This window comes from Sphingobacterium sp. HJSM2_6, from assembly GCF_049316305.1.
In the GTDB taxonomy this organism is placed as follows: Bacteria; Bacteroidota; Bacteroidia; order Sphingobacteriales; family Sphingobacteriaceae; genus Sphingobacterium.
Map to the genome: position 1 here is coordinate 1 of NZ_JBMOXB010000011.1, position 57,671 is coordinate 57,671.

At 37.2% G+C, this 57,671-nt stretch carries 42 protein-coding genes; 15 read left to right on the top strand and 27 right to left on the bottom strand.

The genetic code is table 11. The features are described from left to right. Positions 1-1,486, top strand: a 1,486-nt coding sequence (locus tag ACFRAE_RS10810; RefSeq protein WP_422797172.1) for an SUMF1/EgtB/PvdO family nonheme iron enzyme, incomplete at its 5' end; no start/stop codon positions are given. Between the two features lie 100 nt (positions 1,487-1,586). Here ACFRAE_RS10810 and ACFRAE_RS10815 read toward each other — a convergent pair. Continuing rightward, a complete protein-coding gene (locus tag ACFRAE_RS10815; RefSeq protein WP_422797173.1) occupies positions 1,587-2,408 on the bottom strand; it encodes a glycogen/starch synthase in 822 nt (273 codons plus the stop codon). A gap of 145 nt (positions 2,409-2,553) precedes the next feature. Between ACFRAE_RS10815 and panC the strand changes: the two genes are divergently transcribed. From panC to ACFRAE_RS10845, 6 genes are all read left to right on the top strand, one after another. Further along, a complete protein-coding gene (gene panC, locus ACFRAE_RS10820; RefSeq protein WP_422797174.1) occupies positions 2,554-3,399 on the top strand; it encodes a pantoate--beta-alanine ligase in 846 nt (281 codons plus the stop codon). Positions 3,400-3,446: 47 nt separating this feature from the next. Further along, on the top strand, positions 3,447-3,797 hold the full coding sequence (gene panD / locus ACFRAE_RS10825; RefSeq protein ID WP_422797175.1) for an aspartate 1-decarboxylase: 351 nt from the start codon (positions 3,447-3,449) through the stop codon (positions 3,795-3,797). Between the two features lie 55 nt (positions 3,798-3,852). Beyond that, positions 3,853-4,215, top strand: a complete 363-nt coding sequence (locus tag ACFRAE_RS10830; RefSeq protein ID WP_422797176.1) for a hypothetical protein — start codon at positions 3,853-3,855, stop codon at positions 4,213-4,215. A gap of 163 nt (positions 4,216-4,378) precedes the next feature. After that, on the top strand, positions 4,379-6,724 hold the full coding sequence (locus tag ACFRAE_RS10835; protein ID WP_422797177.1) for a TonB-dependent receptor: 2,346 nt from the start codon (positions 4,379-4,381) through the stop codon (positions 6,722-6,724). Next, positions 6,724-7,194 (top strand): thioredoxin family protein, encoded by a 471-nt coding sequence (locus tag ACFRAE_RS10840; RefSeq protein WP_422797178.1) that lies wholly within the window; start codon positions 6,724-6,726, stop codon positions 7,192-7,194. The genes ACFRAE_RS10835 and ACFRAE_RS10840 overlap by 1 nt, the downstream gene beginning before the upstream one ends. Before the next feature lie 74 nt (positions 7,195-7,268). Beyond that, a complete protein-coding gene (locus ACFRAE_RS10845) occupies positions 7,269-7,880 on the top strand; it encodes an FKBP-type peptidyl-prolyl cis-trans isomerase (RefSeq protein ID WP_422797179.1) in 612 nt (203 codons plus the stop codon). 73 nt (positions 7,881-7,953) lie between these two features. Here ACFRAE_RS10845 and ACFRAE_RS10850 read toward each other — a convergent pair whose 3' ends face one another. Then, entirely contained in the window at positions 7,954-8,994 is a 1,041-nt protein-coding gene (locus tag ACFRAE_RS10850) for a gliding motility lipoprotein GldB (protein WP_422797180.1), read from the bottom strand. A 59-nt stretch (positions 8,995-9,053) separates the two neighbouring features. Between ACFRAE_RS10850 and ACFRAE_RS10855 the strand changes: the two genes are divergently transcribed. Together ACFRAE_RS10855 and ACFRAE_RS10860 are read left to right on the top strand one after the other, a co-directional pair. Then, a complete protein-coding gene (locus ACFRAE_RS10855) occupies positions 9,054-10,694 on the top strand; it encodes an NAD+ synthase (RefSeq protein ID WP_422797181.1) in 1,641 nt (546 codons plus the stop codon). A gap of 49 nt (positions 10,695-10,743) precedes the next feature. Beyond that, complete coding sequence (locus ACFRAE_RS10860; protein ID WP_422797182.1) at positions 10,744-11,298, top strand: DUF4136 domain-containing protein; 555 nt, start codon at positions 10,744-10,746, stop codon at positions 11,296-11,298. 168 nt (positions 11,299-11,466) lie between these two features. Here the strand turns inward: ACFRAE_RS10860 and ACFRAE_RS10865 are convergent, their stop codons facing one another. Genes ACFRAE_RS10865 through ACFRAE_RS10885 form a run of 5 tightly spaced genes read right to left on the bottom strand, consistent with a single transcriptional unit; the run spans position 11,467 to position 19,807 of the window. Then, positions 11,467-12,549: a GntR family transcriptional regulator gene (locus ACFRAE_RS10865; protein WP_422797183.1), complete on the bottom strand. Its 1,083-nt coding sequence runs from the start codon at positions 12,547-12,549 to the stop codon at positions 11,467-11,469. Between the two features lies 1 nt (position 12,550). After that, positions 12,551-12,865, bottom strand: coding sequence for an L-rhamnose mutarotase (gene rhaM / locus ACFRAE_RS10870; protein WP_422797184.1), 315 nt, complete (start codon positions 12,863-12,865; stop codon positions 12,551-12,553). A gap of 11 nt (positions 12,866-12,876) precedes the next feature. Then, complete coding sequence (locus ACFRAE_RS10875) at positions 12,877-15,726, bottom strand: family 78 glycoside hydrolase catalytic domain (protein WP_422797185.1); 2,850 nt, start codon at positions 15,724-15,726, stop codon at positions 12,877-12,879. A gap of 14 nt (positions 15,727-15,740) precedes the next feature. Then, complete coding sequence (locus ACFRAE_RS10880) at positions 15,741-18,062, bottom strand: alpha-L-rhamnosidase C-terminal domain-containing protein (RefSeq protein ID WP_422797186.1); 2,322 nt, start codon at positions 18,060-18,062, stop codon at positions 15,741-15,743. An 8-nt stretch (positions 18,063-18,070) separates the two neighbouring features. Beyond that, positions 18,071-19,807 (bottom strand): alpha-L-rhamnosidase C-terminal domain-containing protein, encoded by a 1,737-nt coding sequence (locus tag ACFRAE_RS10885; RefSeq protein WP_422797187.1) that lies wholly within the window; start codon positions 19,805-19,807, stop codon positions 18,071-18,073. A gap of 131 nt (positions 19,808-19,938) precedes the next feature. Here ACFRAE_RS10885 and ACFRAE_RS10890 point away from each other — a divergent pair, with 131 nt between their 5' ends. After that, positions 19,939-20,286: a helix-turn-helix domain-containing protein gene (locus ACFRAE_RS10890; RefSeq protein ID WP_422797188.1), complete on the top strand. Its 348-nt coding sequence runs from the start codon at positions 19,939-19,941 to the stop codon at positions 20,284-20,286. A 27-nt stretch (positions 20,287-20,313) separates the two neighbouring features. Here the strand turns inward: ACFRAE_RS10890 and ACFRAE_RS10895 are convergent, their stop codons facing one another. From ACFRAE_RS10895 to ACFRAE_RS10970, 16 genes are all read right to left on the bottom strand, one after another. After that, positions 20,314-20,757 carry a DUF4304 domain-containing protein gene (locus ACFRAE_RS10895; protein WP_422797189.1) on the bottom strand — a complete coding sequence of 148 codons (444 nt, stop codon included), beginning with the start codon at positions 20,755-20,757 and terminating at the stop codon, positions 20,314-20,316. 78 nt (positions 20,758-20,835) lie between these two features. Next, positions 20,836-21,210 carry an RHS repeat-associated core domain-containing protein gene (locus tag ACFRAE_RS10900; RefSeq protein ID WP_422797190.1) on the bottom strand — a complete coding sequence of 125 codons (375 nt, stop codon included), beginning with the start codon at positions 21,208-21,210 and terminating at the stop codon, positions 20,836-20,838. 862 nt (positions 21,211-22,072) lie between these two features. Next, entirely contained in the window at positions 22,073-24,877 is a 2,805-nt protein-coding gene (locus ACFRAE_RS10905) for a family 78 glycoside hydrolase catalytic domain (protein ID WP_422797191.1), read from the bottom strand. Between the two features lie 26 nt (positions 24,878-24,903). After that, positions 24,904-26,760: a beta-L-arabinofuranosidase domain-containing protein gene (locus ACFRAE_RS10910; RefSeq protein ID WP_422797192.1), complete on the bottom strand. Its 1,857-nt coding sequence runs from the start codon at positions 26,758-26,760 to the stop codon at positions 24,904-24,906. A gap of 407 nt (positions 26,761-27,167) precedes the next feature. Continuing rightward, the gene (locus tag ACFRAE_RS10915) at positions 27,168-28,523 is read right to left on the bottom strand and encodes an alkaline phosphatase family protein (protein ID WP_422797193.1); all 1,356 of its coding nucleotides are present in this window, start codon (positions 28,521-28,523) and stop codon (positions 27,168-27,170) included. 5 nt (positions 28,524-28,528) lie between these two features. Then, entirely contained in the window at positions 28,529-29,740 is a 1,212-nt protein-coding gene (gene eboE, locus ACFRAE_RS10920) for a metabolite traffic protein EboE (RefSeq protein WP_422797194.1), read from the bottom strand. Then, positions 29,727-30,908, bottom strand: a complete 1,182-nt coding sequence (locus tag ACFRAE_RS10925) for a 3-dehydroquinate synthase (RefSeq protein ID WP_422797195.1) — start codon at positions 30,906-30,908, stop codon at positions 29,727-29,729. Before ACFRAE_RS10925 ends, eboE begins: the two co-directional genes overlap by 14 nt. Before the next feature lie 15 nt (positions 30,909-30,923). Next, positions 30,924-31,793, bottom strand: a complete 870-nt coding sequence (gene eboC, locus ACFRAE_RS10930; protein ID WP_422797196.1) for a UbiA-like protein EboC — start codon at positions 31,791-31,793, stop codon at positions 30,924-30,926. A gap of 15 nt (positions 31,794-31,808) precedes the next feature. After that, positions 31,809-32,789 carry a TatD family hydrolase gene (locus tag ACFRAE_RS10935; RefSeq protein WP_422797197.1) on the bottom strand — a complete coding sequence of 327 codons (981 nt, stop codon included), beginning with the start codon at positions 32,787-32,789 and terminating at the stop codon, positions 31,809-31,811. Next, positions 32,774-33,643 (bottom strand): EboA domain-containing protein, encoded by an 870-nt coding sequence (locus ACFRAE_RS10940; protein ID WP_422797198.1) that lies wholly within the window; start codon positions 33,641-33,643, stop codon positions 32,774-32,776. Before ACFRAE_RS10940 ends, ACFRAE_RS10935 begins: the two co-directional genes overlap by 16 nt. A 47-nt stretch (positions 33,644-33,690) precedes the next feature. Next, entirely contained in the window at positions 33,691-34,488 is a 798-nt protein-coding gene (locus ACFRAE_RS10945; protein ID WP_422797199.1) for a 3-keto-disaccharide hydrolase, read from the bottom strand. 15 nt (positions 34,489-34,503) lie between these two features. Continuing rightward, on the bottom strand, positions 34,504-35,664 hold the full coding sequence (locus ACFRAE_RS10950) for a Gfo/Idh/MocA family protein (protein WP_422797200.1): 1,161 nt from the start codon (positions 35,662-35,664) through the stop codon (positions 34,504-34,506). Positions 35,665-35,683: 19 nt separating this feature from the next. Continuing rightward, positions 35,684-36,721, bottom strand: coding sequence for a sugar phosphate isomerase/epimerase family protein (locus ACFRAE_RS10955; RefSeq protein WP_422797201.1), 1,038 nt, complete (start codon positions 36,719-36,721; stop codon positions 35,684-35,686). Between the two features lie 26 nt (positions 36,722-36,747). Beyond that, a complete protein-coding gene (locus ACFRAE_RS10960; protein ID WP_422797202.1) occupies positions 36,748-37,959 on the bottom strand; it encodes a hypothetical protein in 1,212 nt (403 codons plus the stop codon). Between the two features lie 21 nt (positions 37,960-37,980). Beyond that, complete coding sequence (locus ACFRAE_RS10965) at positions 37,981-39,045, bottom strand: aldose 1-epimerase family protein (RefSeq protein ID WP_422797203.1); 1,065 nt, start codon at positions 39,043-39,045, stop codon at positions 37,981-37,983. 5 nt (positions 39,046-39,050) lie between these two features. Next, positions 39,051-41,747, bottom strand: coding sequence for a c-type cytochrome (locus tag ACFRAE_RS10970; RefSeq protein ID WP_422797204.1), 2,697 nt, complete (start codon positions 41,745-41,747; stop codon positions 39,051-39,053). Between the two features lie 937 nt (positions 41,748-42,684). Between ACFRAE_RS10970 and ACFRAE_RS10975 the strand changes: the two genes are divergently transcribed. After that, on the top strand, positions 42,685-43,842 hold the full coding sequence (locus ACFRAE_RS10975; RefSeq protein ID WP_422797205.1) for a sialidase family protein: 1,158 nt from the start codon (positions 42,685-42,687) through the stop codon (positions 43,840-43,842). A gap of 189 nt (positions 43,843-44,031) precedes the next feature. Continuing rightward, positions 44,032-46,578 carry an alpha-mannosidase gene (locus ACFRAE_RS10980; protein WP_422797206.1) on the top strand — a complete coding sequence of 849 codons (2,547 nt, stop codon included), beginning with the start codon at positions 44,032-44,034 and terminating at the stop codon, positions 46,576-46,578. A gap of 54 nt (positions 46,579-46,632) precedes the next feature. Here ACFRAE_RS10980 and ACFRAE_RS10985 read toward each other — a convergent pair whose 3' ends face one another. From ACFRAE_RS10985 to ACFRAE_RS11000, 4 genes are all read right to left on the bottom strand, one after another. Continuing rightward, positions 46,633-49,386 carry a family 78 glycoside hydrolase catalytic domain gene (locus ACFRAE_RS10985; protein WP_422797207.1) on the bottom strand — a complete coding sequence of 918 codons (2,754 nt, stop codon included), beginning with the start codon at positions 49,384-49,386 and terminating at the stop codon, positions 46,633-46,635. Positions 49,387-49,442: 56 nt separating this feature from the next. After that, entirely contained in the window at positions 49,443-50,609 is a 1,167-nt protein-coding gene (locus tag ACFRAE_RS10990) for an SGNH/GDSL hydrolase family protein (protein WP_422797208.1), read from the bottom strand. An 18-nt stretch (positions 50,610-50,627) separates the two neighbouring features. Then, the gene (locus ACFRAE_RS10995) at positions 50,628-51,980 is read right to left on the bottom strand and encodes a hypothetical protein (protein WP_422797209.1); all 1,353 of its coding nucleotides are present in this window, start codon (positions 51,978-51,980) and stop codon (positions 50,628-50,630) included. A gap of 485 nt (positions 51,981-52,465) precedes the next feature. Further along, the gene (locus ACFRAE_RS11000) at positions 52,466-53,920 is read right to left on the bottom strand and encodes a hypothetical protein (protein WP_422797210.1); all 1,455 of its coding nucleotides are present in this window, start codon (positions 53,918-53,920) and stop codon (positions 52,466-52,468) included. A gap of 183 nt (positions 53,921-54,103) precedes the next feature. Here ACFRAE_RS11000 and rbsK point away from each other — a divergent pair, with 183 nt between their 5' ends. From rbsK to ACFRAE_RS11015, 3 genes are read left to right on the top strand one after another with little or no spacing between them, the layout of a single operon-like run. Then, positions 54,104-55,036 (top strand): ribokinase, encoded by a 933-nt coding sequence (gene rbsK / locus ACFRAE_RS11005; RefSeq protein ID WP_422797211.1) that lies wholly within the window; start codon positions 54,104-54,106, stop codon positions 55,034-55,036. Between the two features lie 18 nt (positions 55,037-55,054). Continuing rightward, complete coding sequence (locus ACFRAE_RS11010) at positions 55,055-56,059, top strand: GRP family sugar transporter (RefSeq protein WP_422797212.1); 1,005 nt, start codon at positions 55,055-55,057, stop codon at positions 56,057-56,059. A gap of 43 nt (positions 56,060-56,102) precedes the next feature. Next, positions 56,103-57,653: an ADP-ribosylglycohydrolase family protein gene (locus ACFRAE_RS11015; RefSeq protein ID WP_422797213.1), complete on the top strand. Its 1,551-nt coding sequence runs from the start codon at positions 56,103-56,105 to the stop codon at positions 57,651-57,653. The last annotated feature ends 18 nt before the right edge of the window (positions 57,654-57,671 follow it).

The window sequence follows — 57,671 nt, forward strand, 5'->3', positions numbered from 1 at the left end:
CTTTAGTGCATGTAGCAGTACTAGCAATCAACAACGCAGTAATTATTCCTCAAAAACAGGCGTAAAATATAATGACCCCTACAATGGCGGTTTGCAAATTAACCGTCAAATGTCTGAATCTCCAGGTCCTGGCTTGATTGGGATTGAAGGTGGTACATTTGTCATGGGCGGAAGTTTAAATGAGGATTTAGGATTTGACTACGACACCGATAAACGTAGAGTGACTGTCGCCTCTTTTTATATTGATGAAACGGAAGTTTCCAATGCGGATTGGTTAGAGTACCTGCAATGGATTTCGCACAATTATCCGGAGGATGGGAAACTATATTACGATGCCTTGCCTGACTCTTTAGTATGGAGACACCCGCTCTCCTACAATGAACCTTATGTAAATTTATATTTTCGACATCCATCTTTTCAAGATTACCCTGTAGTTGGTGTTTCATGGGAACAAGCTAATGCCTATTGCCTATGGCGCACCGATCGTGTAAATGAGCATATATTAAGGGAATCCGGCGTATTAACTGATTATAAAACCCTAAAGGCTCAGCAAAGCAAATCTGAAATCGCCTTTAATACCGATTTATATTTAAATGGACAAATACGTGGGGAAGGAATCGATGGGAAAAATATGCCTATAGACAATAACCAATCTGCAGATGAGAAAGCGCGTCGACCTATACGAATGGAAGATGGCGTGTTGAAACAACCCTATAGACTTCCTACGGAAGCTGAATGGGAATACGCAGCATTAGGTCTTGTTGGAAACTCGACGGAAGGGAATATCCAAAGTTCCAAAACTTATCCTTGGAATGGTTTAGGAGTACGTTCAGCCAATAAAAAAACGCAAGGTCGGATGATGGCCAATTTTAAAATTACTTCTGGAAACAACATGGGGGTAGCAGGAGATTTAAATGATGGTGGAGATATTACCGTTCCGGTAAGAAGTTATCAAGCTAATGACTTTGGTTTGTACAACATGGCTGGAAATGTAAATGAATGGGTGAGCGATGTCTATAGAAAGCTGTCCTTTGAAGATTTTGAAGATTTTAACCCTTATCGTGGGCATGTATTTATGGACAATCAATACGATGATCCTCAAACACGTACCTTAGCTAAAGATAAATATGGTCGTCCAATCAAAGTCCCTGCAACTGCAGCTCGCAAACAGACCTGGGAAGAACTACAACAAACGAAAACGGATGACTCCACTGGAATCTCCAGCAATAGCAATTATGATTACGATGTTCGTGGACACTTAGATGAAGAACAAAAGGAATTATACGGCAAGGTTTCCCTGGTAAATGATAAATCAAGAATTTATAAAGGTGGCTCTTGGAATGACCGTGCCTATTGGTTAAATCCTGCAACACGTCGCTTTGCACAACAAGACCAATCTAGCTCCATGATAGGATTTAGATGTGCGATGACCATGGTAGGCAATATATTTAGTGCAACCCCAAGTAATCCAGTCAATAGTAAATAACATTTAACAAAGCATATACAATAAAAAATGCTTTCAATTAATCATTGAAAGCATTTTTTATTGTTTAAGAAAAATCTGTACTTGCGTTAAATATTGCTATTTAAGCGGAGACTTCTTCATTAACAAACTCATCATAAAGTTCTCCAAAAGCTTCATAGTCATCGTCTGAAGCAGGTTCAAACACTCGGATACTGTTCTTCTGAATGTACTCATCTAATTCTGGATGTTGTGCACCAGGAGATTTCACTACCACATCGGTAAATGATAAAGCTCCTTTGTAGGTGTCTATATAACTACCAGAACCATAATCTTTGAGCTTCTCAGGATCAATATCAACTTGTCCTGCCATTTCAGCATACTTGGTACCTAAGGATGCTTGATCAAAGTCTTCATTGTACAATGAATAGAATACTTTTGCATCTTTGAAAGCTGGATCGTTTTGATAAACTGTTTTTAAATAAGCAGGTACCATTGCAGTAAACCAACCGTGGCAGTGTACTACATCTGGAGACCAACCCAGTTTCTTAACTGTTTCCAATGCTCCTTTACAGAAAAACAATGACCGCTCATTGTTGTCCTCAAAGAATTTCCCATGCTCATCACGAAAAACCTTCTTCCGCTGAAAGTACTCTTCATTATCTAAGAAGTACACTTGCATCCTTGCAGCAGGCAATGATGCTACTTTAATAATTAGCGGATTATCATTATTGTCCACCACAATGTTCATTCCCGACAACCTTATCACTTCATGAAGACGATTTCTGCGCTCATTAATATTACCAAAGCGTGGCATAAGAATTCGAATTTCAAATCCTTTTTCTTGCATAGCGTGAGGTAACTGGCGTGTTATTTCAGAAATTTTACTTAGTTCAAGGAAAGGCGACATTTCATGGGTTATAAACAAGATTTTCGTTTTTGCCATCTCCAACTGTTTTTTTTTATTATTGAATAGTAAAATCGGTCTACAAAGATACGCATAATTTATCAATTTTACAATTGATTAAAAATCATCGTTTTATAATTTAAAGATTATTGTTCACTTTTGTACCTTATTTGAAAATTATAAATTGGAAATTTATTATACTAAAAAGGAATTACAACTAGCGTTGGAAGCCTTGAAATTAAACAATAAAGTAATTACCCTAGTCCCTACCATGGGAGCATTACATGAAGGCCATCTTTCGCTAATTAATTTCGCAAAACCAAAAACAGACATTACAGTTTGTAGCATATTTGTCAATCCCACCCAATTTAATGATCCCAAAGATTTAGAAAAGTATCCAAGACCTATCGAAAAAGACATTCAATTGTTGGAATCTGTAGGTTGCGACATATTATTTTTACCATCGGTAGAAGAAATGTATCCTCCAAATGACGAGACATGGCATATTGATTTAGGTGAGTTAGATCGCATTTGGGAAGGTGAACATAGGCCTGGACATTTTCAAGGTGTTACTCAAATAGTTCACAAGCTTTTTGAATTAGTCAAACCAGACTATGCATGTTTTGGTCAAAAGGATTTTCAACAAGTGATGGTGATTCAAAAGATGATTCAAATGAAAAACCTTCCAATTCAATTATTAATTTGTCCAATCATCAGAAATGCCAATGGTTTAGCACTCTCTTCAAGAAACGCTAGATTATCCGATGAGGGTAGAGAAATTGCCTTAGCAATATTCAAAAGCTTAAATGCTATAAAAAGTAATTTCAAGAGCAAGTCAATTCCTAATCTATTGGAAGAAGCTCGAACTATATTGGCCCAACAACCTGAAATCACTATAGAATATTTGAGCATATGCGAATCCAGTACATTAAGCCCTGTAACTAAATTGGAAGAAGGCAAATCCTACGTCGCTATAATTACCGTTTGGTTGGAAGGAGTACGATTAATAGACAATATTATCCTTTCTTAAATAAATATATTGTTAAGCAATTCATATTAAAAACATAACTTTGCCTTATGATGATTGAAGTAATGAAGTCGAAGATTCATAGAGTTCGTGTAACGCAAGCTGAATTGAATTATGTAGGTAGTATCACCATCGACGAAGATTTAATGGAGGCTGCTGATATTATAGCGAATGAAAAAGTACAAATCGTAAATAATAATAATGGCGCCCGATTAGAGACATATGTAATTCCTGGCAAACGTGGCTCAGGTATAATTTGTTTAAATGGAGCTGCAGCAAGATTAGTACAGGTGGGCGATATCGTGATCATAATCTCTTACGCTACGCTTGATCGTGAAGAGGCTAGGAATTTCAAACCTTCGGTGGTATTTCCAGATGATCACAACAAATTGTTACCATAAATTCAGATTTTAAGACAAAATACATATTTTTGATCAGTTGATCTGATCACCTAGCATGCATACGATAAATACATACCGCCAAAACATTGCCAGCTTCCTCGTTATCTGGATGTTCGCTATCATCATTAGTGGTGTGGTATTTATGCACAAGGAAGTCACATCAACTGGCGAATTTGTAACCCACATACACCCTTATAATTTAGGGGAAAAGAAACAACATCAACATCAATCGGATGCTGAAATCCGATTTTTAGACATTGTTTTTCAAGGCAGCTACCTACAGTGGAATTCGATAACGTACATAGCTCCGATTTTACAAGTTGTTTTGGAAATAGATTTTGCAGCGCAAATCTTCTCTGAAATCAAACAGTCTTTACAGTTTTACACTGGAAACTCCCCTCCTATTACATTAGCATAATCCGTTTTTATTACATTTTTGAATAGCATGCATAGCCGTTTAGTTTGCTTTGTATCCTGCTATTTACCATTGGTTTAATACCCTCAAAAGGCATTAACACCTATTTTATTTACTTGCATAATGAATATTTAAATCGTTATGCTGAATATATGCTAATTAACTTATGACATTTTTACAATTCAGAATACTCTTCATTCTATTGATTATTACAATAGGACAATCTAACTTATTTGCTCAAATTCGTGGCCAAATCACCAATCATAAAAAAGAACCAATTCCAAATGCTACTGTAAAAATAGATGGTACTGGACAAGGAACTTCTACAGATAGTTTAGGTAATTTTTTTATCGAGAATGCGAACAAGAACATCGCACACTTACACATCAGCGCTATAGGATATCAACATTTAAAAAAACCAATAGACGCATCGAACCTAAGTACCTCCATTCAAATTCAATTACAAGAGGACAATCTAAATTTAAATGAAGTGGTTGTCAGCGCATCACGATATGGTATGGAGCGTAAAAAAGCCCCTGTTATCGTAAATGTACTGAGCCCCAAATTGTTTAATGCCACACAATCTGTGGCTATGTCTGAAACACTGAATTACCAACCTGGAGTACGAGTGGAAAACAACTGTCAAAATTGTGGATTTTCTCAAGTTCGATTAAACGGTATGGAAGGCGCATATTCTCAAATACTAATTAATAGTCGATCTGTTTTCAGCGCCTTGAATTCGGTATATGGATTAGATCAAATCCCGACTAGTATGATTGACCGTATAGAAGTTGTTCGAAGCGGAGGATCCGCATTATTCGGCGCAAATGCTATTGCTGGAACGATCAATATTATCACGAAAGATCCGGTAGAGAATGATTGGCAAATTAAATCTACCAATTCATTAATCGATGGAAAATCTTGGGACAACAGTATTGATTTCAATACTTCTTATGTGGATAACGACTTAAAAGCTGGAGCAACATTTTATGGAATGCATCGTAATAGAGAAGCTTTTGATGCGAACCAAGATGGATTTTCCGACATGACTAAATTAAAGAACTTAACATTTGGGACGAAAGCTTTCTTTAGTCCTTCTGACTATAATAAAATCACCCTCGATTTAAGTGTTTTAAATGAATTCCGAAGAGGAGGAGATAGGCTCGATCTATCTCCCCACTTTACGGATGTCACCGAACAACTGCAAACTAATTCATTCATCGGGGGAATTAACTTTGATCAATACTCCAAGGATTATAAACACAAGGTATCGATCTACGCTTCTGGTCAAAAGACTGCCCGCGATAGTTACTACGGCGGATTAGGCGGTGGTAGAACTCATCAAGATTCGGTCTTGGCCTCTAATGCGTATGGCGTTACGGACGATTTTGCGATGGTGGCTGGTACCCAGTACACCTACAACTTTGAACGTGATGTATTCACCGTAGGTGTAGAATTAAATAACAACAGAACTAAAGATAATATCCCAGGATATCAGCGAATAATAGACCAAAAGACCTTGGGTGTGGGTAGCTACGCCCAGTACGAGTGGAATATTTTAGACAATGTCAAATCTTTAATTGGAGCACGTTATGACTACACCAAGGTAGATGGAGAATACCATTTATCGAATATCAAGCGTCAATCCAATCAAAATTTCGGAACATTTAGTCCTCGCTTTACCTTATTATACGACATCACCGATTACCTTCAATTTAGAGGGGGCTATGCTCGCGGATTCCGTGTTCCTCAAGCCTTTAATGAAGATATGCATGTGACCTCCATTGGTGGTCAACAAGTATTTGTATTGATTGGTGAAAATTTGAAAAATGAATACTCAAATGCCTATACTGGATCATTTAACTTGACCCAAAACATCGGCACTGTACAAACGAGCTTATTAATTGAAGGTTTTTATACCGATTTAAAAAATCCATTTACAAATATCATGACCTCAGAAGAAGAAAATATTCGAATTGAGGAAATGCGTAACGGATCTGGAGCTAGAGTATACGGTAGTAATATTGAATTAAACATTGCGCCATCCTCGGTATTCAGTATTCAAGCTGGTGGAACTATACAACGTGCCCAGTTTTTAGAATCCCAATTATTATTTGAGGGAACTACAGAAGCAGAAAATGTGAGCACCAAACGCTATGTAAGAACACCAAATGTATATGGCTACTTCAATGCGAATTGGAAAGCAACTCCAGCTTTTGCCGTTGATTTAACATCAGTGTATACCGGTAGTATGATTGTACCTCACATTCAAGAGAGTGGTCAAATGCTCCTCAAAAACAGCACAGATTTTATGGAATTAAACTTACGTCTAGGTTATACTTTTTCTTTGAAAAAAGATCTTAATCTGGAAATCTTTGGAGGAGTTCAAAACATGTTTAATTCCTTTCAAAAAGATCTTGATCGGGGTGCCTTACGTGATTCCAACTATATTTATGGACCATCAAGACCAAGAACAGCAACATTTGGCGTAAAAATTGGACATTTTCATTAATGAATAAAATAAGGTTTATCATATTGACCTTGTGCATGATTTCTACTTCTCTTAAAGCGCAGTCTTTAAGAGAAGCAGAAATTAATTGGCTATCTTTTGAAAGTCTAAACGATTCTTTAGCCTCAAACCCAAAACCAGTATTCATATTTATTCACACCGATTGGTGTGTGTATTGTAAGAAAATGCTTAATGAAGCATTTCAAGATCCAGAAATTATTAAAAAAGTAAATCAAGCATACTATGCTATTCAATTTGACGCCGAACAAATTGATACCATTCGTTTTGATGCTGGCCTATTCACCAACACCGAAAAAAGAAAAAAAAGAGGGAAATACCATAGTCTGGCGAAAATACTAATTGGAGATAATAAACCAGTTTTTCCAGTATCCATAGTATTAGATAACGATTTCTTTATCAAGGATCGTAAATTTATATATCTTAGTAAACAGCAATTATTAAAATTTTTATAAATTTACCATATGTTAGTGTAGCATTTTATTTAACATGCTCGTATTAACTCAATATATATAATACATTAATATTTATGAAAAACCTAAAATTTATCATTCTTACCTTACTTTCGGTAGCAACACTAAGTTCTTGTTTGAAGAATGACATTGAAAATGAGTATGATTATGCTGCGGAAGCTAGACGTGTGGACTCCGTTATGAAAGCACAAAAACCTATTTTAGCTGCCTATGCTGCTGAAAAATTAGGCTCTGGGGCAATCTATAATGATTCTACTCAAATGTGGTATAAAATATTGACACCTGCTACTGATAACAGTTATAACTATACCATCAATAACGGTTATTTTGTAACTCCTCGTGCAACTGTAAAGTATAAAGGCGAATTCTTAGATGGAACGGTATTCGATGAACCTTCCTTACAACAAGTTTTTACAATAAATAGCAATAACATTATTTCTGCTTGGTTATATGCATTCTTCCCTAAAACCGTAGTATACAATGGAAACACTTATCATACTGGACTTGTAGAAGGTGGTTTAAAAAAGGGACATAAAATTATGTTCGTAGCACCATCACCATTATGCTACGATAAAGCGGGTAAAAAAGGTGGAACAAAAGATATTCCAGCTGATACACCTTTAGTTTTCACTATCGAGGTAATAAATATCGAAAACGCTCCAATGTAAGTTGGTTAAAAAACATAAAAAAAGCTCTTCATTAAATGAAGAGCTTTTTTTATGCCATATTTTCTATTTAGTTTTAACTAGAAGACCTTCCCTTATACTTAGAATCCTCCAAAATCTTCTGTGCGTTTTCTTCCTTTAGCAAATCATTTAAGGTCATTTCCGGATGTTTATCCATATATTTTTTAACAATTTGCCATCCTATAAAGGAACCTAATTTAGGCGCTGAAGAATTATTTTCTCCTAATTCAGGAGTAAAAGGGGCCTCGGTAAAATATTTCTGTATTCGTTGATAATCGGTACTGTATAATAAGTTTTCCTCCAAGAACCAGGACCAAACTTCCATTTCATAGTGATTTGCCCATTCCATTTGTTCTTTACTGTATCCTATTTTTAAACTATCCGCAACATCCAAAACACAATCCATAGCATATAAAATTTTGCCATGATAGATCATTTGCTCTAAAGTATTTGAATTCAACTCTTTTTCAGGAATCAGTTCCTCTCGCAATACCGATTCTATCACTCTTGGGGTAATATTTTCAGGAGTAAATCTTCTCGATACATACAAGGGTATCGATTGAATTAATGCTGGATAGAACGTTGAGTGAGCCCCGAGAAACATATCTAAACCTATCCCTATATAATCATTCCCTACAGGCACCTGAACGCTAAATCCTGAAAAAAATGAGATTATATTAGGCGTTTTATATTCTGGAAAATAATACTTTATATATTTAAAAGCTAAGGTTAATTCCTCCTCTTGTTTTGTTAAATCTGGAAAGGCAAGGTTTACAGCCTTAGCTAAAGCTTTAAAATCCTGCTCTTTAATAATTTTCGGTAAGATGTCCTTCATGTACAAGGTATCTGCAGGGTTTCCAACATGCAACATGTGCAGCATGAAATCTGAATAAAAATCTCCATATTTTTTTTGCCAAAGTCTATTTTGAGATAAGACCAAATTGCTATCCAAACGGGCAAACTCTTGATCAAATCGCTGTATTTTTAGGGCAAGTTCTATCTCAGAAACATCAGGCTTTTTAGCACCCTGACTACATGCAATAATGAAAACGAACGGAATGGCAACTAATAATAGGATGTTTAATGATCTTTCCATGTAGATAGTTTATAGCTATACACAAAATTAATTATTAATTTTACAATAAATTCAGGCATATGAAAATAGCTTTAGCACAACTAAACTACCACATCGGAAATTTCGAGCAAAACAACCATAAAATCATTCAAGCTATTGAACAAGCTAAATTAAATCAAGCAGACCTCATTGTCTTTGCAGAATTGGCCATTGGAGGGTATCCGGCCAAAGATTTATTGCGCAACCCTGCCTTTTTGAAAAAATGTCAAGAAAGTATTCAGGAAATTGCCAACCATTGTCAAGACATCGCTTGTATTATTGGTGCGCCAATGATTAATTCAGATGGAGAAGGAAAATCCTTATACAATACCGCTGTTTTATTAGAAAATGGAGCCATTAAAAACAGCTGTAAGAAGAGTTTATTGCCAGATTACGATGTATTTGATGAATACCGTTATTTCCAACCTAGCCCCTCGGTAAACTGCATCAGCTTTCAATCCAAAACCATAGCTTTAACCATTTGTGAAGATCTATGGGATGATGATGGACCAAATTCATATGTAGGAGACATCATGCAAGAATTGAATAAGCAACATCCAGATCTGATTATCAATATTGCAGCATCGCCATTTAATTACACACATTTTGAAAATAGAAAAAACGTACTATCTAGAAATGTAATCAAAAGCAATGCACCACTAATCTATGTCAACCAAGTTGGAGCTCATACCGATATTATTTTTGATGGTCGTTCTATTGCTTTGAATAAAAAAGCAGAAATCATCTCCGAATTGAAAGCTTTTGAAGAGGACTTACAGTACCTTACTTTAAATTCGCAGGATTTAGTCGCAGAAACAACCGTACAGCCTAAAAAGTATTCAGAAATCTCCTTAATCCATCAAGCGCTAATCGCTGGTTTGAAAGATTATTTTTACAAATCCGGTTTTAAGAAAGCAGTTTTAGGTCTATCAGGAGGGATTGATTCGGCTATCGTAGCAGCCTTGGCTTGTGAAGCTTTAGGAGCTGAGAATGTATTATCTGTACTCATGCCGTCTATTTATTCCAGTGATCATTCTATAAAAGATGCCTTAGATTTAGTGAAAAATACGGGATGCAAGCATACTATTTTACCTATACAAGATATCGCAGCTGCCTTTGAAGCTACCTTAGACCCATTTTTTGGAGATCTACCTAAAAATTTAACCGAGGAAAATATTCAAGCAAGAACCCGCGGAACCTTATTAATGGCTGTCTCCAACAAGTTAGGATATATACTATTAAACACCTCCAACAAAAGTGAAGCAGCAGTGGGATATGGAACATTGTATGGCGATATGGCAGGCTCATTAAGTGTTATCGGTGATGTATACAAAACACAAGCCTTTCAATTGGCTAATTATATCAATCGAGAACGTGAAATAATCCCGATAAACACAATTGTCAAACCTCCTTCCGCCGAATTAAGACCAGATCAGAAAGATTCAGACTCCTTACCTGAATACGATATACTAGATGCCATATTATTTCAACTTATCGAAAAAGAAAAAACCGTTGAAGAACTCATTCATTTAGGATTTGAGGATTCATTAGTCATAAGGATCAATAATTTATTAAATAACGCTGAATTTAAACGTTTCCAAGCTCCACCAATTTTGCGGGTAAGCCCGAAAGCATTTGGACCAGGTAGAGCGATGCCCTTGGTCGCTAAATTTTTATTTTAAATTTAAACCCTCGGCAAATAAATACGTCTAAATAATAAATTGAATAAACATGAATATGCGTTGGTCTCTATTATTAGTAGGAATTATTCTCTTTCTAGGATCATGTTCCACCTACAAATACAACATGACGAGGGTGCAGGAATTAAATTTCTCCCAGTATAAAACATACGGTTGGCTACCTCCTGTTGATTCCTTATCAAAGTCTTATTTTAACAATGATATTGCTCGTGAGAACATATTATCTTCAGCAAATAGAGAATTAGGGGCTCGTGGCTTAAGCTACAGCAAAGAAAACCCAGATATTGTATTTCGGTACATAACCATTGTAAACAACAAAAGTCGTTTGGTATATTCCAATCCAGGTTGGGGCTGGGGAGGTACTTGGGGCTGGTACAGACCCTGGGGATATTACGGAGGTCCTATGTATCCACAAGGTAGAGAAAAGTACCGCTATGCACATCTAATTATTGAAGCTGTGGACACCAAGACCAAAACAGTAATATGGCAAGCTCGTGGTTCTGGCGAAGTAAGATCTCCTGAGAAATCAATCAATGATCTTCCTAAAATTGTCAAAGGTATCTTTGAAGAGTATCCGAAAAACTAATCGTAGAAACCCTACTGAATAAAGATAAAAGCCAATTGGCTGTGCAAAGAAGACAGGGCGTGAACTCAAGATCATTCCCTGTTTTATTTCCAAAAAAGCATATTATATAAAAAGAGGGAGCAATTGCTCCCTCTTTTTATATAATATGTTTAAGAGTTTCCTTAAATTCTAAATAGAAGGACGTTGTTTTAAATAAAATGGCACTTCTACATGGTCAATTGAACGATTTTTAATTAACTCTGCCGCCATTCTACCCATCTTTTCAAAATCAGTTGATATGGTAGTTATTCCATTCAATATAAACTGTTTTAAAGGAGTTTCATTATAGGAGATGACACCTACATCTACCCCAATTTGCAGTTTTCTACTGATGATTTTGTCCAAAAGTTTAACCAAATCATCCTCTGCAATATTAATATAACAAGTCCCTTTAGAAATTTTCTCCTTATCCAAATCGCTCACTAAACTGTGATTAAATGCATATTGTTGGGCAAATTTATAAAACCCTTTAATGATAGATTTCGGATAATCGCTGTTGTCTGGAAAAATCAATTTGATGGTATCGTATTTACTCAAGGCGGGCAATGCTTCTTCCAAAGCACCATAAATATCCTTTTCATAATTCTCATATACCGCCGCAAAATCTCCTTGGATATCTTCCACAAACTTACCCAATAACACCAATTTGTCTCTAGGAATAAACTTATTGATAATCTCAGAAGCCTGGTCTCTACCCTCCTTAAAATGAGGGAAAAGCACATAATAATCGTACGTCTTGGTTAGATTATCCAATAATGTTCTCAGGTATGAAATATCGCTATTGTATACGAATAAATCCAATGCGGCATCATCTGCTAATTCTTGTGCAAAGGAATCGTACACAATTTTCTTGTGGGCACTAAGCTTATTAAGTAATAAAGCTATTTTTTGACGTTGTTTAACGTCACTGGTTGCCACATAGTAACCCTTACCAGGAATCGATGCGATGACCTCTGAATTTTTTAAAAACTTATAGGCCTTCTCAACCGTATCTCTAGATATATCAACATACACACTAAGCTCATTGATTGAGGGCAACATATCCTCTTTCTGTAATATTCTGTTCTTTACGGCATCCATGATGGCATTCGCCAACTGTTGATATTTAGGAGTTGCAGAAAAGTCGCTTATTTGAATTGTTTTTAAAAATTCAGTTACTTTGCTAGTCATTTCTTGATCTGTAATTCGGTACAGGTTTACTTGCTTTTCCATCCTAAGGTAAGTAAAAAACTTCTTTCAAGCCAACTGAAACTGGAGAATTATCAGAATTTGTTTCCATCAAATCCTTCATATATGCCCACCATTCTTTCATGATTGGATCAGCACGCAAGCTAACTTCATCAAAATGATCGAGTTGCTTTTGAATAGCAAAAAGATCTAAGGTTTCTGGATCTAAGAAAATGCTATAATCATAAACTCCATTTTCTTTTAAGAGATTGGCCAATTTTGGCCAAATCTCTTGATGTCTTTTTAAATATTCAGCTTCATTTCCTGGATAAAGCTTCATTTTAAAAGCAGCTATTTTCATGTGCTTTAATATTAGTTATTGATAACCACTTCGTATTTACCTGACCCTAGTTCTGCAGTAACTTGTTCCGCACCTTCTTTCACATTACTTACATAGCTCAATGAATTTAAGGATTTACCATTAATAGAAACCTTACTAGCATTTGCTGTCGGGAAATAACAAGTTGCTTTAACATTTACAGGGATTTCGATGTGTTGTACAATTTTATTACCTGTCTTTTTCCAAGAAGAAGAAATTTTTCCCGAAATAGAATGGTAACTTCCACTTGCTTCATTGATTCCTGAGCTTATTTCTGGTTTGATCTGAATTTCACTATATCCATTAGCTGTTGCAGATATACCTAATAAGTTTTGGAACATCCACTCATTTACAGAACCAAAAGCATAATGGCTAAAGGAGTTCATCGCAGCATTATGTACAAATCCTTTATCTTTCGTAAAGCTATCCCATCTTTCCCAAATAGAAGTAGCTCCATTTACCACTTCATATCCTAAAGAAGGGTATTCTTCACTCAAAATTAATTTATAAGCTTTATCTACACTTCCTGTTTTAGATAATGCAGGTAATAATGGTTTAAAACCTAAGAAACCAGTGGTCAATTTATCGCCATTCGATTGAACTAAATCCCTTAAGAATTGTCCCGCTTTAATGGCATCTTCTCCATCTAATATGCCAGAATAAATAGCGTTGGCATAAGCTGTTTGTGTATGACCTGAAAAACCATTTTGTCCTTCCACGTAACCATCCCCATTACCGTATACCTTTTCATCAATTTTCAACTTACCGTTTTCATCCATGTAATGTTTTTTGAATCCAGCACGGATAAGCTCTAAATCTTTGGTATATGCATCTGCCAACTGATCCTTACCAATAGCACGAGTCATTTCGGCCATTAATTTCGTACAGTAGTAATAATAAGTATTTGCCACCAAATCAGGACTTGTTTTTTGACCAACGGATAGCCAATCTCCAAAGCCTCCTTTAGGTGTCGCATCTTCCCAGATACCTTCAACCATCGCACCCTGAGGAGCTTTTGATTTTAAGAAAGCCATAAACTTGGTCATGTACGGCAATGATTCTTCTACAATACGGTGATCATTATACCCTTTGAAAATTTCATAAGTACAAATAATTCCAGCCTCAGACCATCCTGGTGAATAGGTGTCTGAAGGGCGAATGGCAGCTAAGCCTTTATCATTTTTAGGAATTGGAGCATAAACTGGGTATGCACCATTTTCCCATTGCGAATCATTTAAATCTTTTATCCATTTCTTATGGAATGGAGCAACATCGTTATTAAAAGTTGCTGAGCGCATATAAACTTGAGCATCCCCAGTCCATCCGATACGTTCATCACGTTGCGGACAATCGGTCGGTATATCTATATAGTTAGCTAATTGAGTCCAAACGATATTACTGTATAACTGATTCAACATATCGTTGTCCGTTTTAAACGTACCTGCAGTCTCCAAATCAGAACTTAATGCCAAACCTGTTAAGAAATCAGCTTTAGGTTCTTCTTTTAGACCTGATACCTCTACAAATTGAAAGCCATGAAAAGTAAAACTTGGACTCCAAACCTCAGCTTGTGCATCTCCACGGAAAATATACGTGTCAATGGCTCTTGCTCTACGCAAATTCTCAGTAACCAGTTTCCCATCGATATGTAACATTTCTCCAAATCGGAACACTAATTTCTCACCAGCTTTTGCTTTATGTTTAAGTCTAATATTTCCAGCAAAGTTTTGACCAAAATCAATCATATACTTGCCATCAGCAATTTTTTTAATGGATTTTATAGGAAGTTCTTTTACTACTCGTACCGGATTACTAGGATACATTTCCAATGCACGATCTGATTTATCAGCTACCACTTCTACAGCAGACCATTGATTATCATCAAATCCAACCTTATTCCAGCCCTTTGGATCTTTTCTTGCATCATGTGTTTCTCCTTGTAAAAAGTCGGATTCAATAACGGCTCCTACACCTGTTTTCCAAGTTTTATCTGTATAAAATACTTCTTTCGTTCCATCTGCATATTCTACGTCTACTTGAGCTTTCAATAATGGAAAATTACCATAAAAACGGTCTACCTGAGGAGTACCTACCAACAATGCATAAGCCAAGTATCCTGAATACCATCCGCTTGACAATATCGCACCAAAGGCATTATTACCTTGTTGAAGGTTTTTACTTACATCATATACATTATAATAAACACGTTTATTATATTCCGTCCAACCCGATCCGAAATAATCTTTTCCGATTTTTTCGCCATTAATATAAAAATTATGTAAACCTAAAGAACTGATGTATAATCGAGCACTTTTAACCGGTTTTGTCACTTTTACTTCTTTTCTCAAATAAGGAGATGGAGGTAAATGGTACTCTCCTTTTGGAGCAAGATGATTCAAATCTTTACCAATCCACTCGGCAGTCCATTCGCTTTTTGTTGGTTTTGCCAATTCCCAAGAATTAATTGTCGACCATAAGCCTTCTTCATTTTTAGCATTCCACACTTTGACTTTCCAATACACCTTTTGTCCAGGTTGCAAGGCCTTACCTTGATAGGACACTTGATTTGTAGCATTGGATTCCACTTTTTCCGAATCCCACAAATCGCCAATATGCTTATTTAAATTTGCTATGGAACTCGCTACCAAAATGCGGTATGCTTGTTGGCTTTGATTAAAACCTGAAGCACGCAATTCCCAACTTAATCGTGGTGAAGATTCTTCCACAAAAGGATTTACCTTATATTCTGTCCTTAAATAAACTGGTCGTATATCTGTATTTGCCCAACTTTGCATACTGATCAATGTAAAGCATAACAACCATAATAATTTAACTCTCTTCATAGTATTCTTAACAATTAATAGGTAGATTGAATTGACCAAGTTCCAGGACTTAACCATAAACTTTGATCATTAATTTGGTATTGATAGGATTTCCCTATCGAATTATTTAATTTTTCATTTTGTATCAATGCTTTCTCATTGATATTTACTGCAGCTAATTGCTTCTTCGGAAGATATAGTTTGGCCTTACTTCCTGCAGGCACTACAACTTTGATCAACTGGCTATTGGAGTCTTCCTTCAAATGGATTTGAATCTCACCAATCACCGAGGATACCTGAGCAGAAGCCTCTTTTAGACTGCCCAATTGCGGATGAATTGCAAAAGTTTTGTAGCCTGGACTTAAGGGTTGAATCCCACAAACTTGAGAAGATAAGATAGTTAATCCACCACCACTCCAAGCATGGTTCACTGTACCGCCCCCAAAACCATCAGCTCCAATTCCCCAACCTTCAAATAAGGTAGTAAAATAGTCGTTATTCACCATGGGAGAAAAACGTTTTTTATGTCTTAATAAAGCTTCAGATGGTAACTGCATGTTAAACATAGCTTCAAAAACATATTTTTCCATATAAGGGCTAGCATGTTCTTGTTCCGATAACACCTTTTGTATGGCTGCATATTGGTCCTCCTTGGCAATACCTGCCAAAACAGCCAAAGCATGTACACGGTCATCCGTTTTCTCCTTATAATCTGGATCTCGGTATTCCCCGTCCTTCCAAAATCTTGCATTGAAGGCCTTAGACATCACTTCCATTTCCTGTTTAAATTGCTTCGCATCTGCAGTCTTACCTAGCTCCAAGGCCATTAGATAATTACCCTTAATGGCTAAATAATACCAAAGATTGTACAATAACAACATATCTTTATTGTGTCCCCAATCTCCCCACTGCCAGCCTCCAGCTCGTAATTTCACCAAACCATCCGGATACTTTTCCCATAGCTTCAAATAGGTTTGAATTTTAGGGTATAAATCCGACAAAATCTTTTTATCACCTGTATGCATATAATAGGTCCATATGCCATAATAGCCTATCGTAGCTAAGACCTGATCTGGCAACTCCTTATCCCAATTTCCTGCTGGTGCTGGAGAAAAGATAGCCCCATCTTGCTTTTGCCAATTCACCACCTCATAGAGCCATTTTTTGGCTAAACCATGTGATTTCACATCCAAGGCATAAAATGCCTCTTCCGCCTCTAACACCGCATCTCCAGTCCACTGCGCACGCTCCCTATCTGGACAGTCCATATAGCTATCACGCATGGTAATGTATAAGGTACGTCTTGCTTTTTCCCAAAGTTTATTAAAAAATGGATCATCGGAATGGAAGGACCCTGTAAACTCGGTATTATATCCTGTTTCACGATATTTAATCGCTTTGAAGTTGACCTCTCTTGGTGCTATCAAGTATAAATAATGCCCATTAATCCAACCTGGATTTTCATAGCTTTGTACTCCATCCTTACTAATGTATTCGGCTCGAATATTCTCCGCAGATCCATTGTAAATTAAATAATTATCGGTCAGGAATTTCACCAATTGACCCGCAGGTGCATCAATCTCTACATATGGCGTAAATTGCATGTTATAAGGCAACTTACAAATTAACGTATCGCCTCTTCGAGTGATATCTTCGTTACGAATACTCTTTAATCCAAAATCTTTAAATAATGGTATAGAACGTTTATGCAATTTATTCCATGGCGCTATACCTTCTACACCTAACTCCTGTGCTTCTTGATAATCCGAAGCTTTAAAATTAGGTAAATACCAATCCGATTCTCCCAATCGTGCATCATATAAGATGTTTGATTCTGGTAATCTGAAGTTAGGGATTGGATCTGCTGCCGTACGGTATTCTTTCTGACGTTTTACTTTCCAGGACTTATCACTGGAAAGCGTCAAATTCTCCGCTTTTAAATCAAAAAATAAACCTGCTTTTCCACTACTGTTATGCGAAAATCCATGTTTTCCAAAATACCAAACTTGAATAGCAATATGATTTTCCCCTTTTTGCAAATAGGGACCTAAATCCACCTCATCGTAATAGGTATCTTGCGGATTTGGCCCTCTTTTTAAGCCTCCTTCAAATACAATTAACTTTCCATTTACATAAAGCCAATACTTACTATCTACAGCAATTCGAGCAAGTGCTTTTTTAGGTGGCGTTTTAACCTCAAAGGATTTACGATAAGCAGTCCAAACGTTTACGCTGTCCTGCTTATCTAAATTGGCACTTATCCATTTGGCTTGCTTGGTTTGCGCAGAAAGTTCCGCAGAGCCTCCGATTAGTGCAACAGCCAAACAAGTAAATAACAATTTCTTTTTACCAAACATCCTTTTTATTATCTTATTATTTTAATCTCTTTAGGAGCATCAATTTCAGAAACAATTTTACCGTTTGCATTTTTTGTATGTTTCACACGGATAACCCCATATTTGGTCGGAAATGTTCCTTCCACATAAGTTAAATTTCCTAAGTGAGGTCTCACTGTATATGCCTTACCACCTGCTTCTGCAACTTTCACACCCAAGACGTGCTCAGACAACCAGCTTGTAGGTCCCGATGCCCAGCCATGTGCTAAACTATGACGATGTCCAACATAACAATAAGCACCAAAGTCACCGTGTATATCTACTTTTCCTGCCGGAACCAGCTCATCTATACGGCTTGCATTTGGCAACCATTCCATGTTAAAATCTTCCCAAAAAGAAGTAGCACCTAAGTCAAGCATAGCTCCCCAATATTCCGAGATAATATCCATTGCTTCAGTGTATTTTCCAGCTTTAGCCATCGCCTCTAACATGTAATAACCATAGAAAGTAGAAAAATTCTTAGCACCACCAACTTTTAACACATCATGATATGCTTTGTCTTTATCCATTAAACCTACTAAAGCCATCAAAGAAGCTGCTTGTTTTGAGTTGTTATGTTTTGGTTTTACCTTACGCATTTGCACAATTGCATCATCACATAATTTTTTGGTAGCTGGATCATTCAAGAATTTACTAATTTCAGAAGCCTTTTCTAATGCCAATATGGTCATCGCTTGTAAGCCTGCATGTACTGCCAAACTATCTTCACTGGAAGGCCAATCTAAAAAGCGAGTACCATCCATTTGTTCTTTACCATTCACGACTTTACCCAAGATCTGTTTCACTAGACCTTGTAAATAAGGCTGTTGCTCTTTCAAATACTCCAAATTTCCGTGCGCCATATACCAATCATAATGCAATACAACCCACCACATGGAATACGTACTAATACCACACATCCAACTACCTAGCGGCGTAGACTCACGTGCTAAATCCAAACTTTTTGGAACCACTTCGTTATATCCAAAAACCGTATTTACTGTCGCTACTTCTGGGTGTAAATCACCAACCCAAACTAAACGATCACGTTTAATGCCATCCCACAAATAATCTTGCATATTCAGATGCACGGTATAAGCTCCTACTTCCCATATTTTATTCAAACGCTCATCACTGGATTTAAATGTTCCTAAATAAGGAATATCACGGTAGGTAGAAATGGCTCTAACCTCTCTTAAATGTAATTCTGCTTTAGGATCTAAAAAATCAATACGAGCAAATCTAAAACCAGATTCACCAGTTTGATTTTTACCCAACCATGGCAATTTCATATCAAAATCACGCATCGCGTGATCATTTGTAGCACCTTTATCTCCAATGTTAGACATGGCCTCACTTACAGATTCTCCTAAGCGAATTCTGACATTGCGTGCCACGTTGCCACCGCCCCACATGCCTGTTACTATTTCAAGAGCGCCGTTCAATTCTTTACCAAAATCCAATAGAATCGATGAAGTTCCGCTTTCTCCATTTTTCAATATAACGATGTTATCATTAGTCAAATTTGCTTGACCATTACCTGATTTCATTAAATTCTCCGATTTTTGCACATCCCCTTCTTTCCAGATAATTCTAGTTGGATACACATACTCCCTGGTCAAAGCACTGATATGCTTGTCCCCATCACTCAATTTACGCTGCGCAAACCCCGGATTTGCCACTAAGCATAAAAGAAATAAGCCAATTATAGATAGATTATGTTTCATACGTATTTGTTAGGTTTATAATACTTCAATAATTTCTAAATATATCAAAGGCTTTAGGAATTACTATCCTGCGCTTACATGGAAAAATAAATGATAGACATCAGATCTGAGAGATAAGAAAACATTCAAAGATGATTAACACATTAAACATCGGAAGCAAAATAAGCACCCTCAGAAAGAAAAAAAGATGGTCGCAGGGCGATCTAGCAAAGCAGAGCGGAGTGTTCAGGGAGATGATCGGGAACTATGAGCGTAACGCCAATACGCCCTCCATTGAGGTATTGATAAATCTGGCGAAGGTCTTTAATGTAAGCGTAGATTACATTATCGGAGAGGGCGAACTGGCTGCCCTGGACAAGGAACTGCTAAAACGTATCGAGGACATTGAAAAACTGGACGAAGCCACTAAGCAACACCTGTTTTTCCTTATTGATAACATTATCCAGAACTACAAGACTAAGAAAGCTTTTAATAAATGACAAAGCCCCGGAAGTCCGGGGATTTATTTATTCTGGTAAATTAAAATATTGTTTGACAACCAAAGGGATATTATTTAGGTGAGATCGTTTCTTTAAATCTTTTAACAAATCTGCTTCTATATTCACCGACTGCATTTGTACAGCTATCTTATCTGTAATAAGCTTCTTTAACTCTGCTAACCTTTGGTCTGTCGGTATCTCTGTTTCAAGATCAAGCAAATCGGTTATCCTTTTTTGCTCTTCCTTCTTAGTAGATGCCAAACGGTTTTCAACGTGTGTCGTTGTAGTAAGATCAAGACCTTTGATTATGTAGCCGTAATTAATATAGAACGCATTGCTATAATTCGACTTCTGTAAATTAATCAGCTTAGAAAGCTCACCACCGTTCAACACCCAGTTGTTGCCTTTCCGTTTGAAACCAAGTGGAACAAATATTTCATCCAAGAGTTTGATTAAATCCTTTTTCTCCATTTACAAAGTTTTAATAGGTATCCAAAACCGTTTTCCATGTTCCGCCATATTTCTGTTGAAATAGGTTCTGGTATTTGTCTAAAGATCTCCATCATTGAAAACGGCAACAACATTACCCTCTTCATCTGTTTGAGTAGAAGGAGGCATTGCCCACGTTCCGTCCGGGTCGATAAAACGTATCGGATTGTTAAAAGCATAAGTATACGGTGACCACCGTCTGCCCTGCTCCGCCAGCGGATCCACAACATTCCACCTTCCGATTTCAGGGTCATAGAACCAAGCCCCGTAATCCAATTGATCCCCTAATTCCTGTTGAACTTCTTTCCCATTATAAAGATACTTATTATTTCCCCCTATTGAAGTCGATTTTGTCTTTCCAAAGGCATAATAATCCTGTTTCTGTACAATCAGTAAGGTCGTATCCGACGAGCCCTTGCTAATTACTGCACGCACGTTACCCAGATGGCCCGTCAACTAATAATGATAAGTATAAACACCAGCAGCATGCTGGATATATCCATCAGGAATACTGACCCGCTCTAAAGCAACTGTACTGCTTAAGTTTGTACGGACATACTCCAAATTTCCGATATAATCCCAGATCGTACTAACTCCTGAAATTACGGCTGTTTTTCTCCTGTACCATCATAAAGCTAGTTGACAATTATACCTGCCTTGCTAACTGTTTTGGGAAGATTCAATATAGGGTTGCTTTACCCTGAATGTGGTATGTATAAAACGTTATGGAAGTCGTATCTCTCTTTAAGGTTTTGATAAGCCCTATCTTTTTGAATAGTAAAACCCTTCGAAGTAGCTAAAAAATTTCAAATTTTTCCATCGCTCTGTTTTCAAATTTTCTGTGATATACAAATTCTGTTTTTTAGTCTTTTGATAACCTCCCATTACACCACAACATTGCCTGCATAGAAAATGGCTTGAAGAAGCTTTCAGCTACCCCATTAATTTAACAATTACCCTTACTACTCATGCTCTTTAATAGACTAATTTCTTCCATAAAAGCTTGATCACATCACATACATATTTAATTTCTTTGCAGCAATGAAATATCTAACCAATTTAAGGCATTAACAATAATATGGATGAAGACCAAGTCTTGCAAAATGCCCAAACAACAAGTTTACGATCGGCAAAATCTATAACAGGAATAAGGTACATCCAGCCTGAACCAATCTATATAGAGGTAATATTTTCAATCCATTTTAGTGATAATGTTTCTGCTCAAAAAAACTTCAAATTAAAAAAGGCGCCTCTATAAGGCGCCTCCAAATTCATCAACAAAATTAAACCCTGAGAATTATTCAAAAGAATAAGTCCCAGATTGCACTTCATATACTTTTAGCCCACCATCAGCAGGTAGTTCTTTAACATATTTTTCGTATTTACTAAAATTAAGTTGTTCATTCTTTCCAATTTTCACTAAGGCAATCGAATTAACTGGCACATGAATATTCATGTGCAGTTTACCGTTTGTTCTTTTCCATTCCGAATTAATTTTCCCAACAGGCGAATCAAAACTAGCTTTTACCCATTGTAAATCTGTTTCTTGCGTCAATGGAGGTTGAATAATAAACTTGGTATACCCAGGTTCAGCAATTTTAATACCTGCCAAACCGTCCATAGTCCAAGCACCAGGATATAAGTAGGAACTGTGCAATAAGGAATGGCCTGGAAGGTCTTTTTCCCACATCTCCCAAAGAGTCGTTGCATCATTATCCTTCATGTATCCCCAGCTAGGGTATGTCTTTTTAGAGGTCATGCTATAAATAAGGTCATTTCTTCCACTTTCTCTCAACCATTTAAACAACAATGCACCTCCTGTAATTCCAGCATGAATATGTCCTTTACGAACCACCATAATCTCATGCTCCAGGCTTTTGATTACACGATCTTTTTCATTTGCAGGAACAACCTCCGCTAATAATGCAGCAGCCATATTCGTCATAGAACCTTCTACATAATACCCTTTTTCTTGATTAAAGTATTTTTGATGTATCGCTTTCGACGAGCGATCAGCCTGATCTATCCATATCTTAGCTTGTTTTTCATCATTGATTAACAAGGCTATTTTTGCCGCTGTACGCAAATTAAATACACGGTAAATATTATTTAAACATAAGGTCTCGGGCTTATCATTATTCATACCCTCTGCAGTCGCATTTGGCCATAACCAATCTCCTAAGAAATCCCAAGTACCTCCGAAACGCTTCATTAAATCTTTTTCCACATGAGCATCCAAAAAGGATAACCAATCTTTCATCATCTGGTAGTTTTCATGTAGAACCTGCTTATCACCATACTGTTGGTACATGAAATATGGAAGAGTAACCACAATACCTCCCCATGCAGGACCACCACCACCCCAATAAGTAGGTGCGGTATGTGGAAGAATACCATTATTTAGGATACGTCCACTGGTAACTTGCTTACGCGCATAATTCTGATCACGCATATTGCCTACCATTGGTTCTGTACCCTGAACATCACGCCAATCTTGCATCCATTTCGAATAAAAATCACCCAATTGGTAATTTAACATCCCTGTTTCCGTCGTGGCATGTGCATCTCCACCATAGCCCATACGCTCACGTTGTGGACAATCCACAATAAATCCTCCGATAGATAAGTTTTCAAAGGTCCATTTTATACGATCGTGCAACCAGTTTTGCAATTCGTCATTACTCTCAAAAGTCGATGCATCTTGAAAATTAGTCCGTAACAACCAGCCTTTAACATCCGTCAAAGCCGGCTTTTCCTTTAACCCTTTGATGGTTATCCAGCGACCAGAACTGTAATTAAAACGGTTTTTGAACTCTCCTACCCCAGATTTACCAATGATAAATGCACTATGTAAACCAAAGGTAATATCATCTTGTTTACGTTCGGAGTATAAAAATTCAATTTTATCACCCTCATTGCCTTTCACCTTTACACTTGTCCATCCAGCAAAATTAACCCCCATATCTACGCGGAAGGAACCATCAGGGCGCTCTTCAATAGCTACAGGATTAATTTCTTCCTTCACGGCTGTACCCACAGCATTTTGAGCAGAAATTTTCAACTTTAATAAATATTCATTAGCAGATTTCCAATCTTCATCAGCATAAGCCACTGTATTCCAATCATCCTCTCGTTTACGGTCATCCCATAACTCACCACCCATCGCTCTGAAATCCCAAATTCCTGTTAATTTATTTGGAGAATTTTTAATTTTCCATGATTTATCTGTCACTAAACTTAAGATTGGATTTTCCTGACTCTTAGGGTCTTTATTTGCATACATGTTCACTTGTGCAGTAACCATTGGCATTTGAGGTCTTGATCCATCGACATCATATCCCGCAAATATGGACCATGAAGTCCCCAACCAAATCCCTATCACATTTTTACCTTTTTTCAAGTAAGGAGCTATATCATATACCACATAGCGGGCACGTTTTGTATGATCGGTAACATTTGGTGCCAATACTTCATCCCCTATACGTTGTCCATTGACATACAATTCGTGGTAACCTAAAGAGGCTACATAGATATTAGCCTTTTTTACTGCCTTTTGCAGTTCAAAAGTCTTACGAAACCAAGGATCCCAAATCGTATTATTACCGTCTTTTACTGCAAAAACATCCGTACCACCTATCCATTTTCCTTTCCATTCCTGGTCTTTTAATAATCCCGTTGTCCAATGTGCAATAGGACTCCAATTGGATTCTGCTCCTTGTTGATCTTTTACAACAACTTTCCAGTAATATGTTTTATCGGAATCCAATGCAGGACCAGCATATGCGATCTGAGCCATGGCCGAAGAATTAACCCATCCCGATTCCCATACATCAGCCTCATTACGCTTAATATTTTTTTCTGAACTAGCCACCAAAATACGGTAGGCCGATTGTTTTAAGCCAAATTGATTCTCTTTTTGAGCCAATAAATTCCAACTAAACCTAGGCTTGATTATATCAATACCTCTTGGATTTACTAAATAATCAACTTTTAAGTTTTGGGGAATAATGACTGACTTGGCCTGAAGTGATGTATTTATCAACATCAAACAACAGAATACAAAAAGGGGAAAACGCATCATTCGTTCTTTCAATTTTATCATGGGTTATGGGAAATTATAATTCGCTATTATTTACTTTTATTAATTAATGCAGGAAACCAAGTTTGAATTAAGCTATTCTCTTTACTGTAACCTGCAGATGCGTAGTCACAAAGCATAATGGAAAGGGGTTGAGCGCCTTTTTCACTATAGGATTCAGGCAACAACTCCGCTTGGTATTGCATCCAAACTTTATTCGTCGGATTTACTTCGGTTAATTTTATAGTATGGTCTTTTAAATTCAACGGGTTTAAATTAATTCCTACAGGAGCTGCTTCTCCAAATGCTGCATCTCGCGCAAGTACGATGGGTCCACGCATAATCGCATAAGACTTAAACTCATCCCCAATTTCTTCCCAACGTCCTTCCATTTCTAAGTTCAATTGTACCTCATCGGTCTGTTTCCATTGACGATCGATCACATAATATGTTCCTGCCTTTACTTCATCTTGTACTTCCGCGCGGTTTAATGCTACGCTTGTCTGCTTACTCCAGGATGGTACCCTAATTTGAACAGCCGTAGAAATTGGCTTTTTGCTACTTAGTTTCACACGTACAGCACCAGATTTAGGATAATCCGTTTGTATAGCAACTTGAATTTTTTGCTTATTCACCTCTACTTCATATGTTCCGGGAATAAAATAATTTATTTGTATCCCTTCTTGCCCAGCAGTAACTGCATAAAATGGCCATAAAAATAAGGCTCGAGGACCAGAAGCCTCACAACAATTCAAACCCATACCGCATTGCTCTGAACCCGGTAATCGTTGCCCATTTAATGGTGTATATTTTGCCCATAGTGCCCCATCATAACTCAAGGAGCCTAATAAGGCGTTGTAATAGGCGGTTTCAGCCGCTTCTGCAAATTTGGAATCTCCTGTTAAGCGAAACAATTGTAAGCTTAATTTGATCCATGTTACCGTCACACATACCTCTTGAAAATGATGTATAGGTTGTGCTTGTATCGCTTTTCCGCCAAACCACATTTCGGTAGATGCTCCAGAGCCCGCAATATTTATTTCCGTTAGGTTGATGTTTTCCCAAACATTCAATACCGCTTCTTTGTAATTTTCTTTTCCTGTTAAACGGTATAATTCCAATAAACCCTCATAACAAGACATCATTTCATAGGCCTTTTGTCCCTGTTCCCAGCTATACCAACTTGTTGGTTTTGGAAACCGTGATGCTACATTTTCCGCACTCTTTTCAATCAATTTTGGACCATCTTCACGACTCCATTGGTTAACTATTTGTTCGGCAAAATCCAAGTATTTCTTATTCTTAGTTTTCGTATACAGCTGACACATGGGTTCCAAAATGGAAGATGCCGCCATACCCCGATAATTACCTTTAGTCACAATAATACCATCCACTTTGTCCAAATCATCCATTAAACTTTGAGCAAGTTGTTCTGCAGCTTTCAATACTTTTTTATCTTGTTTTAGCTCATAGAAGGCTAATAAACCTAGCATACAATACTTCCTTCCCCAAATATCCCATTGCTGCAAGCGATGCGTATCGGCATAATTACCAATATATCCATCGGCAGTTTGATATTCAATCAATCCATACACCGCCTTTTCCAAAGTCTCATATAACTCCTCAGAAGGTTGAAATTGGTAAGCCAAAACAGCTGAGGTAAACCATTTACCCCAAAATTCCGATTGCCATTGATGAGTTTCTGTTCGTTTTGATGGATTGAAAACCTCGACCAATCGATTGAAGTCCTGAGCCAAAATGCGATTTTGAATGGAGGATTGTAATCGATTTTGGACATAGCCCTCTAAATGAATTTTTTTTACCGGATTTCGTAAATCAGATGTAGGCTGTGCAAATACAGAAAAACTAGCAATAGCACTTAATAATATAAATAATACTCTTTTCATTGGATGATGGTATATAGATCTCCTGAGATTTAAAAAATCTCCTGTTTAATAAGGTTTCTAATGCAGATTGATTAGTTTCTAAATTTAAGAAAACTAAGCAAATAAACCTCAATTCTTCCGTATTATCCGGTCAGGACAGTGCATGGTAGTGGCTCCTTTTCTGTTGTTTTAAACGCATCTCCTTCGGATCTCCTGCGGTACTGACACGGATCTGGCATACTCAATTTCGAATGATATCCGAGTGATCTACGAATCTGATACAAATCATTTGAAAGCAAATAATTAAAAAAACAAGCCGTCTAACGCAGGAAATCACCTCAATTGACCCAATAAAAAAAAGGCATTGGAAATTCCAATGCCTTTATATTTTTAATTAAAACCTAGAAATACAAGTAAAAATTTTAAAACTAGTTTTTAAAAATCTTGTCTAGTATCAGTTGTTTAACCTGTGTTGGATCAATCGTTTCTGAAGAGTTTTCATTGGCACCAATCCAAACCGGGAAGTATTGTTCTTCACAAGAAGGAAGCCCATGAGATCCTTGTACCAAACTCGCATCCAAAGGTGTAATATCCAAGACCGCTCTTAAGCCTATTTTTTTAAGCAACAGTTTAAAAATAGCTCTAGATTTGGAGGTCATAAACATCTCCACTGGATCATAGCCTGGTTTTTTATGGATATCCACCATACGCGCATAATCAGGCGCTTTTGCATCATCCTCCCAAAAGTAATAGGTAAACCATGCATTTCGCTCGGCTAATAGTACCAGATCACCAGAACGCTCATGATCAATTCCATACGTTTTTTGACCCGCATCATCTAAAATCTGAGCAATGCCCGATTGATTCGCTAACAAGGTTTTCACTTGTTGCTTTATAGCCTCATTCTTACAATATATATGCGCTATTTGATGATCTGAAACCGCAAATGCAGCAGATGCTGCTGCGTCTAACAACTCCAGACCACGCTCTATACGAATATCTAACAAGTTTGCTTGACGAAGAATTCTATTGATATGAATGGGTTGATTTACGGGTGCGATTCCATATTCAGACAGCAAGATCACTTCGACATTATTTTTTTCGAAATGATCAATCATGCTTTGTACCAATTGGTCAATTTTTTGTAATTCGGGAATTACTTTTTCCTCTTCAGATACGAACTTTTGCAAACAGTAATCCAAATGAGGTAAATAGATCAGATTAAGCGTAGGCTTATAGTTATCCTCTACATACAATGCCGCATTAGCAATCCATTCCGAAGATACGATATTAGCATTAGGCCCCCAGAAACTAAATAGTGGGAATTTTCCGAATTTTTCAGTTAATTCATCGCGAAGAGTTGATGGGTAAGCATAACAATCGGGCATCTTTCGTCCATCGGCTAAATAATTGGGCCTAGGGGTAACCGAATAATCGGCATTGTTATACATATTATACCACCAAAACATCTGTGCACAGGTAAATTGAGGATCTATTTTTTTAGCTGTATCCCATATATTCTCTGCTTGCACCAATTTGTTGGATTGCTTCCAAAATTTAATTTCTGATTCTTCATAATCAAACCATCCATTACCCACAATGCCGTGCGTAGAGGGCAATGTACCTGTTAAGTAGGTGGTTTGAGCAGAAGTTGTTACGGCTGGTAGAATGGGTTTAATTTTTTTCAACCCAAAACGATTAATATATTGTTGAATATTCGGAGTATGTTTTCCAATGACGGAGGAAGAAAGTCCTACGATATCAATAACGGCTATTCTGTTCATGGTAATTATTTAACGAGATCAATTAACCAATTAATCTCACGAGCTATAGAATCCTGAATAGGTGCTTGCAAATCTTTCGGCAATACCCCCCAAGTATATGTTTCTACTTCAATATGATTTGTTCTTGATTTCTGCTTGTGCAGAGCCATAACGGTTTTAATATCTTCTTGGGTAGAACCGATGAGACCATACTGTTCTAAAAATATTGGCACATGAAAATGACTTCTCCATTCGACATGTTGGGGGTCTTGGAAATAAGGTAAAGCCTCTGGTAAGTCTCGATATTTTACAAAAGAACCATCCTCTAGTTGGGCAATGACTTGATGTAGATAGATTGGCTCATCAAACTGTTTTAATACTTTACGTTGTTCTTCACGTTGGTCTGAATCCTGATTTAACTTAATTTTTAAGGCTGCACTAACTTGAAATTTTCCAATTCGAATACCTTCATCTTCAAAGGTATTCATCATCTTTTCATGTTGCTCGTATTCCAAAGCAAAATGACATACATCATAACAAATACAGATATATCGATTGATGATTGATTTTACTTGATCCTGATCAAAGTCGTTTCGTTCCTTGAAATATTCCAATGCCTTTGGAAGCAAATGATCCTTATACCAAGTTAAAAATTCAGTAGCATCCTCTAAAACTCCATCAGGCTCAGGCTCTATGTCCAAATGCATATATTTACCGGTTTGGACCTCCTGTTGATATAAAAAATCTGCTACTTGAATAATATGTTGCGTAGCCTGATTTATCATGCTGTTCCAATCTTCAGTCCCTTCGTTAAACCAAAACCGATAACTGAGCGGCGATGTGGAGATTCCTCCTTCCTGACCATCTTGTAAAAGTTTACTTAATATCTGGAACAATGTTATGGTATATTGATACCGTTCTTTGGTCGTCCAATCGGGAAAGTGCACTTGGTCCTTAACCCGATTTTGATGAAAATCTCCAAATGGAAAACCATTTAAGGTAAAAACATAGATATTTTGGCTGTGTAACCAAGTTTTCAATTCTTCAAGAAGCAATGGATTGGAAAGATCCTTAGCCGCAGCATTTGATATTCTAAGACCTAATCCGAATGGTGCATCAGGACAGACCTGGGCTTTCACTAATGGAACATATTGTTGTAATTGTTCAAAATGGTCCTTCCAAGATTCACCAGAATGAATATTGCTGCAATATGAATAGTGGGTATTAGTTAATTTCATTGATTTGTTGATGTGTTTCTTGAAAGTTCTGCAAAAAATCCAATGTTTGTAAAATTAATGGAAAGTCTAAGCTATGGTAGTCTTTACCTTTTCCTAATTTCTCCAACAAAACAATGGTTAATCGACCACCTAAATGCTCTTGAAATTCCAAAAGCCCTGTCAATAATTGCTGACGTGTGGATTCACTGTCTAAAATAGGATGATAAATCGGCAATCCTAATTGTTGAATTAACTTGACGATGCGCACTGCTTCTTCCTCTGAAATATTACCAATTAAATAGGAATAAATGACATCTATTGCTAGCCCAATTGCAACAGCTTCACCGTGCAGCACTTCAAAATTTGTCAATTGCTCTAACTTATGAGCGCTCCAATGACCGAAATCTAAGGGCCTAGAAGAACCCAGTTCAAATGGATCTCCATTTCGAATATGCGCTAAATGTAAATCTGCACAGCGGTAGATTAATTCTTTCATTTCTACTGACGAACGAAGAGGCAAATTAATCGCTTGCTCTTCAATCCATTCAAAAAATGGAAGATCTTTTATTAATGCAACTTTGATAGCTTCCGAAATCCCCGCTAACCAAGAACGGTTATCTAATGACTGTAAAAAAACAAAATCATTGAATACGGCTACTGGAGGCGTAAAATTTCCTAGAAAATTTTTCTTGCCTTTGTAATTGACTGAATTTTTAACACCTACTCCAGAATCGTTTTGAGATAATACCGTCGTAGGTATGCGAATATGTTTAATACCACGATGGGATACCGCAGCAGCATAGCCTACTAAATCCAAAATAGCTCCTCCTCCAATCCCTATCACATAGGAATGTCGATCAATACCATATTGATCTATCGCCTCGATAATAGAAGCTAAAGCACTTGGATCATTTTTGCAGATTTCTCCCCCCTTAAGGATTAAACAAGGAGTTTTGGCTTGAATGGCATCAATTTCTGCAAAATACTCCCGAATTTGACTTTGCAAATTGACATGGTTTTGCGCAACAGCATCATCAATAACAAAAAGAACTTTTTGCTTGAAATAAGGATTACCTCGAGCTTGTAAAAAATCTTTTAATAAATTATTTTCCAACGCAAACAGATGCGCTGTAAAGTGAATATCGTATTCATAGTTAATGGAAAACCGTTGACTAAGTACTTGGTTCATAATCGTAAATTTTTATTAGGTTACGGCAAATTTTTTAGCCAAATAAATGGACACTGGTAGAATAACACATACGGCTAAAGCTAAGTATGGAAATCCTGCAATAGCAATCCAACTGGCATTCATTAAAATTAAAGCTAAAACACCAAATTTAACAGATTTTCTGATATCTGGAGGTGCTAAACTTTTCAATGCTTTTTTTAATGGGGTACCGATTAATAAAATAAAAGCCAAAAGAAAAGCAAATGCACTATAATGGCCAAAATGAATGGTGAAACTAAGCATGGTCAGTAAAACTAAACTGTATAAGCCTACAGAAACTAACATCGCTGTTTTATTATTACCATAGACTTCACCACGGCTGATATTAGTGACTGCTGCAATGTATATTACTGGAACAATTGCCACATACCAATACTGAAGAGATTCTGGAAAAACGGCCATTCCTAGCAGTAAATTAAGACCACGGCAAGCGCCCATGCAAATAGGCCCTAAAATAAAATGGTGTTTTGCTTTACCATTATAAACTAAACACATCATCACAATGAGTATTGCGATTCCTAATGCATAATCATTCAGACTCCCAACAATCAAACATCCAGCAGTAAATGCCATAGTACCTAAGATTACAGCGGCAAACTTCGGAACTCGACCAGCTGGTATTGGTCTTTCAGGTCTTTCGATTTGATCTAATTTCGCATCAAAAACATCGTTAAAAACAATACCTCCTGTATACAATAACATACTGGATACTGCAATAAGTACCAAAGTATAGGTATCTGGCAGATTTATTTGCAAAAATAAACCTGCTAATGCTACTCCAGCCATCACATCGGAGATAGCTGTAAGCACATTAGCAGGTCTTATCAACTGCAACCAAGCTTTCATAGCTGCAAGTTATAATTAAGAAATAATAATGGAATCCTTGTTTAAGCGAGGTTGTTGACCTCCTCTTAGGATGGTATTGCCTTGAAATTTAGCCAATGGATCCGCTTGAAGTGTCTGATTTAAGCTTTCCAAATCCAAATGATTAGCGACTTTAAATGCCTCTAATGCATTGGTATAAGTAACTTTCTCCACGTCCTTGCGATCTATCCCCATCTGCAACATCAAGGCAGCCGTTTTAGGTACAGCTAAGGGATCTGATATCCCCCAGTCTGCTGCTGAATTTACCATAATATTGGCTGATCCATATTGCTTCACAATATCGACCATCCGTTCATTTCCCATTTTAGTGAATGGATAAATGGTAAATGCAGCCCAAAAACCCCTGTCCAATACGTCCTTTACAGTCTCTTCCGAATTGTGATCTATAATCACCATTTGCGGATCAAGACCATGTTCTAAAGCGATCTCCATACTACGTAATGTACCTTTGGTTTTATCACGATGTGGGGTATGTACTTGTACTGGAATATTGGCTTCTTTGGCCAACTCTAATTGTGCACGATAATACTTTTCCTCCGCAGCCGTTTGATCATCAAAACCAATTTCTCCAATACCCAATACTCCCTCTTTATAAATAAAATGAGGTAATATCTCCATCACTTGATCTGCTAAGGCTTCATTATTGGCTTCCCGTGAATTTAATCCAATGGTACAGAAATGTCGAATACCAAATTGTGAAGCTCTAAAGCGTTCCCAACCTATTAAACTGCTGTAGTAATCCTTAAAGGTATCTAATCCTGTTCTCGGTTGTCCAACCCAAAAGGCTGGTTCTATAATTAATAGAACACCAGCATCAAATAAGGCTTGATAATCGTCAGTAGTCCTAGACACCATATGAATATGAGGATCGACAAATTTCATCCCCTTAATAATATCCAAATCTAAGGGCATAGGTTGCCCCATCTTCTTTATATCCCTATTTAAATCTGTACACATACATTTCTGTTTTTAAATCTTTCCAACAAGTCTTCTGAAAAAGGAATAAGCGCAAGCTCCTGGTTTAGGCTGGTTAACTGTTCCTTTTCAACACTTTTTACATTATTCTCTTCTAATATATAAAACAGAATGGAGCCCTCCAAACTGTCTGAGCAATTGTGAAATTGCTCAGATAATATGGATAACGCCCTTTCAGGGAGATTATTTTTTGCTAAAAGCCAAAGAATAGGATGAATGTTTCTTTTGGCGGAATGTCTTTCATAAATATAATCTACAATGGCTGTAGCCAAGTTAGGATTATTTCTTTCAAACAATCCAGCGATTTTTAACACGTTCTTACTCGTAAAAAAGCTTTTAAGGACCATTTGATTCCAAGCTTCTTCATTTAAATGCTCACTTGGGAATTTATTTTGTTCTATAATCGCTTCTTGCACCAGTCCGATATTATTTCGAATACCTTCTTTACAACGCTCAATCCATCTGGAAGGATAATCCAACACATTCAGCGCGGAATATAATGCCACCAACTCTTGCATGTCTGCATAATCAAAAAGTTGATTGATGAATTGAACATAAGATTCTTCTTCATCCTGGATTAAACTCAACAGATATACTCGGGCCAAACGTAAGACCGTCCAATCTTCAATGATCAGGTTTTCAGAATCTGAAACCTGCATTTGGATTAATTTTTCTTTGGTAGATAGACTAAGCTTTCTACTTAATGTGGAAAAAATACGAACAAAATGTGTTTTGTATTGTTCTTTTATTTGCTTTTCACATGTATTTAGGTAATCCCTCTCTTCGGCATTGACCGATTGGATCAATTGCGCTATTACCTTACTATTTAAATTCATTGGTTCATCAATTTTTACCTGACTTATATTTCGGCTATAAGTTAAGGTTATTTTTTGATTTTTATTTTCATGTCCTTGTACTCTACTTTCATTGGAGGTCCAACATGCACTTGCATTCCTAGTAAGCCTTTAGCTTTTCCATTAACCGTATCGTTATCGATTACTTCACTAATTAATACCCCATTAATGTAATGCGAAAGTTTATTACCTTCTGCAATGATTTGTATTTCATTCCAATCTTCATCTTTCACAGCCGCTTTTAATTCGTCTGCAGTCGCAACGGTATCCACAACTTTTAAATTCGTCCATGCATTTCCTTTAGATTCTGCAGGAATGCCTTCTTCAATTTTCAATACTTCAGCACGTTGACCACGGTAAGCTAATGTCGTACGATTGCGTTCTTCATAGTTCTGACCTGTATAATTATTGTTTCCATCGATATCCGCTTGATAGCCTTTCAGTGCGAAAGGAACTTCGGTAAAGCGCTCACTACGGTAGTTAATACCACTGTTCCCACTTTTAGAGATTCTGAATTGTCCTTTTAATTCGAAATCACCTGTTTCACCGCCACCCCAAATAATAAAGGTATTATTTTTTAAAGGCTCCGCATCGGCTTTGATCTCGCCAGTCAATACTCCATTAGCCATCGACCAAATAGCGGTATCACCTTCCCAACCACTTAATGAATTGGCATCGAACATGGAAATAAATCCATCTTCTACTTTAATGGAATCCGAAACTTCTTCTTTTCCATTTGCATTGGAATTTCCTGCGTTACAAGAGATTAATAACAAGGAAGCTGCCATACTTAGGCAGCTGTATTTTACAGTTTTATTTAATTTCATAATGAATAGATTGATTTACTTGTTTTTCCAATCAACTTGGGTTTCTTCCCAAGTTCTATTTTTTGCAGAAAGTAATACCGCTTCACATACCTTTTGCGTTTCATACGCATCACGAAACGTAGGGTGACAGTCCTCTCCTGCTTCAACACTTTTTAAGAAATCTGCTACTTGATGAACAAAAGAATGTTCATAGCCGATAGTTAATCCTGGTACCCACCATTTGTCCATGTATGGTTGATCACCATCGGTTACATGAATAGATTTCCAGCCCCTAACGGTAGATTCATCCGCATTATTGAAAAAATCTAAACGATTCAAATCGTGTAAATCCCACTTCAATGAACCTTTTTCACCATTGATTTCAAAGGTAAATAAAGCCTTATGCCCACGAGCATAACGTGTAGATTCAAATAAACCTAATGAACCATTTCCAAAATGACAGTGAAAAATACAAGCATCGTCAATTTTCACTTCTTGCAGTTTTCCAGTTTCTTCGTGCACACGTTCTTTCACAAAGGTTTCAGTTACCGAAGAAACATCTTTAATGCCTCCATTTAGCCACATCGCCAAATCAATACAATGCGCTAATAAATCGCCAGTTACCCCTGAGCCAGCCGCTTCAGCATCCATACGCCAAAAAGCGCGTCCACCTTGAGGTAAATTTTCATTAATCGTCCAATCTTGCAAAAAGTTGGATCTGTAATGAAAAATCTTGCCTAATTTACCACTATCAACGATTTGCTTAGCAAGTGTGACAGCTGGTAGTCTTCTGTAGTTATACCATACTGTATTTTTTACGCCATACTCCTCAATAGCTTTCACCATTTCTTCCCCTTCTTCTAAGGTTCTAGACAGAGGCTTTTCACACAAAACCATCTTGCCAGCAGCTGCAGCCGCAATAGCAATTTCTTTATGCATGTTATTTGGAGTACAGATATCTACAGCATCAATATCATCTCTAGCGATAAGTGCTTTCCAATCCGTTTCATAAGATTCATAACCCCATTGTTCGGCAAAAGCTTTTACTTTTTCTTCACTTCTTGAACAAACTGCTTTTAAAACCGGTGTATATTCTAAATCTGGGAAGAAATTAGGTACTCGCTTATATCCATTGCTATGCGTTCTTCCCATAAAACCGCATCCTATTAATCCAATTCTTAATTGCTTTTTTTCCATCGTAATTGCTAATTATATGTTATTCTGACCAGCCATGATTATCTCTCACTTTGATTAAAGTTTCCAAGATAGAATTCCAAGTTTCTTGTTTATGCATCACTTCATTCGGGAACATACATCCATCCCAACAAATGTGATTAAATGCTTTGGTTAATTTACCTTGATCATCCCTTAACCAATATCCTGCATCATGCGCTACATCTAAGCGTCCGTTAGGATCGGTAGGAAGACAATGTCTACCTGTTTTATCGTGAGAACCTGAACCAAATACAGTTCCATCATTCTGAGCCACATGAAAATCTATAGTCCAAGGTCTTAGTTTGGAGGTTAAAAACTTCAATCCACGCTCTAATTCTTCCCGATCATCCCATTGGAAATCTGGTTTAAGAATACGATCTTCTGGTGCATTTGTACCTAGTAAATACATAAACGTATGGGACATGTCCGCTTGAAAACCAATATTATCGCGTTCTACCATTTCTAAAGTTTTCAACATGGATTTCCAGCTATGCATGCCTCCCCAACAAATCTCACCTTCTGCAGCTAAGCGCTCCCCATATTCAGCAGCAACATCGCATGCTCTACGGAATGTATCTGCAATCAACCGGGTGTTTTCCTCTGGGTTTTTCGCCCATGCTTCAACGCCAGAAGCTGAATCTATACGGATCACATCGGAGGTACGTATGCCTTGCTTACGCAATTTATAACCGAACTCACAAGCTCTTCTTACTACATCGACAAATTTATCACGGTCTGCTTGGGAGCCCATGGCTGAGCCACCATCTGGTGGCCAAATTGGAGCCACTAATGTGCCTATTTCTAAGCCATACCCGCCTATTTTATCGACTACCGCACTGATGTTATCATCTGAACTATCAAGCTTAACATGAGGCTCAAAAAGCCCAAGGTCAACACCATCGAATTTAACTCCATTGACATTGGCATTGGCTGTTTTTTCTAATAATTCATCAAGGGAAACAATAGGCTCATGATCCCCTTTACCCACAATCCCTGGCCAAGTTGCATTATGTAATTTTGGAAAATTGTTATTGCTCATCTTTAAAGTTTTTATGGTAAAAAAAATTAACCTTCTATTGTTAAATCTGGATTATTAGGTCCAAAATGTTTTAACATCACAATTGGATCTGTTTTTGAGTGATTGGAAATTACCACCCCGTTTACAGCAGCCTCTTCTGACACGAAATATTCATCGTATGTCAACTGACCATAACGAATTTGAGAAGGCGTTTCTAATGTAAAATCATTGATTTTACCATAGCCTTGCATCATGATTAATCCATAGGCTGCGGCATCTTTGATTGTCACTGTTTGCCCTGGTAATACGGTTAATTCTTTGGCACTAAATGCAGTAGACTTATAACAAATCCATTTCTCATTGTATCCTGCGCTTTCCATAACTTGCTCATCAAGCACAGGTACAGGTTTCATAAATCTATTTTGCATCATATTAGGATCTACATTTAAATCCCAATCTATGATATCCATCAATCCATCATAATTTCCTTTTTGATCTTCTGGTAAGCCTTTCCATAATAATTCATCTGGAATAATCGCTTCATTAACCAATGATTGATACATGGCAAAAACATCAGAAGCTTTTTGAGGCTCATAGGTACACATACTTCCAGGAGCATGTAATAACCCTGGAGGAACATCCCAACCGGTTCCCGGCTCTAAGCGATAGGCTTGTGAATAATTAGTAATCTTATTATCTCCTTTAGTGAAATTTTCAAGACATTCTTTGATGGTTTCTTTCGCTGTACCTGGTGCGATTCCAATAAATGTATAAGGGAAATCACCTCCATGATTGTTTAACTGAGGTGGGAAATAATATGCCTCAGGTTTTCCTTGTTGACCAATTAACGCAGCCTTTTCATCGTTGTGATGAATATGGTGTGGCAATGGCCCCATATTGTCAAAAAACTTAGAATACATAGGCCAACTTTGGTATTCATCCCATATACGGTCTCCAAGTAATCTTCCTTTTAAATGTTCTACGAAATCAGACAGTAAAATTTGTTCTGTTTTTCCATCCTCCTCGTATACTACAAAACTTAATCCTTCAAATTCACCAGTCAAAGGGCCATTTTTCGCAGGTGTGGTCGAAGATAACCAACGTTCATCAATTCCACCACGTTCTCCACCTAACACATAATAATCATCTGGGTGCAATTTAATTCTTCTACCAGGTACACAAAATGATCTTGGCACCCAATTCGGAGCCAATCTCAATACCCCTTTTCCTTGTTCAAAAGCCTTTTCTATCTTTTCCATTCTAAGTTTAATTTTAGTAGCTTAATATTTGTTTAAAAATTCTTGAACCTGAGCAGGTTCTGTCAAAATAGTTAATTGTAATTCGTATGTTTTTTTCTCTTGCGGTTGAAGAATAATTAACTCTTTACGTTCTCGCATGAGTTTTTGGCCTAGTGGCGGGTTAGTTCCTGGCTCTAAACCAGTCACATATTCCCCTTTACCCCAATGTTGCCAATTGGTTAACCAAGGCAATTGTTCTTTTTTAAATTGAAGCTGAACAGCGAAACCCAACTTTTCATTGTAGATTCCGCAGTGGCATAAACCATCATCTTCCACCTCGACATTGATTATTGCAGCCTCTTCGCCTCCAGCAGCGTGATCTTCGCGTGGGGCTTGACAAACTTTATAATCCTGTCCTTCTTTGAATATTTTATTCGCATCGCCTGTTTCTCTAGACTGCCATTCGCCATTCCATAATAATCGAGTTCCAGCATCAATTAAGGGCCAACCAAAATTGAAGTGATACAAGATCATGTGCGGGGCAACTGTGTTTCCGATGTTTTGAATTTCATCTTGGATATAGATCGTTGGTTCACCAAGAAGACAACGTATAGTCCGTTTTAATTCCAAGCTATACCCTAATGGGTGACCTTGTTTAATCACCCCAGTAATAGCCATTTCCTTATCATTCGAGAATAAATTCGGTTGTTTGATTTGGGTAATTTCCGCAGGAGTATTACTAATCAAATCATGTAAACCTCTTTTTCCGTATTCATCTTCTTCTGGTCCTCCAACATGGGTTAATCCACAAGTCACTAACAGTCCGCCTGAAAATGTGCGCAACCAATCAATACCTTGATCAGACAATGGTTGAGGTGGGGTTAGTCCTAAACGACTAACCCAACTCAAATTATACTGATTATAAGATGCATCTACAATATCCATGGCTCGATCTAACGCAACTTTAAATCGTAAACCTGCGCCAGTATTGACCCAAGCAATACGAGATCCACGGCCTAGGCCATTGTCTAGTGTAGAGGTTTCTATCCCTCCGACTTGCGTCACATGCGATACTTTGTCTTGCCAATCTTGATTAGAGAAATACACCTTAATTATTTTTTATTTTTTGTGTAAACTTCATTGTTTTCATTACCTCCCGATAATAAATAAGCCATTAAATCTCTCAATTCATCTGGACTTAATACGTTTAATGTTCCTGGAGGCATAATCGATACATCTGATGCTTTAACTGAAGCAACATCATTTTTTGGAATTGACTTCGTAACCTGAGGAGCATATGGATTTTGAACAATGATGTAATTTTGTTCATCTTCTCCAACTTGTCTACCTAAGGAAGTTGTTCCATCTTTCATTGTAAATAACTTAGATTCGTATTGATCTGAAATTACTTTACTAGGCTCAATAATTGCTTCTAGGATGTCTTTTTTAGAAAAACGTGAAGCTAATTGAGTTAAGTCTGGTCCGAATGAACCTCCAGCACCTTTCATGGTATGACATGCACCACATTTCAATGCTAAGAACAACTCGCTACCTCTTGTAAAGTTACGTGGATCCTGATCGGTATCAATGTATTTTAAAGCCGAATCAACACCCCAGCCTCTTCCTGGTCCTTTAGGCCCTGGTACTTTGTCTGCTAAGCGTTTTCCGGATTCATTAACTAAAGAATCTCCTGATAATTTTCCATAATGAGCACGTTGATCTTCTGGAAGACGTTCTAAAGCAATTTTTCTCGCACGATCAATAAATCCAATATAACTGTTACCACCTTTGTAACCGAAAGCTTTATAAAACCAATTGAAATATTGCTCATGTAATTCAGGTGTCCAACCCGCATTCGCTGTACTCAACATCGTAGCTAAGTAAATTTGCTGAGCAGGAGGAATATTAGCCAACATATCAGCTATATCTAATCCATACTGAGGGTTTCTCAAAATTAAATTTGAAGAACTCATGAAACTTGCATTGTTTGTCGTATCATCTTTTGCGCTAGCAATCAATGGAACCGTTTTTTCAACAACACTCTTATCGTGAATAGCTACTAATACTTTACCTAACGAACGATTTAACGTATTATTTTGTGTAGGATAAAGTGGTGCTAATTTAGCAATCAACGTTTCATTCAACGCTCCTTCAGGTTTACCCATACGAGCAATAATCACTTCATATACACGTAATAAATTTAACAACATTCTGTTATTTAATTTACTAGCATCGATAGTACCTAATTTACGTAATAGATCATCACGAAGATGTGCATCTGAATTGCGCGCTAAAGCTAGTGCAGCTTCAGTCAAACGAACCACATTACGTTCTTTGAACACTAGATCTCTCCAAGTTTCTACTGGCTGATGTTCTACAGCAATACGAGCAGCATAACGAATAAAACGATCTTCATGTCCTAAATGTTCCCATACTTTCTCCACAGTGCCTGCAGGAGATGGTTTATGATATTGTTCAATTTCTCTACGTAATTTGAAATCTTTCGACAAATCATCTGCATCAGTTACTTTACGTTCGTTGATTTTTTCCGAACCGGTGTAATATACACGGTATAAGTCTGATTCTAAACGACGACCACCTGTTAAGAAATATAATGCTCCGTCTGGACCAATTACCCCATCGGTAAGTGGTAAAGGTGATCCGGAGATAAACTCCTCTGCTTTCGCTTCGTATGTTGCTCCTTTAGGTGTCAACTGGATGGAATAAATAATACCAAAACTCCAATCAAACGCTAATAAACTCTTGCGATATTGATCTGGGAATTTTGCTTTACTTGCATACAATAAGTTGGTAGGAGAACCTTGACCAATATTTAATAATGCTGGTAAGTTATCTAAATAAGAAGGATCCCATTTCGCATTACCGGTACGCCATCCGTATTCACTTCCACTTGTTACATGGCTGATACGTGTAGGACGATACCAAGGCATACCAAAATCCCATTCCATGTCCGAATCATAAGTGAATAATTCACCATCATCATTAAAAGCAATATCATAAGGGTTACGATAACCCCCACTCACCAATTCCCAGTTTTTACCTTCAGCATCTGATTTCGCAATCCAGCCTCCTGGTTCTTTACGATCAGTCGCGTGACCTTGAGGGTCTACGATTTGTGGGAATAAGTTATCATGCTTCCAATTTGCAGGAAGTTTGTAATGACTCATTTGAGGTACATCCGTGTGGTTACCTGCAACAACATAGATGGCCGAATCAGGTCCTTGAATAATACTATGAGGTCCATGTTCGCCTTCTCCATTCATAGCAAGCAATAAGGATATTTTATCAAATTGATCATCCTTATTGGTGTCTTCTAAGCGATAAACACCAGAACCTTTGCTAAACTCGTCATTAGCATTGTGATTTACGACAACATATAAACTATTGTTAGCATATAGAAGCCCTTGTGCAAAACCCATTCCTACCTTCTTTTTGGTGGTATCAGCAGGATTTTCATTCGGGAAATCCATTTTCTCAATCTTAGGTTTTACCGTCGAATCTGCCCCTATTGGAGGTAAATCGATACGATACAAACTTCCATACTGATCAGAAGTAATTAATCTACCTTTGTCATCAAAAGTCATGGAAACCCAAGAACCCACTTTATTGTCCGAAGGACTATAAATATGGTCGATGGCAAATCCTTCTGGAAGAACGATTTTCTTGGTTTTCGGATTATCATCCTCTTTTGCTACTTCTTTTTTGGCCTCTTGATCTGTACAAGATCCCGCAAATAAAAGCATAAGCAAGGAAAATAATAGCAGCTTAGCATTTCGGTTTTCTATCATTTTTGGTTTAAATATGTTAATTTATCAATTCAGGTTTTTCCATTTAAAATACCCAATGAGTGACCCATAAGCCATCCATTGAATTCTTGTTCAATTCCATAAGGTGCCGCAGCCATATCACTCTTTCAGCTTCAGGTTATAACATTCCTGTTGATTGCGCACGTATTCTTTGCCAGAAATTGAGGAACATCTCCAAATAATAATGGGACCAATAACAACGTAACTTTTGTTTTCTAAATTGATTGGCTAGTGGAAAAAAATGAATGACAAATACGGTAAATCGATAGGAATAAGGTACTTACTTAATCTCTGTATGGCAACTAAGATTCAAGACCCTTCTGAAAGAATACCCCCTAATTCACGATCATAATCATTTTTTGAATACGCTTTTTCCTTTATTTATTAACACTTGTTACATGCTTGATTAGTCATTATACTTGAAATGTACCGTATCAATCATTGTTTATAATTTGTCACCTATCTTTAAAATGGTGCTAAATCAAATATATATATGCGTTAGGATTAAATCATCCTGCCCCATCCTGACAGCTATTTAAATTTAATTTTTATGTAATAGTTTTTCATAAACAGGCTCTTTCAATAAAAAAACTAATCCAACTCCAATTGCGGATAAAGCTGTTTTAACAGCAATTAAAGGCACATTTCACCCTGCACAAGCCGAATATTACTAAAAGTCATTTCAGCTGACGATTTAGTCGATAAAAGTTTTTTGAATTAAAAATGTTACAGAATTACTGATTTAAGAAACTCGAAGAAAGATTTGTAATTTCAAGTATTCCTACTCGCAATTAAGTTACCAATATTCCACTAAAGAGCCCATATTTTGCAACAAATTTTCATTAAATTGCCTACTTAACATCAAATCCAAGGTTTTGAATTCCTATTTTCAAAATCAAAATTTTAAATGCTACTACAAATGATTAAAACATTATTCACACTCTTATCTTTAACTATTTCCACGCAATTGATTGCGCAAGAAACCGTTGTTTTTCAATCTGGTAAAGATGGCTACGCCAGTTATCGAATACCCGCTATCGTAAAAAATAAAACAGGAGAATTAATAGCTTTTTCAGAAGGAAGAGTGGAACATGCAGGCGATTATGGCAATGTAGATATCGTATATAAGATCAGTAAAGACGAGGGAAAAACATGGGAAACATTGCAAATTGCAGTAGATTATGAAAAATTGCAAGCAGGAAATCCTGCTCCGGTAGTGGATTTATTAGACCCTAATTACCCAAATGGTAGAATCTTCTTATTCTATAATACCGGCAACAATCACGAAGAAGAAGTTAGAAAAGGAAAAGGGCTGCGAGAAACATGGTTTATTACCTCTAGTGATGGAGCAAAGACTTGGTCTGAGCCAACCAATATAACCATGCAAGTCCATCGTCCTAATCAGCCTAGCATCAATCAGGCCTACCAGTTTAAAGAAGATTGGAGAACTTATGCGAATACCCCAGGTCACGGGTTCCAATTTGTTTCAGGTCCTCAACAAGGGCGTCTATACATCGCAGCAAACCACAGTGCAGGAAACCCTCAAACTCAAGGGAAAGATTGGAATGCACATGCCTTTTATTCTGACGATCATGGCCAATCATTTAAATTGAGTGAAAACATCCCTTTTCCTGGTTCTAATGAATCCATTGCTGCCCAAATTGACGACCAAGCAGTTTATATGTCATCTAGAAATCAACAAATAAACCCGAAACAGCGTATTATTTCCATCTCTAGAGATGGAGGTCATGCTTGGGAGTCTGCTAAATTAGATCCCAACTTACCAGATCCAATCAATCAGGCTTCTGTATTGTCGTGGAAGAAAGGTAAGAAATTTATCTTGGCTCATCTCAATGCGGCTGACCCAATAGACAGAAACAACCTCACCTTACGTTTGTCGAAAGATCAAGGGAAAACATGGTATTTCAACAAACTCATCGCCAAAGCTCCTGAAGGATTTAAAGGTGCCTATTCTGCCTATTCTGATTTGGTATTGCTCAATAAAAAAACGGTTGGTATCCTTTATGAAAAGAACAACTATCGGGATATTGTATTCAGCAAAGAATCAATAAAATAATTAGGCTTATCAAAGCCAACAAATACATTAACCTAACTCAATTGGGGTTGAATACATGAATGGCATTTTCATCGATCAATATTGTATTACTTTACATCAAAATGATACGTCTAGGAATTATGGAGATTGTTTATTTTTAAAATCGTGATGATTTTAAAATAAACAATCTCCGTTTTTACCTAAACCTATATGAAACCTAAGCAACACATTTCAAGGCGATCCTTTATTCACACCTCAGCCTTAGGTGCTATCTCCCTATATGTATTACCCTTCCAAAAATTAAAAGCTAAAGAACTGCTATTAAATTGGCCAGTTTACGCAAACCAGTTCAAGTTCCATATGATTGGGCATGGCCACATAGATCCCATATGGTTATGGCGATGGGCGGAAGGATTGGTGGTGGTCTTAAGTACTTTTAAATCGGCCTTGGATAGATTAAATGAGCAAAAAGATATGGTCTTCACAAGCAGCTCTGCACTCTTTTATGTGTGGGTTAAAGAGAATGATCCTATCATGTTTGAACAAATTGTGAAAAGAGTGAAAGAAGGGCGATGGAATATTGTAGGAGGTTGGTGGGTGGAGCCAGACATGAATATGTTGCACGGTGAATCCATGGTTAGGCAGGGATTATATGGACAATTAACCTTTCAGAAATTACTTGGAGTTCGTGCAAAAATAGCCTTTAATCCTGATGCTTTTGGTCATGCGAATACTATTCCACAAATTGTTCAAAAGCAAGGAATGAACAGTTATGTCTTTATGAGACCAATGGCGGGTGAAAAATCATTGCCCAGTTCTATTTTTTGGTGGGAAGGAGCAGATGGAACAAAAGTAATGACGTATAGGATACAAGATGATTACAGCGACAATGGCGATGTGAAAGGTCGAATAAATTCGATGCTGCATAGTCATCAAAATAACAAAATCAAGGAACATATGGCTTTCTATGGGGTGGGTGACCACGGTGGAGGACCAACGAAAGCGAACCTTAAGTCCATAGCAGCAATACAACAAGAGCCTGATGCACCAACCTTACAATACAATACAGTGGATGCTTATTTTGATTGGCTCTACAATATTAAGGAAATAGATATTCCCACCATCAAAGATGAATTTCAGCATCATGCAGTAGGCTGCTATACTGCAGAATGTGCCATCAAAAAAAGAAATCGCTTGAGTGAAGCTTCCTTATTGACTGCAGAAAAAGTGGCTAGTTTAGGTTCCATATTTTGGGGAGTAAACTATCCGAAGGAAAAATTAAGGGATGCTTGGGAAAAAATCATGTTGCTACAATTTCACGATAGCTTACCGGGAACTTCTTTAGTAGCTCATACGAATGATGCTGCGCATGGATATGGCCGAGCATTGGATATTGCTGATGAGACAATGTATCAATCCCTGCAAAAGCTGGAGTGGCAAGTGGCATCCGAAATTCCTGAACATAAATATCTACTTGTATTTAATCCGCATGCTTGGGAAGTTAATTCCATCGTCACCTATCAAGTGGGTTTCCGAGAAATCGCCGATGATGTATTTGTCTGTGATCATGAAGGCCATCATCTTCCTCACCAGTATGAATTAGGGGAAGCGCAGACCTTGGACACTCGTGGGATTAGTTTTCAAGTGAATCTACCAGCTTTAGGTTATCAACAAATTCGAATAATTGATGGACATTCGCAAGCGAAATTTAATGCATTAGCAAGCAGCTATAATTCCATCGCAAACGAATATTTTAAATTAACGATTACAGATGATGGCGAAATAACTATTGAAGATTTAAAACTTGGCATACAAGTTTTTGAACCTGGAAAAACAGGTTGTAAAGCTTTGATTCTCGAAGATAAAAGCGATACCTGGGGACATGGGATTAGCCACTATGATCATATCATTGGTCAATTTAACCGAGCTGAAATCAACTTGTTGGAAAAGGGCCCTTTTAAAGCAAGCCTGCGGGTGACTAGTTATTACGGCAAGTCTAAATTAATGATCGATTGGGTTTTATTTGCCGGGAGAAAAGAAATTCTAGCCAAAGTACAATTGGATTGGCAGGAACAATTGAAGATGTTGAAATTCTCATTTCCGCTAGCCATTCAAGATACTGAAGTCACTTATGAAACTCCATATGGACATATTACACGACCAGCCAATGGTCGAGAAGAACCTGCTTTACGATGGATTAGTGGTTCAGGAAAACATAAGCAAACGAATTATGGATTCAGTATAATTAATGATGCGAAATATGGATACAGCGCAATTGGTGCTGATTTGAGACTTTCAATTACCCGCTCTGCGGTGTACGCTCATCATGTACCTTTAGCAATTGACCCCAACAAAGGATACACGTTCATGGACCAGGGAATTCAGACAATGAAAATGCTGCTCCTTCCTCATGAAGGTAATTGGAAAGATAATAATATCCCTAGAAAGGCAGAGGAGTTTATTGCAGCAGCTTTAAGTCTGCATCAAGGGATTCATCCAGGTCATCTGCCTAAATCAGGATCTTTTATGCGTATCAATCCCAAGAATATCCTAATCTCTTCCATCAAAGAAAGTGAAGATAAAAAAGACCTTATCATCCGATGTGTGGAAACCTTGGGTGAAGCTACAGCTGCAGAACTCAACTTACCAGTCGCAAATCATCGTTGGCAAGGGCATTTTAAACCTTTAGAGATTAAATCCTTAAGGTATAATTTCAAAAAAGGCAAATTCAGCGAAGTAAACTTATTGGAAGAATAAAAAAAATCCTGGGCGTATGGAGGTCCCATATTCCCAGGATAAATTTATAGAAGGTTAATTTGTTTCAAAAGTATATTTTCCGGAACCAACGGCATAGACACTGTATCCGTCTTTATGTGCTTGGAACGTCAGTTCTGAATGTTCATCGATAATCTTACCGGATTCCTTGACTTGCTTTTTATTCGCATTGGGTACCCATATTTCTGCACTGGTATTTACTGGAATTTCCACCTGCATTTCAAATCCATCATTTGCTGTTTTCTTCCAAGAACTAGCGATCTTTCCATGAACCGATTGATATGAACCATTTGCATGTTGTAAATCTTTAGCAGGTTGTGGTTTGATGATTATCTTTTTAAAACCTGCTTCTGCATGGTTTATGCCTAGAATACTTCGGTAAAACCATTCGCCAACAGAGCCGAACATCGGATGATTGTGAGAATACGTATTGTCTGAATATTGCCAAGTCTCCCAGAGTGTTGTTGCTCCATTCTTTACCATATGACCCCATCCAGGAAATGTTTCTTGATTGGCTATGCGATAAGCAGTCTCTTGGTCATTATGAGACCGCAGCACATCAAATAAAAATTTAGTTCCAAATATTCCGGTGGATAAATGCCAATCCTTACTTTCAATTGCTTTTAGCAACATCTCATAGCCCTTAGGGTTATTTGTTGAAACGCCTGCCCAAAGTCCAAATAATTGATCAGATTGCGTTCCAGTACCTATTTTGCCTGTTGAAGCTGTAAAAAACTGTTTGGATATAGCCTCTTTAATTTGTTGAGCTAATGCGGCATACTGTTGTTGATCCTCATCTTTTCCTAAAATTGCCGCAAACTCACTTAATAATTGAGCATGCAACCAATAAAACACGGATGCTGTTAGGGGCTTATTTTTGGGCTCTAACGATTCATGATCTCCCAAGTCTGTGCTAAATAATAAATTTGAAGTCTTGGTTTTTAAAAATTCCAATTGCTTTTTAAGCGATGGATAGTAAGTTACGATAAGCTGTTTATCTCCATAAAAATCGTACATTTTTTTAATTAAGTACGGATATCCAGCCTGATAACCCAAAGGACCTGAACCGTCTCCAGGACCATCATCATCAATACCTACAAAAGGCGCTGTTTCCGTAATCCCACCTAATGGACGTTGATCATTCGCATGATCGCGTATCGTTTTACTGTAGAACTGACTCATGTCATAATTATACATGAATGTCTCCGCAGCACATAAAATATCACCTCCATAAGCGAGTTTTTCTCGCGCAGGACAATCGGAAACTACGCTAAACACATTGCTTAGAAAAGTCCACTGAATGAGTTCATCAATACTATTAAATAAATTGTTTGAGGAGTTAAAAAGTCCTGACTTCTGCAAATCAGCATTCATACGTAACCCATCAATATCATTCACCGAAGGAACACCAGGCCATCCCGTTATTTCTACATACCTAAATCCATGGAATGTAAACTTTGGTTCCCAAGTTTCTACTCCCTCTCCTTTCAGCGTATAACTATCTTCTTGCCAAGCCACCTGCGGAGCACCAGGTCCACCATTACCCGCTTTAATCTGTCCTGCAACAGCCGTTAGACCATTGAGCTTTCCATCAGGAAATTTATCCTCGCCATAACGAATTTTGACTACTGTCCCTTTAGGTCCTTGAACTCGTAATCGAGCTACTCCAGCAAAGTTTTGACCCATATCAAAAACATAAACCCCCGTATCTACCTCTTGTACAGCTATGGGCTTCAGTACTTTTGTCACACGTATAGGAGGTTGTTGTTGTGCCGTTAAAATTCCTTTCGGAGCATCAACAATTTGAACTTTTCTCCATCCTTCATCGCTTCCTTGCACGCTACTCCAATTGGGTCTTTCAAGCCGAGCATCATAATGCTCCCCTAAATAAATATTATTTCGTACGATAGGTCCTTTTGCAGTCTCCCAATCTTGATTGCTAACCACATCTTCTATACGACCGTCCTTGTACACGATACGTAGCAAGGCTTTCAACTTAGGACGACCAGAATCTAAAAATTTATTCCATATTTTCGCACCCCAAAAACGAAGCGGCGGTAAATTATACCAGCCATTTCCCAGCATCACTCCAATTCGATTATTCCCAGCATTCAAATTCGCAGTTACATCATATGCCGTATACAAAACTTGCTTATCATAGGCCGTCCATCCAGGCTCTAAAACATGATCTCCTACTTTTTCACCATTTATAAACGCTTCATAATACCCTAATCCACTGATATACAATCGTGCAGAACGAACCTTTCCTTTTGCCTGAAAACTTGTTCTAAATAAAGGATTTGGATCTTCTTGATAATAATCCTCTTCCTTGCTTGGCAAGGTTGACCCATCGCCTATCCATGCTCCTTTCCAATCTTTTGAATCAAACAAACCCGTTTCAAAGCTATTGACCGCAGACCATTTAGAAGATTTATTCTGTTGATCATAAACTCTGACTTTCCAATAATATTTTGTGAATGATTCCAATGGTTTTCCAGCATATTCGATCTGTATACTTTGATTAGAATTTACCTTTCCCGATGACCATAACTCCCCTTTACCCCTATTCAATTCTTTCTCATTATTGGAAACCAATACCTCATAAGCACTTTGCTGTTGATTTTTCAAGGGCGAAGTCATCGTCCAGCTAAATCTAGGTTTGTGGACATCAATCCCTATTGGATTCAACTGATATTCACATGTTAGTTTATCAAATTTTATAGATTGTGCATGGACCATGCAAGCGAAAAAAACGCTTACAATAAGTAATAAATTCTTAGATAAGTACATATGGATTAAACGGTATAAGGTATTTGGTAAAATGAAATTTATCCTGCATTCGTATTTTATTGGTAAATCTCTGGAACATCAATAAGTGTTCTTAAAAACATCAATTTAGAACCTTTAACATTAGGATGATGGTAGATTTTACCCCAATCATAGTCTTCAAAATACATGGTACTTTGTTCGACCGCTTTACCATCAAAATTAGCAGAAGTTGCTACATCAAACTTTGCCCCTTTGATATTAAATTTTTGCCTCACTTTTTCAATTAAAACATTCGCATCAATATGGGTATTACTTTCATTTGCTGGAATATTATTTAAAATAGGAATAGCCCCTTGACTCTTTATGTAAGTCATTAATTCACTTAAATTATCCTCGGTATTTCCACCATTGGTTCCAATAGTCACCATAACGTATTTAGCTTTTACAAAAGGAAGCTCATTTTTAATCCGTTCTAATACCTGTTGGATGGTTGTACCCCCTCTTCCAGAGCTCATGGCTTTCCCTTGTACCCGATTTATGATAAGTTGCGTCCAAGAATCAGGGAAATCTTTACTAGGAAAATAGCCTTCAGGTTCGGTAATGGAATCCCCATAAATCAATAAAGTTAACTCACTATACTTAGATTCAACAATGATTTGTTTCACAAAAGCTGATGTCCCCTTTGTTAATCCAAAACAATAATAATCATGTTGCAGCCCCATGTATTTGCCCGAATGCTCCACTCCACGACCTACGCCGCCTTGTCCATCCATATTCCCAAAAAGCTCTGTAGATTTTCCTGTAAATAAATCGATGATGCGCATTCCAGAATACTGGTTATCTCGGACTATTTCAACTAAATACTCATGATTGGAATCCAAAAAATCGACATTTTGAAATATCATTGGTGATTTTCCAATTTGTATTTGTTTGCTGGACATATCTATGGATGCGTTAAAATCCCCTTCATGACTTTTAAAGCTCATTTCTGCATCTGCCCCTAATTTCACATGATAACGGATTAAGCGATTCGCTAATGAATAATATTTATTAAGCTGTATCCATTTTCCTTTTTCATTCAATTCCAGTCCTTGCTGGCTCAATTTCAAATTGGATTCCGTTAATTCAGGATAACTTTTACCAGGTGAAAAAGTTTGGTTATAAAGGATGGCCGTTGAAGTATGTTCTTGTGCAAAAGACAATAGCGAACTACATAGATAAAATACAAGAATTAATTTGCGCACAACAAAAGTATTATAGGTTTAAGGTTTAGGTTTTTTAGTCAATGTTTTCAGTACAATATACGGAGAACTTACAGAAGTCATGTACACTGGTCCACGATTATATCCAGAAGGATGAAAACATTCCAATGGACCTGCAAACTGTTCTCCTTTTCGGTAATCCGTTTCCTTTAGTCCAGCAATATAATCTTTAACTAACTGCGATGCTAAGGACGGATCGACCAGTTGGATGGCATATATTACCCAACCTGTTGGGCTGTACCAATAGGATCCATTTTGATATTCATCTTTAGGGACAATGGCATCCTCCCAGGCGGTATTGTTATTAAAATCTTCTCCGACAATAATGTGTCGAATAGCACCTTTATAGGCTAAATTCCCGGCTGAGTACGCTTCTGCCAAATGCTGAGCAGCACGTTTTGCAACATCAGCATCTATTAAATTTTCCACGATAGCTAAAGCAGTTCCCCAAACATCTGCTTGAGCGCTTTTTAATGTTGAAGCTTTAACCATACCATCCGAATTGATAAAAGTCGAAGCAAAAACATGTTTAATTTTGGAGGCAATCAATCGGTAACTTTGCGCTTTCTCTTTGTTTTGAAATTGATCAAACAATTCAGCCAACTGCAATGCGGCACGATATTTTAAAATAGAAGCATAACTAAGATCTCCGGTAATCCGGATAGCATCTCTAAAGCCAAAGTCCTTGCCCCGATACAAATCGGTTGTATACACCAGTTCACTATTTTGCCTAGTTGGCGGGACTTTAAAAGCTATTTCCAAGCGATCAATTAACGATAATCCATTAATTTTTTGTTTTAAAAAATTAATGTTTTTTACCGTTTTCCAATAATAATGTGCCATACCCACAAAATAAAACTGATCGCAATATGGTGGCATCCGACCAAATTCTTCTACACCTTGCTCTACGTTGTCATAGGTACCAGGGAAATAAATCGGATTCAAATCATCCACACGGATATGATCAGCAATTGCACCATAGGGAACATAACTACCACCCTTGGTAATCCAAGTTTGATCATTTTGTGTTTTAGCAGTTAAAAGTAACATATGCTGTTGCTCAGCAACTTTGACCATTCCCGTTTCCAAGGACATTGCATAATCTCGAATCCAAAATGCAGGATAGGTAGCCAATCCTCCAGGACGAATTAAAGTCCCTCCAGTATTGTTTTTCCCAAAGGGCTCCACCAATTCTTGGTTGGGATAAATTCTAGAACTTTCAATAACCGACTCCGTTAATCCTTGTAAGTAGGTTAAATCTTCCTTTGAAATTAATTCTTGACCAGTACTGCTACTGGCCAAGAACATTTTTAAAAGTAACAACTTAACAACTATTATGATCTTATTATTCATAAGCAAATTTGAAAACGTTAATCGAATGCATTTTTATTCAAGGGATGTTTGCTTGCATAAGCTAAAAAACACCATCCGTTTAATGGATATTTATTCATCCTTAAATTCCTCTTCCTTCTAAAAAATGGGCTTAGGTTGATTTATTCTCCTCTAATAATTTGGCTATTTATTTTATTCTGGTTGCTTAAATTATATAGAATCCACCTTTGGAATAAAAACAACTTATCATCTTATCAAAACTAGGTTGAATATTGAATACTTAGTAGTACTAGATTAACGACAATTTGTACAATTTTGACACAAGTCACTTGAAATCAACAGCAAATTGGCAATTAAATACGACACAGGAAGAGTTATAATGAAAAGCAATCAGTAGAAAAAAGACTGTATTAAACAGCTATTGCAAATCTACTTAGGGATTAGCAAACTTGTAGCAATTAGCATGAATAAGACATTCCATTTTAGGCAATAAAACGGGAGCCATTCTACTTAAACATGTTAGACAACCAATCGGAGTAGTTAAAGTATTTACTCAGATTTGTTTCCTTATTCGATTGCATAATATCAGCTAACAAAGCGGACAATATAGGATATTGTGTTTTTTTCCAATCGTTACCTCGACGTTTCGGATTCATGTTAATCAGCTTGAAAACGAATTTTTCCAATCGATATTTTTGATAGCTTTTTTGGTATAAACGCTTATACGATTTTATTTCAAAATCTACATAATCTGCATCATGTACTTCATAAATACTTAAAATATATAACAGACGAGCAGCTCGGTAAACCTCATAATTCATCCCCTTCTTTATGGATTTGAATAAGTTATTTAAGATTCTTTTAGCGCCTGTATATTCGAAATTCAAGAATGAGCTTAGCGCTTGAAAATATTGACTTTCCAAGGTCATCTCCATATCTACAAAAAATAAATCTTGATCCAGATTGTTTGTCTTGATAAATACTGTCGATTCTTCCCTTTTCCCAAGACCAATCAAAGCATTTAACTCGAACGTATAGGCCAGCAAATGAGCTAAATTATTAAAATGTGCTGTATTCCTATTTGCTAATAATTGCTGTATTTTCTGAATGTATGCGCCCATTTCTTCATAACGTTGCATACTCCGGAGGCTATTTAAAATACCGTTAATATTCATTAAATAATCATAGGGAGGTACATCCCAAAGACTTGGAAAGCTTTCAAAATGCCTCGTTAGTTCTTCGAAAATCAACAAGGCAGAAGAATAATCTTGTTTTAAAACAAAATAAAATGATTGAAACAACAAATGCTTCTTTTTCGTTTCAAAATTATTCCGCAGATTTTTAAAGGTTAAGTTTAATTCTGCCAATATTAAATCATCATTATTTACTGATATTTGAGGGTTTTGCATGAGTCGCACATTCAATAATTCAAATAAAGAAAACGAATCATGCTTTTCATGCAATGCTTTTAAGGTATTTTTAGTTTCCAATTGGAAATCAATCAAGGATTGTTCGTTTAAACTTTCTTGGAAATAATTTTGCACAAAATTCAATTCCATTCGCTTAGAAAGGTACTGAGAAACCAGGTTTTCAGATTCGATTGCCAAGCGATAAACTTCTTGAGTCTCTTTAATCCCTTTAACTGGTAATGAGCGTTCAAAGCATAATTGTGCCCGCATTAGTCCCTGAAGTTGTTGATACCAAGCATTCTCCTCAATACGCATACGCACTAAAATTTCCGTTAATACTTTATAAAGGTATTTCAATGCACTGTCCAATGATACTGAAGGATAATTTCGTTTAAAATCATCCTGCCAACACTTGCTTTCCTTACCTTTAGATGCTAATATCGCGTTGAATACAATTTGATAGTATTTTGGGTCATTACTCAGATTTCCATGTTTCAAAAATTGCTTTATTTCAGAGCTGGATAATGAATAAACCAATTTCTCAATTTCCATACTATTCATTAAATTCTTATTTTAGGTTAAAATTTAAAACATAACAACCTATTAATCAAAGACAATAACCTTAAATACGGAGTTTTTTATGTTTATTTCAATCTGTAATATAGCAATTATAGATCTATTTTATTCTCAATTATCCTATACATTTATACCTATAAACCTAAAAATCTATTTCAAATGAAAAATCGCATTATTGTGGTAGGCAGTACCAATATGGATATGGTCGTAAAAACAGATCATATTCCTAAACCCGGGGAGACTGTTCTTGGAGGAACATTTTTTATGAATCCAGGGGGTAAAGGCGCTAACCAAGCAGTAGCAGCTGCTCGATTAGGGGGCGAAGTTTCTTTTATCAGTAAAATCGGACAAGATATTTTTGGCAGACAATCTTCTAAAATTTTCAACGATGAAGGTATTGATGTTGCTGGCTTATATACCGATGAAAACAATCCCTCAGGCATTGCCCTCATAACAGTAGACGATAAAGGTGAAAATAGTATTGTGGTCGCTCCAGGAGCTAATGCCTGCCTTCATGAAGCAGATGTAAACCAAGCACTATCAAAATTTGAGGATGGAAAAATATTGCTTGTCCAATTAGAAATTGAGATCGCATCCGTACAAATGGCTATCCAACAAGCCAAAGCCAAAGGGATTACGGTGATCTTAAATCCTGCACCTGTAAACAAATCCATTATTCCTTTATTGAGTATGGTCGATATGATTACGCCAAATATTCACGAAGCAGAGACCCTTTCAAACCATCGTATTACGGATCTGAACAGTGCATTTGAAGCAGCGAAAAAAATTAGAGCCCTTGGGGTCGATGTCGTTATCATCACTATGGGCGAAGAAGGGGCATTAATTTGTCAAGCAGATTCTTTCGAACATGTAACTGCCCCAAAAGTAACCGCGATAGATACCACAGCCGCTGGCGATGTATTTAATGGAGCGCTTGCCGTTGCTTTAGCAGAAGAAAAAGAGTTGATCCAAGCGGTCAATTTTGCTTGCCGTGCAGCAGCCATGGCCGTCACAAAAATGGGTGCACAAAACTCTATACCCTACCGCAACGAAATTACGTTGACCTACCTAAATGAAAACAATCAATTATAAAAACTAAAATTATAGCTTATGTTTATTGTAACCGATTATTATACCGCCGTTTTCTTTTGTATCATCACGATGCTTTGTTGGGGATCTTGGGCAAATACACAAAAGATGACTCAAAACAAATGGAGATTTGAATTATTCTATTGGGACTATGTTCTAGGCATTCTATTCTTTTCATTGTTAAGTGCATTTACACTAGGAAGTTTAGGTGAGAGTGGCAGACCATTTCTAGCAGATTTATCGCAAACCCACCATGCAAATATTTTAAATGCCTTAGTCAGTGGAGTCTTATTTAATCTGGCAAATATCCTATTGACTGCGGCAATAGCATCAGCAGGAATGTCTATTGCATTTCCTATAGGAATAGGAATAGCTTTGGTGGCTGGCGTATTTTTCAACTATTTGATCCATAACCAAGGCAATGAACAAATGCTTATTGCAGGGGTTGCTTTGGTAACCATAGCCATCATCGTGAATGCGATAGCGTATAAAAAACACCAAGCTGCTAGTCCAACTGCGGCCATTGGAAAATGGATTACGGTGTCCATCATTGCTGGATTGCTCATGTCGTTATTTTATCCTTTTTTAGCTTCTGGAATGGATTTAAATAATTTCGAACAACCCATGGAAGGTAAGATGACCCCTTACACGGCATTTGTCATTTTTGCTTTCGGAATATTCCTAAGCAATATCATTTTCAATAGTATATTAATGAGAAGACCATTAGCTGGTCCTCCAATAAATTATAGCGAATATTTTTCCGGCAAAATCCAATACCACCTGATAGGTTTACTTGGAGGTGCAATCTGGGGTCTAGGAAACATCTTCAACCTGCTTGCAGCAGGCATGGCGGGACCAGCCATATCCTATGGCCTTGGTCAAGGAGCAACTTTAATTGCTGCATTATGGGGAGTATTGGTATGGAAAGAATTTAAAAATGCATCTCCGAAAGTAAATTTACTGCTGCTATTGATGTTCATTTTATTTATATTAGGAATCGGATTAATTATTTGGGCAGGAAGTTAATCTAGCTCAACCATTCTCCAAACCTTAACTAACCGCATTTACCATGATGAACTTCAAATTATTAACGTCTTGCATCCTGATATTAATCATGTTCAGCAAAACAGCTCCTATGGCATTGGCTCAAAAAGCAAGGATAACCATGAGTAAAGAGGTATTGATGGACAAAATAAAAGGTGGTTGGGCTGGTCAAACCATAGGGGTGACATTTGGAGGCCCAACTGAATTTAGGTACCTCGGGGTTTACATGCAGGATAATGAACCTATTCCATGGTATGATGGATACCTCAGTCATTCCATGATGCATAGCCCACATTTATACGATGACATTTACATGGATTTAACGTTTGTAGATATTATTGAAAAATTAGGTGTTGATGCTCCTGTGGATTCCTTCGCACAGGCTTTTGCACATGCTGAATACCCCCTTTGGCATGCCAATCAAATCGCGAGATATAATATTTTAAATGGTATAAAAGCACCGGCTTCCGGGCATTGGAAAAACAACCCACATGCCGATGATATTGACTATCAAATAGAAAGCGATTTTGCGGGATTGATGAATCCAGCTATGCCCAACGCTGCATCTCAAATCAGCGATAAAATAGGCCATATTATGAACTATGGAGATGGCTGGTATGGCGGCGTGTATGTAGGTGCGATGTACAGCATCGCTTTTAATTCTCAAGACATCAATTACATCGTAAAAGAAGCATTAAAAACGATCCCGAAGAAAAGTCAGTTCTATCAATGCATCAACGATGTAATCCTGTGGCATCAGAAACACCCCAATGATTGGAAACAGACTTGGACACATATTCAACAAAAATGGGCAGACGAAGTAGGCTGTCCAGACGGCGTACATGCAGCTTTTAATATAGACGCTAAATTAAATGCGGCCTATATCGTCTTAGGCTTGCTCTATGGTCAAGGAGATTTTACGAAAACACTAGAAATTTCTACTCGTGCGGGTCAAGACTCCGATTGTAACCCTGCTAGTGCAGCAGGCGTATTAGGAGTTATGCATGGCTATAGTCAAATTCCTGCACATTGGAAAATGGGTCTTGAAGAAGCGGAAAACTTAAACTTCATGTACACAAAAACCTCCCTGAATAAAGTGTATGAAACTAGTTATAAACATGCCCTCGAAATGATTCTTAGAAATTCCGGCAAAGACTTGGGGAGTTCCATGGAAATTAAAGTTCAAAAACCTAAACCTGTACGATTTGAAAAAAGTTTTGAAGGCATCTACCCCATTCAAAAAATTGCTGTTGCTAAATCATTAGACCAAGGTTATGAATTTGAATTTGAAGGTACCGGTTTTGTGATCACTGGAAGTGCACAAAAAAGTAACAAAAACCTGGCGGATGCTACCTTAGAAGTTCGCGTACTGGTTGACGGCCTAGAGCAACAACAGGTATTAATGCCCACAAATCAACTAATTCGTAAGGATGACATTTATTGGAATTATGATTTAACGAAAGGTAAACATCGTGTTCAACTGATTCCAATAAATTCGAAAAACGGCTACGCCATAAATTTAAATCATTATATTATTTACGATAATAAACCGAATAAAAAACATGTGCATCCCTAAGTAAAACAACGATCTATG

Bases quoted from the DNA above. Each gene is read 5' to 3' on its own strand.
- ACFRAE_RS10830 (WP_422797176.1), top strand. From the start codon at position 3,853: ATGCATACGATAAATACATACCGCCAAAACATTGCCAGCTTCCTCGTT.
- ACFRAE_RS10875 (WP_422797185.1), bottom strand. From the start codon at position 15,726: ATGAAGAGAGTTAAATTATTATGGTTGTTATGCTTTACATTGATCAGT.
- ACFRAE_RS10880 (WP_422797186.1), bottom strand. From the start codon at position 18,062: ATGTTTGGTAAAAAGAAATTGTTATTTACTTGTTTGGCTGTTGCACTA.
- ACFRAE_RS11010 (WP_422797212.1), top strand. From the start codon at position 55,055: ATGTTTATTGTAACCGATTATTATACCGCCGTTTTCTTTTGTATCATC.
- ACFRAE_RS10815 (WP_422797173.1), bottom strand. From the start codon at position 2,408: ATGGCAAAAACGAAAATCTTGTTTATAACCCATGAAATGTCGCCTTTC.
- ACFRAE_RS10935 (WP_422797197.1), bottom strand. From the start codon at position 32,789: ATGTGTACAGATTTAAATAGGGATATAAAGAAGATGGGGCAACCTATG.
- ACFRAE_RS10885 (WP_422797187.1), bottom strand. From the start codon at position 19,807: ATGAAACATAATCTATCTATAATTGGCTTATTTCTTTTATGCTTAGTG.
- ACFRAE_RS10950 (WP_422797200.1), bottom strand. From the start codon at position 35,664: ATGGAAAAAAAGCAATTAAGAATTGGATTAATAGGATGCGGTTTTATG.
- rhaM (WP_422797184.1), bottom strand. From the start codon at position 12,865: ATGAAAATAGCTGCTTTTAAAATGAAGCTTTATCCAGGAAATGAAGCT.
- ACFRAE_RS10860 (WP_422797182.1), top strand. From the start codon at position 10,744: ATGAATATGCGTTGGTCTCTATTATTAGTAGGAATTATTCTCTTTCTA.
- ACFRAE_RS10985 (WP_422797207.1), bottom strand. From the start codon at position 49,386: ATGTACTTATCTAAGAATTTATTACTTATTGTAAGCGTTTTTTTCGCT.
- ACFRAE_RS10995 (WP_422797209.1), bottom strand. From the start codon at position 51,980: ATGAATAATAAGATCATAATAGTTGTTAAGTTGTTACTTTTAAAAATG.
- rbsK (WP_422797211.1), top strand. From the start codon at position 54,104: ATGAAAAATCGCATTATTGTGGTAGGCAGTACCAATATGGATATGGTC.
- panD (WP_422797175.1), top strand. From the start codon at position 3,447: ATGATGATTGAAGTAATGAAGTCGAAGATTCATAGAGTTCGTGTAACG.
- ACFRAE_RS10940 (WP_422797198.1), bottom strand. From the start codon at position 33,643: ATGAATTTAAATAGTAAGGTAATAGCGCAATTGATCCAATCGGTCAAT.
- ACFRAE_RS10890 (WP_422797188.1), top strand. From the start codon at position 19,939: ATGATTAACACATTAAACATCGGAAGCAAAATAAGCACCCTCAGAAAG.
- ACFRAE_RS10905 (WP_422797191.1), bottom strand. From the start codon at position 24,877: ATGATAAAATTGAAAGAACGAATGATGCGTTTTCCCCTTTTTGTATTC.
- ACFRAE_RS10915 (WP_422797193.1), bottom strand. From the start codon at position 28,523: ATGAACAGAATAGCCGTTATTGATATCGTAGGACTTTCTTCCTCCGTC.
- eboC (WP_422797196.1), bottom strand. From the start codon at position 31,793: ATGAAAGCTTGGTTGCAGTTGATAAGACCTGCTAATGTGCTTACAGCT.
- ACFRAE_RS10840 (WP_422797178.1), top strand. From the start codon at position 6,724: ATGAATAAAATAAGGTTTATCATATTGACCTTGTGCATGATTTCTACT.
- ACFRAE_RS10970 (WP_422797204.1), bottom strand. From the start codon at position 41,747: ATGATAGAAAACCGAAATGCTAAGCTGCTATTATTTTCCTTGCTTATG.
- ACFRAE_RS10865 (WP_422797183.1), bottom strand. From the start codon at position 12,549: ATGGAAAAGCAAGTAAACCTGTACCGAATTACAGATCAAGAAATGACT.
- ACFRAE_RS10910 (WP_422797192.1), bottom strand. From the start codon at position 26,760: ATGAAAAGAGTATTATTTATATTATTAAGTGCTATTGCTAGTTTTTCT.
- ACFRAE_RS10925 (WP_422797195.1), bottom strand. From the start codon at position 30,908: ATGAACCAAGTACTTAGTCAACGGTTTTCCATTAACTATGAATACGAT.
- ACFRAE_RS10980 (WP_422797206.1), top strand. From the start codon at position 44,032: ATGAAACCTAAGCAACACATTTCAAGGCGATCCTTTATTCACACCTCA.
- ACFRAE_RS10845 (WP_422797179.1), top strand. From the start codon at position 7,269: ATGAAAAACCTAAAATTTATCATTCTTACCTTACTTTCGGTAGCAACA.
- ACFRAE_RS11000 (WP_422797210.1), bottom strand. From the start codon at position 53,920: ATGGAAATTGAGAAATTGGTTTATTCATTATCCAGCTCTGAAATAAAG.
- ACFRAE_RS11015 (WP_422797213.1), top strand. From the start codon at position 56,103: ATGATGAACTTCAAATTATTAACGTCTTGCATCCTGATATTAATCATG.
- ACFRAE_RS10945 (WP_422797199.1), bottom strand. From the start codon at position 34,488: ATGAAATTAAATAAAACTGTAAAATACAGCTGCCTAAGTATGGCAGCT.
- ACFRAE_RS10975 (WP_422797205.1), top strand. From the start codon at position 42,685: ATGATTAAAACATTATTCACACTCTTATCTTTAACTATTTCCACGCAA.
- eboE (WP_422797194.1), bottom strand. From the start codon at position 29,740: ATGAAATTAACTAATACCCACTATTCATATTGCAGCAATATTCATTCT.
- ACFRAE_RS10895 (WP_422797189.1), bottom strand. From the start codon at position 20,757: ATGGAGAAAAAGGATTTAATCAAACTCTTGGATGAAATATTTGTTCCA.
- ACFRAE_RS10960 (WP_422797202.1), bottom strand. From the start codon at position 37,959: ATGGAAAAGATAGAAAAGGCTTTTGAACAAGGAAAAGGGGTATTGAGA.
- ACFRAE_RS10955 (WP_422797201.1), bottom strand. From the start codon at position 36,721: ATGAGCAATAACAATTTTCCAAAATTACATAATGCAACTTGGCCAGGG.
- ACFRAE_RS10835 (WP_422797177.1), top strand. From the start codon at position 4,379: ATGACATTTTTACAATTCAGAATACTCTTCATTCTATTGATTATTACA.
- ACFRAE_RS10850 (WP_422797180.1), bottom strand. From the start codon at position 8,994: ATGGAAAGATCATTAAACATCCTATTATTAGTTGCCATTCCGTTCGTT.
- ACFRAE_RS10855 (WP_422797181.1), top strand. From the start codon at position 9,054: ATGAAAATAGCTTTAGCACAACTAAACTACCACATCGGAAATTTCGAG.